The sequence below is a fragment of the Bacillus sp. ISL-75 genome, assembly GCF_018613095.1.
The window spans coordinates 1-57,671 of the sequence record NZ_JAGGQX010000023.1 but is presented as its reverse complement, the minus strand read 5'-3'; the positions used below and the strand labels follow the sequence as shown (position 1 = coordinate 57,671).

Sequence of the window (57,671 nt, the reverse complement as noted above, 5' to 3'; positions counted from 1 at the left end):
GCAGGTCAAACATGTGTTTGTGCAAATCGGATTTATGTTCATGAAAATATTAAAGATGAGTTTTCAAAGCTGTTTGTTGAAAAAGTTCAGGCGTTAAAAGTGGGTAATAGCTTGGATCAAACTGTACAAATTGGACCACTAGTAAGTAAAGATGGTCTAGATAAAGTGCAAGAGCATGTTGAAGATGCTAAATCAAAAGGTGCGGAAGTTTTGATTGGCGGTAAAGTTACAGGGGATCCAAACGGTTTTTATTACGAACCGACTATTCTTGCTAATGTTACAAAAGATATGATTATCATGACAGAGGAAACATTCGGTCCAGTTGCACCTATCACAGCTTTTAATAATGATGAAGAAGTGATATTCGAAGCGAACAATACAGAGTACGGATTAGCCGCTTATCTTTACACATCAAACATTCAACGTGCAGTTACTGTTTCTGAAGCATTAAACTTTGGTGTGATTGGACTTAATGATGCTGTTCCTGGTGTACCTCAAGCTCCATTTGGCGGGATGAATCACAGTGGATATGGGCGTGAGGGCGGTCACCAAGGAATTAGAGATTACTTAGAAGAGAAGTTTATTTCTTTAGGACTATAAGAGTTGAAAAAGGATCCTTCTGAAAAAGTAATAAAACCTTTCTTAGAAGGATCATATTAACCAATGTATACATTATCATATTTTACCTGAGAAGATAACACTTTTCAGCTTAAATATTACTAACTAATAAGCGAGTGGATCAGAATGAAAGCACTTATGAAAACGGAGCCTGGTTTCGGAAATTTAAATATACTGGATATTCCTGAACCAGTTTGTGATGCAACAGGAATTAAAATAAGAGTGCGTTATTCCGGAATCTGTGGAACAGATATGCATATTTATCATGACAGCTATAAGAGTTATCCACCTGTTGTGATTGGTCACGAATTTTCAGGAGAAGTTGTCGAATCTGGAAAAAATGTAAAAAATATCAACCCAGGGGATATTGTTATGGTGCTTCCTTCCATTGCCTGGACCTGTAAGAACTGCATGTACTGTAAACAAGGCTATTATATGTTTTGTTCAGAACGGAGAAGTCTCGGCAGCGGCGTGAATGGAAGCTTCACGAAATATGTAGTTGTAACCGAAGAAATGGTGTATAAGGTACCATCTACCATTTCTTTACAAGAAGCAGCACTTGCGGAACCATTAGCTTGTGCAGTACAAGCTATTGAAGAATTGACGGAGTTTAACGCAGGTGATTGGGTTCTGCTTTCAGGTCCGGGACCAATCGGACTAATTTCTTTAAGTTTACTACTGAGTAAAGGCTGTAATGTGATCGTTACAGGAACAAGTCAGGATATTACAAGACTGAACATTGCTAAAGAACTTGGAGCACATACAACGGTTGATGTTTTTACCGAAGATCTTCATGAAATTATAGAAGAGTTGACGGATGGTGTAGGTGTAGATATTGCTGTGGAATGCTCTGGCGCACCATCTGCCGTAAACCACTCCATTAAAGCGTTAAAAAAGCTGGGGAAATACATTCAGATTGGTATTGTAGGAAGTACGGTAGAAATGGATATTGATTCCATTTTATATAAACAAATTCAAATATTCGGCTCCTTTGCTCACTCCATGCAAACCTGGGAAAAGGTAAAGAAAATCTTATCGACGAAAACGATTGATTTAAAGCCGATTATTACTGATGTTATTCCACTAAGCGAATGGGAAAGAGCTTTTGAAATCATTGAATCAAGAGAATGTGGAAAAGTGTTGATGTATTACGATTATAAAGAATAAAGAATGAATTTCCATTTATCGGAAAAGGCAAACAGTTTAAATGTGAAGGGGGTTTCCCTTATGGAGACAAGAACAGTTGGTAGCATTGAAAAGCTAGGAAAAGAAAAATTGAAAGATTTGTTATATCAAATGATTCTAATTCGTGACTTTGAAGAAGCGGTTGAAAATCAGTTTATGCAAGGGAAAATTCACGGAACCATGCATCTTTGTATCGGACAAGAGCCTACCGCTGTTGGTGTATGTTCGGTGTTAACAGTTCAAGATAAAATTACAAGCACACATCGCGGACATGGACATTGTATTGCGAAGGGCTCAGAAGTTAAATACATGATGGCCGAGCTATTGGGGAAAGAAACAGGGTACTGTAAAGGAAAAGGCGGATCGATGCATATTGCAGATTTAGAAATAGGAAATATTGGGGCTAATGGTATTGTTGCAGGTGGGCTGCCAATTGGTTGTGGTGCAGCCCTAGCCTCTAAGAAGAAGAATTTAGGTTATGTGGTCGTTTGTTTTTTTGGAGATGGAGCGACTAACGAGGGGGCTTTCCATGAAGCAATTAATCTAGCATCTGTTTGGAATTTACCAGTCATTTTCTTCTGTGAAAATAATCAGTATGGAATGTCAAGTTCCATAAAAGAAATGACGAAGATAGAGAATCTATCTGAACGGGCCAGTTCATACGGTATACCAGGAATCACCTTAGACGGTACTGATGTCATTGCTGTAATGGAAGAGACACAAAAAGCGGTAGATCGTGCTAGAAATGGAGAAGGACCTACGTTAATAGAAGCTAAGACTTATAGATGGCGAGGACACTCCAAAAGCGATGCTCGGAAATACAGAACTCGGGATGAAGAAAAAGATTGGATGACAAATAGAGACGGAATCAAGCTGTTTAAGGAAAGACTACTGAATGAAGGTATTTTTTCAAAAGAAGAAATAGTTGAAGTAGAAGAAAAAGTAAAAAAAGTAATCGACGAAGCAATTGAATTTGCAGAAAACAGTCCGGAACCATCACTTAGCTCACTTGAAGAAGACGTGTTTGCATAACGAAAAGGGAGGAGGAAAATTTATGCGTAAAATTACCTATGCAGAAGCAATTAATGAAGTTATGTGCCAAGAAATTGAAGCAAATGAAGACGTTTTTATTTTAGGTGAGGATATTGGTATTTATGGCGGTGCCTTCGGATTAACAAGAGGAATGATTGAAAGGCTGGGGCCAGATAAAGTATTAAATACTCCAATTTCAGAACAAGCCATTACAGGAGTTGCGATCGGTGCAGCCTTAATGGGAATGCGTCCGATACTAGAACTTCAATTTTCCGATTTTGTGACGGTTGCGATGGACCAAATCGTAAACCAAGCAGCTAAATTACGTTATATGTATGGAGGAAAGGGAAAAGTTCCTATAGTTATCCGTACTCCGGGTGGCTCTGGAGCTGGTTTTGCAGCTCAGCATTCACAAAGTTTAGAAGCTTGGATGGCACATGTTCCAGGATTAAAAGTGGTCCAGCCATCTACAGCTTATGATGCGAAGGGTTTGTTTAAAGCAGCATTAGAAGATGATAATCCAGTTATTTTCTATGAACATAAGCTTTTATATGGAATGAAGGACGACGTACCTGAAGAATCCTATGTTATTCCCCTTGGAAAAGCTGATATTAAGCGAGAAGGTAATGATGTCACAGTAGTTGCAACTTCGATTATGGTTCATAGAGCAATGCAAGCAGCAGAAGAGCTTGAAAAAGATGGAATTAGTGTAGAAATTATAGACCCACGCACGTTAGTGCCACTTGATACAGAAACAATCGTAGAATCTGTGAAAAAAACCGGGCGCGCAGTTGTTGTATATGAAGCAGTTCAACGTGGCGGATACGGTGCTGAAATTGCTAGTGTAATTAATGAAAGTGAAGCATTTGATTTCCTCGATGCTCCAGTAGTAAGACTTGGAGGGAAATCTGTACCGATTCCGTATAATCCAACCCTTGAAAAAAAAGCAGTTCCCCAAGTTGAAGATATTAAGGATGTTATTAAATCAATGATACTAACGTATGCCTGACAGGAGGATAGAACATGGCTGAACAAGTATTAATGCCCAAACTCGGAGCAACGATGGAAAAAGGAACGATATTGGAATGGATGAAGAATGAAGGGGATCGAGTTGAAAAAGGTGAACCTATTCTTGAGATTATGACCGATAAAATCAATCTTGAAGTGGAAGCTACAACCTCAGGCATACTATTAAAAAGATTATATAATGTTGATGAAGAAGTAGCCGTTCTAGAACCAATCGCCTATATTGGACAGGCGGATGAAACTATTAAGGATATGCGAAATACTGTTTCAGAGGGGTTAAAGGTAGAGGTAGAACCATTAGCAGAAAACACTGCTCCGTCAATCGGTACGGAAAAACAACCAAATTTTAATGGAATAAATAAACCAAGAAGGACGCCTTCAGCGAATAAGCTTGCAAAAGACAATGGGATTGACTTACGCCAAATTAAAGGTACAGGTCCCAATCATCGAATCCAAGTAAGGGATGTTGAATTATATATCAGCAATCAACAAAAAGTAACTCCCCTTGCTAGTAAACTAGCAAATTACAATAATATCAATTTAGCGAACATCCAAGGCACGGGTGCAAACGAAAAAATTGTATCCTCTGATGTTCTGAACAACCAACCAATCTCGAAGAATCAAACTCTTCAATATATTGGCTTGCGTAAGGTTATTGGCGAAAGAATGGTCCAAAGTGTTACTACAGTACCGCATGTTACACTTACCTCTGAAGTTGAAATGACAGCAGGAATCGAATTAAGAACGAAACTATTAGATAAAATTTTGAAGGTATCGGGGCATCGTTTATCTTATACCGAAATTTTTATCAAAGCTGCAGCAACCGCTTTAAAAACACACAAATTGGTGAATTCTTCACTAAACGGGAATACGATTGAAATTCTATCGGAAGTCAATATCGGCGTAGCTGTTGCTGTTCCCAATGGGTTAGTAGTGCCAGTTATCAGAAATGCAGATAGGAAGGGACTTGCAGCTCTTACGGAAGAAAATAAGCGAATTGTCAAACAGGCTAGAGAAAATAAACTAGCTCCAGAAAATTTGGCTGGTGGAACATTCACGATTAGTAATTTGGGGATGTATGCCGTTGATGCATTTACGCCTATTATTAATCAGCCACAATCTGCGATCCTGGGAATCGGACGAATTCGGGAAAAAGTCGTTTCTGAAAACGGATCATTTGCGGCAAAGCAATTTGTTACCCTCAGCCTCTCATTTGACCATCGTGTGATTGATGGGGCTCCGGCAGCTGAGTTTCTCACTGAACTGAAAAATTTAATAGAAAATCCTTATGAATTAATGGTTTGAGGTGAGATATATGAAGATATACGATTTAATAGTAGTTGGAGGGGGCCCAGGCGGTTATGTTGCTGCAGAATTCGCCGGGAAGCAGGGCTTGTCAGTCGCTCTCATTGAAAATCAGTATCTTGGAGGAACTTGCCTGAATACTGGGTGTATCCCTTCAAAAACGCTTCTTAGGCATTCCGAATTCCTCGACATGATAGAAAAGGCAAAAAAGTGGGGAGTAGAAGTAGAAAACGTTAAGTTGTCTTTCGAAAAAATGATGAAACGAAAAACTACTGTTATAGAGAATTTGCGAAGAGGAGTAGAATTCCTCCTGAAAAGCGCAAATGTTGATCTCTATAATGGCTTAGCAACCATTTTACCCGATTATCGAGTGAAAATTGAGGCGAATAATATCCAATCTGAGGTGTATGGTAAAAAAATTATCATTGCTACTGGTTCAAAACCCTATGTACCATCAATTAAAGGTGTTGAACATATTAAGGCCCATACAAGTGATACGATTTTTGATTTAGCTTACATACCAAAATCAATCGTCATCATAGGCGGAGGAATTATCGGAGTGGAATTTGCCTGTATTTTTTCCAGTTTGAACGTTGATGTTACGATCATTGAAATGGGTGAAAGGTTAATTGCTGGAGAAGATGAAGATGCGTCGAGGTTAATGACGAAAGAACTTAAGAAAAAAGGAATCACCATTCATACATCTGCAAAAGTAGTTGAGGCTGGTGAAATCGATTCAGAAAAATCGATAACTGTGGAGCTGAAGAATCTAGATCAGGTGACAATTTCCGCGGAAGAAGTTCTGTTTGCCTCAGGGCGTAAACCAAATGTAAGTTGTGTCAATAAGTTGGGATTGAAGATGATTGGTCCATTTATCGCAGTAAATAAGCAAATGGAAACAAGCTTTCCGAATGTTTATGCTGTTGGGGATGTAATTGGCGGCTGGCAATTGGCACATGTTGCAAGTAGTGAAGGTATAGTAGCAGCGTCGAACGCTTCAGGTATATTCAAGGAAGTTGATTATAAAGTTGTACCACGTTGTATCTATACTTTTCCGGAAATTGCTAGTGTTGGATTATCCGAAAAGGAGGCAAAAGAAAGAGGCTATTCCTTTCGAAGCGAGACACTGCAGTTAACAGCAAATGGCAAAACATTAGCAATGGATGAGTCATCCGGGTTTATTAAGCTGATTGCGGATGATCGCTATGATGAAATTCTTGGAGCGGTAATGGTTGGTCCTCATGTAACCGAAATGATTTCTGAGGTATCCACAGCTATTTTTCTCGAAGGCACGATGGATGAATTAGCTTCAGTAATCCATCCACATCCTACCGTATCAGAAGGGATATGGGAAACCGCAAGAGCCTGGTTAGAGAAGAAGAAAAATTTAGTTATTCAATAATATAAAAAACGGCTGGTACAAAGTATTTTATGAGATTTGTACCAGTCTCCTCTTTTTTGTGAAAAATCACCAAATACCCTAGTAATATCCATTATTTCCCCCAGTTTAAGGTATAAAACTTTCCGAAATATACCAATGTCTGTTATTATATAAAAGTGACAATTCGGAATTTTACACCTTCTTTTGTTACAAAACCCATTATTACTATTGAACGGAGGAATTTTTTTGCCATCCGATTATTCTTACAAAGAACTATATAATAAATGGGACCAATTTATTAATGGCGGAAATGATACTTCCCATCTGAGAAAAGAGGTAGCAGATTCATGGAAACGCTGCCGAAAATTAAATGTTAATCCCTTCAAAAAACCTCCTTTATTGGAAAAGGATGGAATTCAAAAGTTAATAAGCAAAAATCAATTATTAATCAACGAAGTTGCTCCATTTATTAATCTCATTAGCGATATAACAAAAGAAACTAACTTTTTGTTTGTGTTAACGGATAAATACGGAAATGTATTAGATGTTAGAGGCGACAAACATGTGGTCGAGCAAGCGAAAAAGAGTAATTTCGTAATTGGGGCAAACCGCTCTGAAAGTGCCGGTACAAATGCAATCAGTGTCACCATTACAACAAGGAAGCCAATACATATTGGTGGGCCGGAGCATTACAACGTACTTTTTCATCAATGGGCGTGTGCAGCTGCTCCAATACATGATGGTAATGGGAAATTAATAGGAGTCCTGACACTTTCAGGACATTATTCACTTAAGCATACCCATACTCTTGGGATGGTTGTCTCTCTTGCTAAAGCTATAGAAAACGAACTTCTTGTGAAAGAAAGAAATGTAGAAATAAAAAAGAACAATCGGCCTTCACAGGGGAGTTATTTTACATTTGAAGACATTATTGGTAGTGGAGAGGGAATACAATCTGCCATTAATATGGCAAGAGTAGTGTCGAATTCAAACTCACGAATCATAGTCGAAGGGGAGAGTGGAACGGGTAAAGAATTGTTTGTACAAGCCATTCACAATGCAAGCGAGAGAAGAGGAAGCCCATTTATAGCAGTAAACTGTGGTGCCATTCCTGATCAACTTATTGAAAGCGAGTTATTTGGATACCAGGAAGGAGCATTCACTGGGGCAAAAAAGGGCGGTATGGCAGGCAAGTTTGAGTTGGCTCATGGAGGTACGCTATTTTTAGACGAAATCAACAGTATGCCTGAGGATATGCAAGTTAAATTATTGAGGGTATTACAGCAGAATGAAGTGACGCGTGTGGGTGGATCGACCCCCATTCCTATCAATGTTAGAGTAATAGCGGCATCTAATGAATCACTTGAAAATTTAGTTGACAAAAATAATTTTCGAAGAGATTTATTTTATCGATTAGGAATCATTGTATTTCAAATCCCGCCACTACGTGAAAGGTTGGAAGACATTCCAGAGTTATTTAATCACTTATTAAATAAAATTAGTAAGGGATTGAATCAAAAATGTCCGGAATTTGACCCAGCTATCTTAAAATATTTAAAATCATATCATTGGCCAGGTAATATAAGAGAGCTAGAAAACTATATAGAAAGAGCAGTCGTGCTCTCTCAAGGGAAGAAGATTACAATAGAACATTTTCCTTATAAAGTAATTGAACATATGTTTTTGCCTGAAAGAGTGGAATTAACCACATTGGAGAAGGTGGAAAAGGAATTCATAATCAAAGCTCTAGATGTCTATGATGGGAACATTTCAAAAACTTCTGAGCTCCTTGGCATTACTAGAAAAACATTATATAACAAAATGAAAACGTTTAATCTGAAAAAAACTAGGGAAAGAATTTCACTCTAAATTAAAAAAAGGAATATATGGATAAACGGACAAGCTGGGAGTTCAGCATTGTCCGTTTTTTATTTTATATATTTCATTTCTGGGGCCATTATCGATATATAAGATTGGATCCTAAATAAAATTGATTGGATACAGAATTATGGAAATATAGGCATTGATGTGCTGAAAATGGTGTGATAAACTTATTATTGTATCCAAAATAAAACGAGGTGGATATTCTGATGACTGAAATAACTCCAAATAAATCTACGATAGTAAAGACAGTAACGAAGTCTCTTAGACAAGTCATATTAGATGGGACATTGAAAAAGGGAGACCGGCTTATTCAAGAAGAATGGGCGGAGCGGCTCGGTGTCAGTCGCATGCCTATACGGGAAGCACTGACGCAACTGCAAATGGAAGGTCTGGTAGAGCTAGTCCCTCATAAAGGGGCAATAGTCACGCCGATTACACATGATAATATTGAAGAAATTTACCAAACCCGTTCGATACTTGAAGGCTTAGCTGTTGAAAAATCACTACCCTTCTTAACTGAAGATGATAAACAAGAATTAGAAAACATCTTACTTCAAATGGAAGCGCTTAAATTAACCGACGAAACGAATGATGAATATATTCGACTAAACGCCTTATTTCACGAAACTCTTAGGAAAGGTTGTCCATGGCCAAGGGTCCTTAAAATTGTTGAGACGCTTGGAATTTCACCAATAGCGCCTAATTTATTAATTGATGAGTTTCAGGAAACACAACGTGAGCATCGATGCATTTATGAAGCGGTGTTACGCGGGGATCCTTATGAACTACGGGCGGCGGTGGAGTATCATATTTTTCGCACCAAGAACAATTTAATTAATTATATGGAACGTTTAAAGAGCAAAAATCTAAATAAATAGGGGGCGTTGAATATGTATGATTTTGCAATTGTTGGTGGGGGGATAGTCGGTTTATCCACAGGAATGGCACTTTACGTGCGATACCCGAATGCGAAAATTGTTGTGATTGAAAAAGAAAAAGCAGTAGCTGAGCACCAAACAGGCCATAACAGCGGTGTCATTCACTCAGGTATTTACTATAAACCCGGAAGCTTTAAAGCAAGATTCGCTAGGCAAGGAAGTCAGTCGATGACAGAATTTTGTCAGATTCATGGGATTGAACATGATATTTGTGGGAAAGTTATTGTCGCCACGAAGCAGGAAGAATTGCCGCTTCTTGATAATTTATATAATCGCGGACTTCAAAACGAACTGAATATTGAAAAGATTGGTGCGGATGAATTAAAAGAAATAGAACCACATGTACGCGGACTTGGAGCGATTAGGGTTCCGCAAGCCGGCATTGTGAATTATCGACAGGTTAGCGAAAAGTTTGCAGAGATTATCCAAGCACATGGCGGTGAAATTCAGGTTAATACTAAGGTAGAAAAAATGCAAGAAGATGTTGATGCTGTCCAGATTGAAACGAACCGTGGCACATTGAAAGCTCGTATTGTGATTAATTGTGCAGGGCTTCATAGTGATCGTGTTGCGACAGCGTCAGGGTATAAAACAGATATGAAAATTGTCCCTTTTCGCGGAGAATACTATAAATTAAAGCCGGAAAAACGTTATCTAGTAAAAAATCTAATTTATCCAGTACCTAATCCAAACTTCCCGTTCCTTGGTGTTCATTTTACACGAATGATTGGAGGCGAAGTCGATGCGGGTCCTAATGCAGTGCTTGGGTTTAAACGGGAAGGGTATAAGAAAACCGATTTTAGTCCGCGTGATTTAGCTGAAACCCTTTCATATGGCGGATTCTGGAGGCTTGCAAGAAAATTTATGAAAGAAGGACTTGAGGAATATATTAGATCCTTTAGTAAATCCCAGTTTACCAAGAGTCTTCAGGAATTGATTCCAGAGGTTAAGGAAGAGGATTTAATTCCGGCTCCTTCCGGCGTACGGGCACAGGCACTAAAAAGTAATGGTACCATGGTTGATGATTTCCATATTATTATAGGCAAACGAACTTTGCATGTATGCAATGCCCCCTCACCGGCTGCAACCGCTTCAATTGAAATTGGTAAAGAAGTTGTCAGAAGAATACCTAATCAAACGCACTTAATAGAAAATGTTTCAAATATAATATAAAAAACAATTGAAAGAAATCAGGTTCAATAAGGATGATGTTTATAGCAAACCAAGCCCCTTGACGTTATAACAGGATTCAAAAATATATATTTACCCTTAGAATCGTAGCAGAATTGATTTTAATAGAATAATTATTTCATAACGAGGAAACGCAATTCTTTCTTACATTTAAAATGATAAGAATGGATAGCGTTTTTTTATAATTCATAGTGTTATAAATTTATACTTGGTCTTTAAGGGGATATCAGGGGAGATTATGGTGTATTTAATTTATCGTCTAATTGTTTGAAAACTCCATTCAACGTCAATAATGACAAATAGTTGAAATCCGGGGGTGCATTTAGTGAAAGAAGAATTAAAGATTTTTTATCAAATTTTTACGACAACCAAAGATGCGATTGAAAAATTTATGAATATGTTGGATCCGGTCATTCAGAACGCTACAGATGACCATGAACGACTTTACTACCATCATATTTTTGAAGAAGAGGAGCAGCGGCTTTCCCGATTAGTAGAGCTGATTCCGCTGATCAGTAAATTTGAAAAGGAAAAGGATGAGAAAGATTTTGCGCCGACGAATAATGAATTTAATCGGCTCTTGCAAGAGTTGAACCTCGAAAAATTCGGGTTACATAATTTTGTAGAACATCTCGATTTAGCCCTATTTCGCTTTACCGATGAGGAACGCAGCACGATGCTTAACCAATTACGGGAAGTATCCTACCGGGATTATCAGCAAGTAAAGGCGATGTTACTGGAGATTAATAAACGTTTCGATAATGACTACATAGACCCGCATGCCCATCATGATCACGATCATGACCACTTAGACCGGTCTGGTACAACATCGGCTGCTATCCCAGTCGTATCTTCAGCTAAATATAAAAAGGGGTTTACTGTTGGGAGCTTAATTTAGGCCGTACTTACATAAGTAAATAGACTCAAATTCATACGATTTATGATGTATGGCGGAATAAGTTGAGAACTTGGCGGAATTCCTTCCTGGTTAGGCGGAATCCCCGTTCTAATCAGCGGAATAAACTCCGAAATCAGCGGAATCCCGCTAGGTTCCAAGTGTCAAAGCTTCGAATGGCGGAATCCTTTTAAAGTTTGGCGGGATTCCTTCCTGGTTAGGCGGAATCCTCGCACAAATCGGCGGAATTAACTCCGAAATCGGCGGAATCCCGCTAGGTTCCAAGTGTCAAAGCTGCGAATGGCGGAATCCTTTTGAAGTTTGGCGGGATTCCTTCCTGGTTAGGCGGAATCCCCGCTCAAATCGGCGGAAAATCCCAGACTCAGCGGAATCCACACCTATAGAATCAACCTAAAAATAAATACGAAATGAAGAGAGGATCGAAACATGAACAAATCGCAATTATTTCCGGATTCACCGATAACAGACCAAGAATTCGCCCAATTAGACAAAACAGTCATCGAAACAGCACGCAGTCAGTTGATAGGCCGGCGTTTTATCGAACTATATGGCCCGCTCGGACGAGGTATGCAAAGCATCTCAAATGACATCTTTATTGAAAACCAAGAAGCGAAAATGGACTTCCAAGGTTCCTTTGATACCACATTCGAAACAAGTAAACGGGTAAACCATACCATCCCTTTACTCTACAAGGATTTCATCCTATATTGGCGCGATATAGAACAAACCAAGGTACTCGATATTCCAATTGATTTTTCACCAGCTGCAAATGCTGCCCGAGACGTCGCTAATCTGGAAGACCAGATGATTTTTCACGGAGCAAAAGAATTTGATATCCCTGGAATAATGAATGTCCAAGGACGGCTGACGCACTTGATTGGGGAATGGTATGAATCAGGAACCGCATTTCAGGATATTGTCGATGCAAGGAATAAACTGCTCGAAATGAACCATCATGGACCGTTTGCACTTGTCCTAGCACCAGAGCTTTATTCGCTAATACATCGTGTCCATAAAGATACCAATGTCTTAGAAATTGAACATATTCGTGAGCTTGTGACCGATGGGGTGTTCCAATCACCAGTTTTAAAAGGGAAAACAGGAGTGATCCTTAATACCGGGCGAAATAACTTGGATCTTGCCGTATCAGAGGATTTTGATACAGCCTACATGGGCCAGGAAGGGATGAATCACCCTTTCCGTGTATATGAAACCGTAGTGTTAAGAATCAAGCGTCCTGGGGCAATATGCACACTAGAGGCAATAGGAGATTAACGTGTGAACAAACGAGTTTTTACGGTTGGCTCACTCATTCCGGGTTCATTGGCTCCTGTTCTGCACCCACCCGCAAGTACTCTTTTTGAAAAGGAAGAACCTAAACAACAATCCGATGCGTTTAGGAAAGAACCTCACTCTGAAAAAATAATCGTACTCCAAGGTGAGAAGAAATTCGAAATAACACCTGCCAAAGGAAAATTGCTTGATGTCGCTCTAAACCAAGAGAAGCCCATCAAATACAAATGCCAAAAAGGAACCTGCGGACAATGTACCGTACAGGTCCTGCAAGGTCCAGGATTATCGAAGCCAAATAAACAAGAGCAAATCAAGCTAGGGAACGAATTAAACAATGGCTATCGATTGGCTTGCCAAGCGGACATCCTATAAATAGTAAAACGCGGTCCAGCACAAGGCGGACCGCGTTTTTATTAAGCAAATAATTGAACTAATTTATCTTCAACAGGGAATGGAAGCGAAACATTATGGTTTTTCAATTCTTTTACACTGATATCACGCACAAGTTTCAGCGCTTCTTTTTTAAAGGAGCTTGTTACAAAACCGGCATTCACTTCACATAACTTTTGTAAATATTTCAATGTATCGTGCAGCAGATATTGCTTAATATAAGTATTATTGAGCTGACAAATTAATTTGTGCTGTAAGCCTTTAATAACAGCAATCTGATCGACATGTACGATGACATTTGCACCATCTTGGTCGATGAAACCCACAGAAACATAATGACCTTTTGAGATATCAACATTAGTAAACACAGGGTTTAGATAGGTTTCACCTGATGATAACCGAATCGAATCAGCCTCAGCCGCACCGCCGATTTTACGTTGATTTGAAATAACCGTGTGAATATCCTTCAACCCATATAGCATGTTAAACATGTTGTATCCCCCTCCAATTAATCTCTATAAGGTTATATTAAAGATAATGAGAATCATTGTCAATGGGTGTCAGGCACCAAATTGTGGAGGTTGTTTGTACATAATTAATATTACAGAGTAAGAATGGTGCATTTTGTAAGTTTTTCAGGTGAGTATTGAGCAATTCTTTAATTTAAAGACTGAAAATTTCTCCTTGTTTTAAACCAAACTGGTTAACAGTTCCGGCTGGAAGTTCAACTACTGAGTAGGCATTCTGAACAGGCTTTACAAAGCGCCATGGCTTAAGCTCTTCAACCAATTTAACGATTTGGCCCTCTTTATTAAGAAAAACAGCATCGATTTCAAAGTGCATAAAGCACATATGAATCGAATTACACGGAATAATCCACAAACCCTCGTCAACCAATTGGTCCTTCCGAAACATAAGTCCTTTCAATCTCTTAATAAATGAATCAGCAAGGTTAATAGAATAAGGAATCGTTTTAATTGATTTTTCCATTATTGTTATCTCCTATCATGTTTTTGTTCGATATATTGAATATACTCCAAGATTGAATTGTTCTCAATAATGAAAAATGTTGAATGTTGTCGTTTATTATTTAGAACGAAATTTTCCAAAACTATTTACTTTTCAGGACAATAGCACTATTATTTACTCAAGGGTTGTTCATTATATAGAACAAAATATTTTAAGTTCGTTAAAAAGAAACGAGTCTCAAAAAGATGATTGTTCGATAAAGTGAACTAGCTGATAAAAAAACATTTCTAGGAGGAATAATGCATGTTGAAAAAAATCAAGAATCTAGTAGTACAAGAAGAAGGACAAGGGTTATCGGAATATGGATTAGTGTTAGCTGGAGTAGTAGTAGTAGTTGGAGTAGCAGTTGGTCTGCTAAAAACTGAAATTACATCATTATTCACTAACCTGTTACCGTAAAAATTCAAAAAGCTTTCTTTAGTAGTTTTATATCTAATAGCCCTACTTCATAGTAGGGCTCATATTTTAATAGGGCAGGTTGATTTGGAGTATGATTATTTACTTGATTCTTGGTATTGCTTTAGTCATTTCACTCATCACTGATCTCAAAGAAAGAAAAATATTAAACCTTGTAACTTTACCGACCATCTTTTTTGGCCTTATATACTTTTCAATAACACAAGGTTTGGATGGGTTCCTATTTAGTTTTGTCGGTCTCCTAGTTGGACTTGGAGTTCTAATCATCCCCTTTTTATTAGGAGGAATGGGAGCAGGTGACGTGAAATTGATGGGGGCAATCGGAGCATTGATGGGAGCAAGCTTTGTATTCTATTCCTTCATCTATACAGCGTTGTTTGGTGGCGCGATTGCCCTGCTGCTGATTATTAAGAAAAAGGGTTTTCAGAACTCTTTAAGATCACTCTTCTTCCATGCTATTTTTTTTAGAAGTAATCTGGGATCCATGAGTATTACAAAAGACAAAGAAGGTAGTATTTCGTTCCCTTATGGTGTGCCAATAGCACTGGGAACACTATGCTCACTTTTATGGGGTGGATTCAAATGAAATCGCAAAAAGGACAATCGCTTGTTGAGCTAGCACTGGTCCTACCAGTACTAATTTTGCTCTTGTTTGGAATTATTGATTTTTCGAGAATATTTCACGCCTATCTGACAATTGATCATGCGGGTAGAGAAGCTGCACGTTCAGCAAGTATTGGAAGTGATGATGCAACTGTAAAAAATACAGCTGCTAGTGATGCGACTAGTATTGGTTTAACAACGGAAAAAGTAAGTATTTCAGGAACTAGGACATCGGGGACAGATGTTACGATTACCATCACGTATCCAATTACTTTTCTTACTCCGATAATTGGACAAATCATAGGAACATTAACCTTAACAGACACCACAACCATGAGGGTGGAATGATGAAGAAACTATTAAGAATTTTAAATTTGCGAGATGAAAGCGGCGCGACAGTAGTAATAGTTGCCATTTCAATGGTAGTTCTTCTGGGCTTCGCAGCTTTAGCTATAGATGGTGGAAGGATTTATTTAGAAAAAAGCAAGCTGCAGAAAGCTTTGGATGCGGCCGTTCTTGCAGGAGCTCAAGGGTTAAATCAAGGTGAAACTGAGGCGATCGCAAATGCTAAAGATGTGGCAAGTGATAATGGATTCCCGCTAACTGAACGTGATTTAACGATAATAGGCAATTCGATAAGGGCAACAAAACAAACGAATGTTTCGCTCACATTCGCCAGAGTACTAGGTATCACTGATTCTCGCGTTAGCTCTACGGCTAAAGCGGTTGTAGGACATTTAAAAACGGCTAAAGGGATTACTCCTATTGCTGTGGAAGAAAGTCAAATTCCTAATGGAAAAGAGCTAACATGCTCTAGTCCAGGAAAAACACATGGGAACTGTGGTTTCTTAGCTTTAGATGGAACAGGGGCTTCAAATTTGGCTGACGCTCTTAGAAACGGAAATATTTATTCGGTTGGGAATCAGGTGAAAACCGAGCCTGGTGAAATGTGGGGACCAGTGAGCAGTGCTATTAATGATTTGATAAGCAGTGATTCTAATAAACCACATTGCCAGTCCGCAACAACTGCTGATAATCGATGTAAAAGGGTTATTAATATTGTCGTCATTGATACATGGGATGGAGTGAATGGAAGAGATAAAGTAAATGTTACTGGTTTTGCTACTTATTGGGTTCAGGGGTTTAATAATAAAACACTTATGGGAGAATTTATTGAAAGATTTCAGCCTGGAGAGATTAGTGATGGTGGTATAGGGACATTATATAGTGTCAAATTGGTAGAGTGAAATTTCTTCAGGCATGAGATTTAGGGGGACAATATGAATACTAAAAAGATTTGGATTATTTCATTTATATTGGGTTTGACAGTTGCTGGTTTTGCCTATCTAACACTTTTCACAAAAGAAAATGTTTCTTCGGCTTCCGAAGGGCAAGTCAATCAAGTTAGTGAAGATAAAAAGGATAACAAGTCTGAAAAGCAAGTGACTGATAAAGATAAAAAGATTGTGAGGGATTTTAAAAACCCGCTAGATGAAATAAGCAAAGGTAAACGTGCGATCTCATTAAAAGTGAACTTAGAAGAGGGTGTATCGGGGTATATTACCCAAAATTCACTAGTGGATGTAATTACCTATGAAACTACCAAAGATGCTGCAGGTAAAGAATCTAATTCAGCCGTGTTGATCCTTGAAAAAATGAAGGTTCTATCTTCAGGTAAATCTACTGACAATAAGGAAGAAGCTCAGCATTATGAGACCGTTACCTTTGAAGTCACGCCAGAAGAAGGGGTCATGCTAAGCTTAGCAGCAAAGGCTAAGGGTGGCTTCTATTTAATGCTTAGAAATCCTGAGGACACAGGAAGTAGCAAAGCAGGGTTAAAGCAAACAAGTAATGTGATTAAAGAGGAGGGTACTAATTCGAAATGAACATTAACTGGATTTATTTTTCTGACACAAATACTTCTCCAGGCGAAGTAAAAACATTTTTAGAAAAGCAGCAATTTCATTTGTCAGTTACCAATCAGATTGATAAATTACATACACTTTTACTTGAGAATAACCAGTCAGTATTATTTATTAAAGCTCATACACATTTTAATGTTTATGATCTTTGTCAGGAAATTTCCGTTCTTTATCCGCATGTTTATATTATCTTAATTGTCTCTGATGACTTGGAAAATCTGAAAAAAGCAATGTTAATGGGGGCATCCGATACTCTGCGTTCTTCCTTTAATCATGAAGAACTGGGTGAAGCCATCGACCATGCGAAGAAATATATGCAGCATCGGGCTAAAAAGGATAATACATTCGGGAATTTATTAAAAGAAAAAAGTAGAGTTATAGCTGTATCCAATCCAAAGGGTGGAGTCGGCAGGACCATCTTGACAGTTAATATCGCAATTGCATTCGCCAGAATGGGAAAAAAAGTGGCTGTTATAGACGGGAACCTGCAATTTGGTGAGGTGGCAATGTACTTTAATGTGAAACCAAAACGAACAGTTTATGAATGGGTTAAGGAAGGATATGGTCAATCGAACACTTCCATCAATCAATATATGACTTCGGTTGAAGGTGATGTTTCGATTCTTGCTGCACCGACGCGACCTGAGTTCTTTGAAGGAATTACCGAAGAACACATGAAGAGTGCTATTGAGTCAGCAAAAAGACTATTCGACGTGGTCCTAATTGACATGCCTGTTTATTTATCTGAAATCCACTTGCGCTGTCTTGATCTGTCAGATGAAATATTACTAGTAACAGTTAATGATATAACTGGTTTAAGGTTAAGTAAACTTTATCTTGAAACATTAGAGTCTATTAAGCAACAAGATAAAGTCAAACTTATATTGAATCGCTATATAAAAGGACAAGGTCTTGAACTAAAGAAAATTGAAGAAATCTTAGGGAAGAATATCTATTTCACCTTGCCAGAACAGACACTTGTGGCGTCCTCTTCCATAAAATCAGGACAGCCATTTATACTATCGAATTCCCGGAGCAAACTTGGGAAATCAGTATGGGAATTATCAGAAAAACTATTTGTACAGCTAAGTGGAGAAACACAGAAAATTAAGAAAGAGAAACGATGGTTTCTAGTAGGAAAGTGAGGGGAAGCTGCTAATGTCTCTTTTTGAACGGTTTAAAGAAGGAACGAGTACAAGTAAAAATACTAATCTATTAGCAAAAGACTTCCAAGAGTTACCTGTACAAAATAGATCAGAAGATTTTTGGAATCTCGAATCTGGACTTCACAATTACCTTTTAGAAGAATTAAAAAAATATCCTGGCCAGAATAAAAATGAGGAAAAACAGAAAATTGAAGAATTAGGACAAGCTTTTTTCGACAAAGAAGGCGGAAGACTAACTTTTGAAGAAAAGCAAGAAATCTTGAACTATGTTAAAGATGAGTTGTTGGCATATGGGCCGATTACACCATTATTAGTGAACCCATTAATTAGTGAGGTCATGGTTAATAGCTATAATCAAATTTATTACGAGAAAAACGGCAAGATTTTAAGGAGTGACATTAATTTCGTTGATAATCAGCACGTCATGCGTGTTATCGAACGAATTGTTTCACCAATTGGTCGTCGTGTAGATGAAAGCTCGCCGATGGTCGATGCCCGTTTACCAGATGGATCGCGTGTCAATGCAATCATTCCTCCGCTTGCATTAAAAGGGCCGAGTTTAACCATTCGGAAATTCTCCGATATCCCTTTTACCATCAAAGACTTAATTGCATTTGGGACCTTAACTGAAGATATAGCGGATTTCCTAGATATTTGTGTTAAATCCAAGCTCAATATTTTTATTAGCGGTGGTACAGGCTCAGGGAAAACTTCAACCTTGAACGTAATGTCTTCATTTATTCCAAACACAGAACGAATTGTAACCATTGAAGATGCTGCCGAACTTAAGCTTAATCAGGAACATGTTGTGGCTTTAGAATCCCGTCCACCAAACATTGAAGGAAAAGGTCAAATATCAATTCGAGAACTCGTGCGAAATACTCTCCGTATGCGCCCTGATCGAATTGTCGTTGGTGAGGTTCGCGGCGCTGAAGCCTTAGATATGCTTCAAGCCATGAATACTGGCCATGACGGCAGTTTAAGTACAGGGCATGCAAATTCCCCTCGGGATATTCTTTCACGCTTGGAAACAATGGTGTTAATGGCAGGCTATGAACTTCCGGTTAAAGCAATCCGTGAGCAGATTGCGGGTGCGATAGATATCATTGTTCAACAAACAAGGATGAAGGATGGAACGAGAAAAATAACACATGTGACGGAAGTGTTAGGGATGGAAGGGGATACTATCGTTCTTCAGGATATTTATTTATTTAATGAAACAGGCATTACAGATGATGGTCGAATTGAAGGAAGATTTATTTCTACAGGTATTCGGCCAAAATTCACTGAGAAGCTTGAATTAAATGGATACTCTTTGCCTGCTTCATGGTTTGCTGGGGAGTGGTAGAAATGAAAATGGCAATAGAATTAGTAATCATATATCTTACTTCTAGTATCTTAATATTTTTTTTCTTATGGAAATATTCCACTAAAAAAAGAATGACTAAAAGGATAAATGAGTTTTTACCATCTCCTCAATTGGTAGAAGCAATGAATAAAAAAGAAAAAAGACAAGCTTTTTTTAAGCGAGTTTTACTTTCATTCGCGTTGATTTTTAAAAATGTTCAATTTAGTGAGAAAACAGAGAAAATCTTAATCGAAAGCGGGAGTAAATTAAAACCTGAAGAGTTTTTTGTCCTAAGAATTTTAGCGGCCGCTGGTATTGGAGCGATTTCAGCCCTCCTAGGACTAGCAGTGTATCTTTGTGTATGTGCAGTAACCATTGGTTTCCTCATTCCAAAGTCTATATTGAAACGGAAAAGGAACAAACGGCTAAAGCTTTCATCACATCAGTTAGTTGATATTTTGAGTATGATGGCGAATTCAATGAGGGCAGGTTTTAGTTTTATGCAGGCAATGCAGCTTGTTGGAAAAGAAGTACCTGACCCATTAGGACCTGAATTTGACCGCGTTGTCCGTCAGGCGGGGTTAGGGATTCCTCTAGAAACGGTATTTGAAGAATTAGTGGAACGAGTGCCAAACAAAGAACTTGAAGTAGTTGTTAGGGCAATCCTTGCACAGCGGAAAAGTGGAGGAAATCTGGCAGGGCTGCTTGAAACTATGGAAGAAACAATCAGGGGCAGAGTTCGAATACTTGAAGAGTTAAACACTTTAACCGCACAGGGGAAAATGTCTTCCTGGATTATTACTCTGCTGCCGGTCGGATTGGGTTTATATTTATCATTAGTGAATAGGGAATATTTTGCGCCAATGCTTGAGCATCCGTTGGGATGGATGATGTTGTTTGTTTGTGTTGTTTCCATCTTTATTGGTTGGTTGTTTATCCAGAAGATTATCCGAATAGAGGTGTAAAAGATTGCTGGATGTCGTTTTCATTTTATTAATAGTCGCGTTCGTGACCTTATTGCTTGCAGGCATATTGTTAACCATATTTAAAAAAGAAATCGCCTTTAACGAACGATTAGGGAAGTATTTTGATGAACCTGTAAAAAGACAAAAAGTGAATTCCTACCGAAAACATAGGGAAAGCAAATCAAAAAAGGCATTTCAACTTTACTGGAATAAAGGGACCGAATTTTTAAATGGAAAAGTCTCAAATACAAAGCGAAAAAAATTAGAAATGGAACTTAAGGATGCGGGTTACCCTTTTAAATCGGCACTCGATTTTAGGTTGTTTCAAATGCTACTTACTGCTGGTATGAGCATTCCTATTATCCTGTTTATGATGCCCGCTATAGAAGATAAAAGGTCTATCTGGTTATTGGCGATTGCACTGGCTTTTTTAGGCCTCCGCCTGCCTGTATTTTATCTTGGAAAGAAAAAAACAACTAGAATTAAGGAAATTAATAAATCAATGCCTGATTTTTTTGATACCGTAAATCTTTTGTTAGAAGCGGGAATGGGACTGGATTTGGCGATTTCGGAGGTAGCAAAAAAACTAAAGGGACCACTTTCTGCAGAATTTCTTCAAACATTAGAGGATATGAAACTAGGAAAATCCAGAAGAGACGCGTTTTATGAACTTCGTAATCGCGTGCCATCTGATTCTTTTCAAAGTATCATTACATCGTTAATCCAAGCGGATCAGCTCGGGATTGGGATGGCAAAGGTATTAGGGAATTTGACAATACGGATTCGGGAACAGCAGCGTGAGACTGCCCGTGAGCAGGCGATGAAGGCGCCAGTGAAAATGCTGTTTCCAATGGTGTTTTTCATCTTCCCTTCGGTATTTATTGTGATACTTGGTCCATTAGTCATACAGTTGGTGACAAAGGGGTTTGGTGGTTGATCAGTGATCGTTTGCATCAAAAGGAGCATTCAAAAAAGCCACTCAGATGGCTTTTTTTATTGGGCAAAAATCTCTGTTTTTAACATATTTTATGCAGATTTATTCTTTAAATAATATTCTAATATTTTCATAGTTTGGTAACACTTTGGTCAAAATTTCGTCTATAATGGAGAAAGAAAAATAATAAACATCAAAGAGGGATTGATCGATGGGGAATCTTAAAAGCGGTTGGTCGAAGGGGACGTTAATTGCTGTCATTGCCGTTGTTTTTTTGTTTACAGGGATATTTGTTAGTAATTATTTTCAAGCAAAAGCTGCAGGTGATGAATCTAAAAATCATCAAAAAAATAAAGTTACTAAGCTACCTGTGAAGAAAAATGTGTCAGCGGAGATGATTGTACGGAACACAAACGATTTAAAATTGGAAAAAGAATTAATAAGAAAGCAACAAGACAAAGCCGTGATATGGAGTAATCAGCTAGAACGAGAGACTAGTAAGGTGCCAAACAGTCATACTACAAATAAAGCTGTGGCACACCCCACCACAAAAGATAAAACTACTTCTCAACCACCGACAAAGGAATCCATTGCAACTCCGTCTAAACCAAAAAATACACAACCAAGAAATAGTGGTAAGAAAATTGTCTATTTAACATTTGATGATGGTCCAGCAGCTTTTTCCGATAAGATAATTGCGCTTCTTGAAAAGTATCAATTTAAAGCAACATTCTTTATGATTGATGGGAATATAAAAAGATATCCTGAAGCGGTTAAATTAATGACCAAGACAGGTGAAACGGTTGGACTACATAGTGTATCTCACAGTCAAAAGAAATTTTATAAATCTAAAGAATCAGTGCTTAGTGAATTAACCCAAAACCGTAACACCTTAAAGAATGTGTCAGGTGTCAATTCTTTTATTATGCGAACCCCCTATGGCAGCGTACCAAACATGACAGACGAGTATAAAAAAGCCGTCAAGGAAAATGGGTATTTGATGTGGGACTGGAATATTGATAGTAAGGATTGGTACTATAAGGATAGACGCTATGTCAACAGCGTTATCAACCAAATAAACCAGAAGAAAGACCATAATGGACCGCTAGTTATCCTTTTACATGAGCAAAAGGAAACTCTTGCTCATTTGCCATTACTTCTAGACTATTTAAAGAAACAAGGCTTTGAATGTAAACCAATTGAAAATACTACTACTCCAATCCAATTTTGAGATAAGACAAATATCTGCAGATTTGGTAAACTAACCATATATTAAAAATTCTTTCATGTGATTTATAGTGAATATAATGGGGATCGATAATGGCCTATGATGAATAAACTATTGCAGAGTACCGGTTTCAAGAGAATATCAATTTTTGTCTTAATTGCCATTGCTATTTATGCAATGAAGTCAATGATTAATCTAATCTTACTAACGTTCATACTTACTTTTTTAATGGATCGGTTAGTCCAATTCATTGAAAGGAAAATTCCGCTTAACCGAAAGTTAATTGTTGTAATATCGTATGCGAGTATTGTCGGTTTGCTTTCTTATGGATTGGTCATGTATCTTCCAATGATTGCAGGTGAAATTACCGCATTAATCAAGCAATTAACCGCCTTTTATACAACTAAGCATGATAATATTGTGCTGAATTATATAATGAGTCGAATGGAAGAAATAAAAATCTCAAGCTATTTAGAGCAAGGCTTTACCTTTGTATTTAAATATTTTACTGATATTAGTAAAATTGGTTTGCAAATTTTATTGGCTCTGTTAATGAGTTTGTTCTTCCTGTTGGAAAAGCCGCGATTGATTGCCTTTACAAAGAAATTTAGAACCAGTAAAGTTTCACCCATTTACAGTGAAATTGAATTTTTTGGACGAAAGTTTGTTGGAACGTTTGGTAAAGTGATTGAAGCCCAACTAATCATTGCTGTTGTGAACTGTATTTTGACAACCATCTCCTTATGGATCCTGGATTTCCCACAGCTTGGCGGGTTATCTATCTTAATTTTTATTTTGGGTCTTATTCCTGTTGCAGGTGTGATTATTTCTTTAATTCCGCTTGCAATTATCGCTTATAGTATTGGCGGTTTGATCAAAGTCCTTTATGTCGGCATTGCCATTATGATTATTCATGGTATTGAGGCGTATATTCTCAATCCAAATTTAATGAGTTCAAAAACAAACCTTCCTGTTTTCTATACATTCCTTGTCTTGATATTCTCCGAGCACTTTTTTGGTGTTTGGGGATTGATTGTCGGAATTCCTGTCTTTGTTTTCCTTTTGGATGTACTAGAAGTGACAGAGAATAAGAAGGCATAAAAAAAGCCCATTTGTGGGGCTTTTTTGTTTATACTAAGGGTATAAACCATTAAGGAGGATGTAAGTTTGAGCGAATGCAAGCTAGACCATACCCATGAAGATGTAAAAAGTAAATACGTATCTCTTGCTGCTTTTTTACCTGAAGATATGAAGCCATTATTTAATCAATTCTTTGAAAAAGAGCATACACAGGACCTTTTAAACGAGGTGTTCCATTTGCTGAAAAAATACGATTTAGCTCCAGAAGATGAACAAGCTCACAGGAACAACCGCTTATATTTGGTGCTGAAGAACGTATAAGTAAGGAGGGCCCCTATGAAAAATTGGGGCCCGATTTTACATAAACAAAATTTATAATGAAATCGCTGGTTTTTGAAAATATTAAGAAAAGCAAAGTTTAACAAAGAAAAGAGGATATGATGGGCGAACTACTGCAATTATTAAAACGTGGCAATAAATCCGCCATGCTGGCGGCAATAATTAATACAATTATTTCAATTATAAAAGGTGTCGCTTTTATGTTTACAGGCAATGTGGCGATGTTCGCTGAAACGATGCACAGCCTCGGTGATGCTGCGAACCAGTTTTTTGTGTTTATCGGCTCCGCCTTAAGTAAGAAGGCACCGACTGAAAAATATCCAAATGGGTTCGGGCGCTTAGTAAATCTTGTTCTTTTGGGTGCTGTGTTAATTGTCGGAATTATGGCATTTGAAACCATAAAAGAAGGCTACCACCATGTAATTCATCCAACCGAGTCAGGTGGATTTGCTATTAATATTATTGTTTTAGCCGTTGCAACACTGCTAGAAATGTTTGTGTTATTTAAAGCAATGAAAGAAATTTTACATGAGATTGAGCTTGAAGCAAGTGGGCTTCAAATTTTCACTAAAAGTTTTGCCAATTTGGGAAGAGCTAAACCTGCGACAAAGCTCGTTTTCATGGAAGACCTCGTTGCAACCTTGGGTGGTTTGTTGGCGATTATTGCTGTTGTCATTTCTCACTTCACTGCATTCCATCAAATAGAGGGATTGGCCTCGATGCTTATTGGTGGGATGATGTTCTTTGTGGTTGGAAGGGTCTTTTTAGATAATGCTGCAGGAGTCCTTGGTCAAGCCGATGAAGAGATGGAAAATAAAATCGGTATCCTTGTTATGGAGGATCCTGATGTCAAGGATATTCAAGGGATAACTGTCATTAAAGAGGGCGAAGACCTGCATGTGGAGTTAGAAATCGAAGTCGATCCAAAATTAACGGTAGCCGCGGCCGATGATATTAAGGACCGTCTTCATGAAAAAATTATGGCAGAAAAAGGGGTTGTTGATGTCACGATTGAGTTTGATGAGGAAGACGGAGTAATGAGTTGGAAGGCACGCAGTGAATCAGCTACAGATTAGAGAATGCCCTTGTCAAATTGGAGACCTTCAGTCTTGAACAAACGAATAAAGCGCTTATCAAGTGGAATTCTATTCTTAAAGCGCTATTTAGGAGGTCAGATAAGGTGGAACACAATATACGGTTGACCAGTGCGGAAATCGGGGGATTATGGGCTACGTATATTCAGGAGAATATGTCTGTTTGTTTACTGACATATTTTCTTCATCACAATCAAGATGAAGAGATTAAAAAAATTCTACAACAGGCATATGAAATTTCTAATGGTCATGTTCAAAAAATCATGGCCATCCTTAATGATGAAGGCATCCCAATCCCTGATGGATTTTCAGAGAAGGATATTAATTTATCTGTCCCGCCATTATTTTATGATATGTTTGGCCTCAGTTTCGTTTATTCAATGAGCCGCATGGGTATGATTAACACGGGATTTATAACGGTAAATATTGCAAGAAAAGATGTGATGGATTTTTTTGTTTCGATGGTCCAGCAAACTTCGATGTTATATCAGCAATCCACTAACCTTATGCTTTCGAAGGGAATCTATGACCGTCCGCCGATGATACCCTATCCCACTGAAGTGGAATATATTGAAAAACTGTCTTATTTAAGTGGATTCGGGAAAAAAAGGCCGTTAAACGTGGCTGAAATTACTGAAATTTTTTTTAATACGGAGCGGAATTATTTTTCAATCCTTCTATGTATGGGGTTACTTCAAGTGGTAACAGACAAGGAGATTCATAATTATATTGAGGAAGGTAAGAAAATATCTGAAAAGCAAATCAGAACCTTCAATGATATCCTTATGAGAGAGGAACTATTTGGGAACGTGTCAACAAGTGTAGAAGTGACGGATTCAACGGTTTCTCCTTTTTCCGATAGGCTTGTGGTTACGCTTTTCCATTCATTGAACGCAATTGATATCACGCTTATCGGCCATGCGTTATCATTATCAATGAGAACAGACCTTGCTGCCTATTATCAAAAGTACATTTTGGATATTATGGTTTATTCCACAAAAGGGTTTGATCTAATGGTCGATCGTGGCTGGGCCCAACTGCCACCTCAGGCACCAAGTCGAAGGGATCTACAGAAATTATAAGGTTCGCGAATTTCGCGAACCTTTTCTGTGCTTTTTTTCTATTGTCTAGCTCCAGCGCTTCCGCTGTTCTTATTCCCAAGGCTTATGTATAGTCAGTACACTTGCCAGCTCTTTACTGCTTTTTCTGTGTTCTTTCCGCTTTTCGGCTCTTTCTTTTCCTGTTTCAAATAGTTTTTTCTCTTCTTCGGTTTCAGGGATGATTCCTGGAACCTTTGTCGGTTTTCCATTGTCATCCAATGCAACAAACGTTAAAAAGGCAGTCACGGCAATTTTTCTATCCCCGGACATCAGGTTCTCCGCAATTACTTTGACGAAAATCTCCATGGAAGAAGACCCTGTTGACGAGACAAACGTTTCGATACAAACTGAATCCTTCGGTGTAATTGGACTAAGGAAGTCGACCGAATCAATTGAAGCAGTGACACATTCCGCTCTGGAATGCCTAACTGCCGAAATAGAAGCAATCATATCAATATCACTGATTAACTTTCCGCCGAACAAGGTATTATGGTTATTTACATCATTAGGAAAAATCCGACTCGTTCTCACGACTCGAGATTCATTACACGTTTTTGCTTCCATCCAATCCCTCCAAGAACTGTTTATTATAATTTACCCAAATCACTAACTTTCTTGTAGTTTTTAGTGAAATAGAGATATTTGTGGTACATTATTTAATATATCAATTGTGAGTCAGGAGGAACACTAAATGAGTTTGCAAGCACAGATTATGAAGGAGTTAAACATAAGTCCGACCATTCAACCGCAAGGAGAAATTCGGAAACGGATTGATTTTTTGAAAAATTACATAATCAAAACAAAGGCAAAGGGCTATGTTTTAGGGATTAGCGGCGGTCAAGACTCTACTCTTGCAGGCCGCCTCGCTCAACTGGCAGTTGAGGAGCTGCGCAACGAAGGACTGGATGCCTTGTTTATCGCTGTTCGTCTTCCTTACGGTGTCCAGCAAGATGAGGAAGATGCTAAGCGTTCATTAGCCTTTATCCGTGCAGATCGTGAGACAGTCTTTAATATCAAAGCAGCTGTTGATGATGTACAAAAAGAATATGATACAAGTTATCAAGGGGCACCTTTAAGTGATTATCAAAAAGGAAATGTAAAAGCCAGGATGCGGATGATTGCTCAATATGCAATCGGCGGCATGGAGGGACTGCTTGTGATTGGAACGGACCATGCAGCAGAAGCAGTAACGGGTTTCTATACGAAGTATGGCGATGGAGGGGCTGACATCCTTCCGCTCAGCGGCTTAACCAAGCGGCAGGGGAAAGCCTTGTTAAAAGAGCTCGGTGCGGATGAACGTTTATATTTAAAAATACCTACCGCAGACTTGCTGGACCAAAAGCCTGGACAGGCCGACGAAACAGAGTTAGGGATTACATATGATGAACTCGATGATTATCTGGAAGGAAAACCAGTTTCAAAAGAGGCCGCAGAGAAAATTGAACAGCGTTATCTTATGACAGAACATAAACGCCAACTACCAGCCACCATGTTTGACGAGTGGTGGAAATAAGAATAGCTACCTATCATAAGAAACATATCTGATAGGTTTTTATTTTATAAAAAAGGGTAAAATAATTTTAATTTCGTTCACATCTTTTCCTTTGACAGAAGCAAATGTGTGTAATATGATTAAATCCGATAAAAACAATCAGAATTAGGGGGTTTCACCAGTGAAAAAACTTACTATTATTTTTGCACTCTTATTAAGCTTTATGTTTGTGCTAGCAGCATGCGGCAAGGATAATGCCGATAAAGATAATAAAAAAACTGATAACAAAACTGCTGAAAAAGCAGATAATGATTTATTGAAAAAGGTAAAAGATGAGGGAACACTTTTAATTGGAACAGAAGGTACATATCCTCCATTCACTTTCCATGATACTAGTGGCAATCTAACTGGATTTGATGTGGATCTTGCGACTGAGGTGGCTAAACGTATCGGGGTTAAACCTGAATTTAAAGAAACCCAGTGGGATGCGATGTTTGCAGGATTAGATGCGAAGCGTTTTGATATCATTGCTAACGAAGTTGGGATTCGTCCAGACCGTCAGGAAAAGTATGATTTCTCAGATCCATACATTACTTCAGCAGGTGTCCTGATTGCCCATAAAGATAATGATAAGGTTAAAGCATTTGAAGATATTAAAGGATTAAATGCAGCTCAATCGATGACAAGTAACTACGCAGATATGGCAAAGAAATACGGAGCTAAGATTGTTGGAGTGGATGGTTTCCAGCAAGCAGTTGAGCTCCTTGCTCAAAAGCGTGTGGATGTGACCATTAACGATAAGCTTTCATTTTTAGACTATAAAAAGCAAAAGCCAGATGCGCCAATCAAGGTTGTTGCAACCGCAAATGATGCTTCTTCAAGCGGCTTTATGTTTAGAAAGAAAAGTGACACACTTGTTGACGAAGTGAATAAAGCGCTAAAAGATATCGTCGACGATGGCACTTACAAAAAAATCTCTGAGAAATGGTTTGGTGAAGATGTACTTAAATAGTATTTTTGCTGACCCAGAAAGAACGGCAAGGTTAATCGATATTGCAAAAACTTCCCTCCAGCCACTGCTGGAGGGTGCTGTTATGAATACCATTCCATTAACAATCATTTCGTTTATCATTGGGATTATCCTGGCGGTGTTAACGGCTCTTGCTCGAATTTCTCAGGTTAAATTCTTTCAAGGGATTGCCAGATTTTATGTTTCGGCGATTCGCGGAACACCATTGCTTGTTCAGTTATTCATTATTTTTTATGGACTTCCTAATATCGGAGTTACCTTAGATCCATTTATATCCGCGGTGATTGGTTTTTCTCTAAGTGTTGGGGCCTATGCTTCAGAAATCATTCGAGCAGCGATTATCTCCATTCCTAAGGGCCAGTGGGAAGCCGGTTATTCGATTGGAATGACCTATACCCAGGCGTTAAAAAGAATCATTCTTCCGCAGGCAGCAAGAGTATCCATACCGCCATTATCGAATTCATTTATTAGTCTTGTAAAAGACACTTCTCTTGCGTCAGTTGTCCTTGTAACAGAGATGTTTCGCCGGGCCCAAGAAATTGCTTCAACCACCTATGAATTTTTATTGGTATACGTAGAGGCAGCGCTTCTTTATTGGGTCATTTGCTTTTTCCTTTCGATCTTACAAGGATACTTGGAAAAGAGAATGGACCGGTACACGTCTTAATGAGGGAGTTTTACAATGATTTCAATTAAAGGTTTATATAAGCAATTTGGTCAATTAGAGGTGTTAAAAGGGATTGACCTCGTCGTTGAAAAAGGAAAGGTGGTCGTTGTCATCGGTCCATCGGGATCCGGTAAGACAACGATGCTCCGCTGTTTGAATGTATTGGAAACTCCGACAAAAGGTGTTATTTCCATCGAAGGTCAAAGTTTGGATTTTTCTAAAGCTGTACCTAAAAAACAAATTGCCTCGTTTCGGCGCCTAACCGGAATGGTTTTTCAAAGTTATAATCTCTTTCCTCACAAAACAGCTCTTCAGAATGTCATGGAAGGGCCAATCATTGTAAAAGGAGAGGGGAAAGAGGCTGCACGGAAAAAAGCACAAGCATTACTTGAAAAAGTGGGCCTTGGTGATAAAATTGATTACTTTCCCGCCCAGCTCTCCGGTGGTCAGCAGCAGCGTGTCGGCATTGCCCGGGCACTAGCAATGGAACCAGAGGTAATGCTCTTTGATGAGCCGACGTCCGCACTTGATCCTGAACTGGTTGGTGAAGTATTGAAGGTCATGAAGGACCTTGCTAGGGAGGGAATGACGATGATCGTTGTTACCCATGAAATGCGCTTTGCCCGCGAAGCGGCCGATGAAGTCATTTTTATGGACCAAGGTGTGATTGTCGAGAGGAACAAGCCAGAAGAAATTTTCACCAATCCAAAAGAAGAACGAACGAGGAAGTTCTTGAATATGATTCAATAAGGTGTTGTAGCCATGTGCTATGGCACTTTTTTATTTTTAAGTGAAAATGTTCATAGATTCTTCTTAATAGCACGGCAGGATTTCGACAAGCATTATCGTATATTAGAATAAAACAGGTAAATTTTAAGAAAAAAGTGAAACTTTTCCATAATTTAACCGTATTTAAGGTAGATACATAGAAAGGATGATGCTTATGGATGAGGAGTGGTGGTTACGTAGCAAAAAATGAAAAAATGCTTTTTATATGAACGATAAGGATTGATGCGCATGGAACCATTTAGCATTCCTTTAGAAACGATTTATTTATATGGGTTAATCATTTCCGGGGTATTAACCTTAATTTATGTCTTATTTGCAGATGTCTTTCATTTTCATGGGTTTGGAGACGGACTCGATTTTCTTAATCCTGTCCTAATCTTTGCATTTGTGACAATCTTGTCTGCAAGTGGTTATTTATTTGAGCGACTTTCTTCATTTGCATTCCTCTCCGTCTCTTCCTGACGTAATTTCATCATTTGAAATACTGAATACTCATTAAACAAAATGAAATCCTCCTATTAATCAAATTATATTGATATATTAATCAAAAAAAATTGATGATACTTTAAAAAAATTTAGCAACAGGTTGGCTTAAATATGCAACAAAGTTCATGGGATAACAAATGATTGAGTTCTTCTTGGATTCAGTTCATAATAACTCGATGTTCCACGTGTTTCTTTTGTTATAATGTTGGCATCTAATAAGATTAAAAAATAGAGATAGACATAATCCTCATCCCACTTCTCTTGATAGATCCCCCATAAAAAATGCCCTTGGAGACCATGCTGATTAATGGTTGTATTAAAGTTATTTTTGAAATAGTAGTTTTCTGTTTCGATAAGTACACAGCTTGGGGCTTGGAGTGGATCCCAACATCCTTTGTATTGTTAAGCGATGAGTTTTCTTTGTGAACTCGTAATGGTTTCTTGCAAACCGTAAGCGAATTAATCAAGAGAAGCAAGTTTTATTGCAAAAAAGCCACTATTCGAAGTGGCTTTTTGAATACGTCATTATTTAACGCTGAGGGTAAAAATTAAGGTATATATTGTTCTGTAATTTTAGTTACAACACCATTTTTAATCACAAGATGAAAAGGAGTTTGGTGGTCCTTATTCCGTTGTTTCAAAAAGATAAAAAACTGTTTTCTTGTAACTTTTTCATTCCATTTGATTTCGTATTGATTTCTAGTTTGCAATACAAATTGGGTGTTGTTTGAAATGTTAAAGGTACGTATTTTGGGATTAACGTTCCGGATCCAGTATCCATCAGGGGCCGCATCCATTACGTTGCGGCATTTACAATCCTTTAAAAATTCTCTGTCAGCAGCCTTACCAGTATACCATTGTATATAATCAAATTTTCCCACCCATTTACCTTGAACCATTTTAAAGGAAGTGATATAGGTAGTAGCTTTTACGGTTTTAGGATGTTTTGTAACACCCGTTTTTGCATATACTTGCGAAAAAGTTGAGGGCAGTATTAACAAAGTAAAAATCATTAATACAGTAAAAAACATTTTAAGTAATCTTTGTATATTCATGCGTAATTCCCCTCTTCATTAATTATTTTTATAATTACTAATATAATTAGTAGATGCTGAAAACAATGTCGATATAAGGTTTAGAAAAAAATATTATTAGATGTATTGATTAATGGTATTACTAAACAGAGTTGGTGAAGTTATGTCATTACTAATTTGGTTCTGGTCTCAAATAATAAATAATCTTTCTCCTCTGTGAAACACTATATTAAATCTATTTCTTGACCGTGTTAGGAACACTATTATTACATTGACAGTTAAATATATTACAAATTATTACATTATGTTAACAAATTTCGACATATTCTAGCAATCTATCAAAATAATAAGTAAACTGAAAAATAAATAAAGAGGTATATTGTGTGGGGGAAAAATGAAAAAGAAACTATTAACAATGATTGCAGCTACAGTATTTGGAACTTCGTTATATAGCACTTCAGCTATGGCAATGAATATCAAGGTAAAAAGTGGGGATAGTTTATATAAACTATCAAAAAAATATAATATTTCGGTTTCTAAAATAAGGAAAGATAATAAATTAAAAAGTGATAGGATATTAGTAGGTCAGAACTTATATATCTATGAAAAAGGTAAAGTTGCTGCTAAAAAGAGTACCTCGCCGTCTACAGTAATTTTTACAGTAAAAAAAGGCGATGCCCTGTCATTAATTGCAAAGAAATATGGTATGACAGTGACACAATTGAAGTCTTTAAATGGCCTGAAATCAAGTCTTATTAGACAAGGACAAAAATTAAAAGTTAGAGGCAAGATAACTACGCCATCTACTATGGCCCCGAAAAATACTTCTACTCCTAAATCAGTTGTGTCTACCTTCAATAAGAGCAAGTTGACAAAAGATGCAAAAGCAGTCATAGGTACACCTTACAAATGGGGAGGAACCACTCCAAGCGGCTTTGATTGTAGTGGATTTATCTACTATGTTATAAAAAAACAAAAGTCTATTCCCCGTCAGACTGTTGCAGGATATTGGAACAGGATGAAGCCAGTAACTACTTTATCTGTCGGCGATTTCGTCTATTACCAAACATATAAACCCGGTCCTTCGCATATGGGCATATATTTAGGAAATGGTAAATTCATTCATTCCGGTTCTTCCAGAGGAGTCGAAATTTCTGATATGAATAATTCTTACTGGAAATCCCGATATCTAGGAGCAAGACAATTATAAATTAACTTTCATTCTTTTACGGTCGCATTTTTTTACTGACTCCCGAATTTTTTCCTAATTGAAAACAAATAAATATCTGTATATTACACACACTTTAAATACATTCTTAGAAATCCATTGGTTATCCAACCGAAGCGGCCTCCCAAATCAGCTTACGAAACGGGGTGGTTTTTTTTATATGTAAAAAACACAACTCTTTACAATCAGCCTTTCTTTTCAAGAGCAATCTATTTTGAATTTTTTACAAGACAGTTGCATCTTATGGTCAATTTACTAAAGTCAACGCAATGGTTTAAATAAAACGGGACTAAGATTCTCAACGTTGCTGTAGTTATTTTCCTTTTATAAAGGCTAAAAAATATATGATATCACAAAATAAGGAAGGATTGGTGTTATTGCTGTATTGTAATAAAAAATTCGTTTTTTAAACAAAATGCATATTTTCTGCACACTTTTATTGTAGGATAGGTTTTGTAACAAATTTTAGGAGGGTTAATATGAAATCTAAAAAATTGTTGATTGGAATTGTTTCCTTGTTATTAATGTTAATGTTAGCTGCTTGTTCTAACAAAGATGATGATAAGAGCTCGGATAATTCTAATATGGATCATGGAAACATGCAGATGGATGATAAAAATTCAAATACAGATGATTCAAGTACGGACATGGGTGATATGGATCATTCTGGTACAGGTGAAGTTCCTGATGGATTAAAAGAAGCAAATAATCCAACCTATAAAGTAGGAAGCAACGCCATTGTTCATTCAGAACACATGGAAGGTATGAATGGTGCTAAAGCAACCATTGTAGGTGCATATGATACAGTAGCTTACGCTGTTACCTATACACCGACTACCGGAGGGGAACCGGTAAAAAATCATAAATGGGTTATTCAAGAAGAAATTAAAGATGCCGGTCCTAAAACCTTAGAACCTGGAACAAAGGTTACCTTAAATGCAGACCATATGGAAGGTATGATGGGGGCAACTGGGACAATTGATTCTGCAGAAAAAACAACGGTATATATGATTGATTACACTCCAACTAATGGAGGAGAAAAAGTAACAAATCATCAATGGGTAACAGAAAGTGAACTTTCTGCAAAATAAAACAAATATTCGTTTGTATTATGTGATAATCGCTATAAGAGGGTTTAAATATGAAAAGGGGTTGCGTTGCAACCCCTTTTTTCAATTCCAAAAAATGGTCCCCAAACAATATTGTCATAATTCCTGTGACGGTAATATAAAATCGGTTCAAAATTATTTATCTCCACGATTTCTGCACTTTTTTATGTTAACCTATTTCTACTCTTAGGGATTTTTGATACGTTAACTTATTGGTCCTGATAGATGTTCTTAAAAGAGGGATTGAAAGAACATTGACCCAAATAAGAATAAAAGGAAAAAGAAGGATTCTTGTTAATAATCCTTCTTTTTTATATTTAATAAATTTTCTTAAGTACAATGCTATTCGATATATTAGGCGGATAATTTTATCAGGAAACAAAGTTGGTTATTTCACTCTAAGAAATTGTATTTTATATAATAAATGTAAGGTTTTATCCTTTTACTTTCTTAAATTAATTTTAAAGCTTGTTCCATGCCCTACTTGACTTTCAACAGAAATTTCTCCTCCATGGGCTTCAACTATTTGTTTTACAATAGCAAGCCCTAATCCAAAGCCCCCAGTAGCTCTTGAACGGGATTTTTCCACTCTGTATAAACGTTCAAAGATATAAGGAACATCTTCTTGTGGAATTCCTATTCCTTGATCCGTTATTGTAATTTGAATTGTTTCATTCTGCACACTTGCTTTTATAAAGGTAGTTGTATTCTCTTTTGAATATTTAAGACTGTTATCTAACAAATTTAGGATTACTTGTTCAAAACGGGAAGGGTCTATATTTATATAAATCGATTGGTTACAGTCTAACTTTAGTGTTACTCCTTTATTTTTATAGGCTGGTAAAACCTTGTCATAGATCGATTGTAAAAAAATGCATAAATCAACTTCTTCTTTAGAAATTGAGAAAGTATTTTGATCTAATTTTGCCAGTTCGAATAATTCTTTGAGTAAGATGCTTACACGTTGAGATTCTTCGCGAATAATATCCAGGTACTTGAATCGATCTGTTTCATCAAGTTCCTTCCTTTTAGCTATATCAGCATACCCATTAATATAGGTTAACGGAGTTCGAAGTTCATGAGAAATACTAGCCAAAAATTCATTTCTCTCTTTTTTTAAGTAATTTAAGTCATTAGCAAGAGTCTGAATGGAATGTGATAATTCACCTAGTTCATCCCTAGATGGAGTAGGAAGTGTGACCGAAAAATCCCCTGTACTTAATTTTTTCGTTGCTTCTTTCATTGATATTAGGGGTTTTGTTAATGCCTTTGATAAAAAGAAAACCGTTATAAGCATAAAGAACAGTATTAATATTGATGCCAAAAGAAAATGTTTATTCAATTGAGAGATTAATTTCTGAACCTCATCAGTTTTTTTAAACATATACACATATCCGGCTTTTTTTCCGTTTTTATTGAAGAAGGTTAAGGTTGCAATATATTCTTCTTTCTTCCAATCGGATTGGAGTATTTTTCCGTTTCTCGGTAGGGTATTAACTTGTTTATCTAAAATTGCCTGTATGTTGCTATTGATTTTGCCGGAGGAAAGTAGTACTGCACCTGTAGTGTTGGTTATTACGACTTCAGTATCTGTATGTGATTCCATTAATCCAATATGATGTAAGGTTGCAGCATCTGAATTGATTTCTAATACGGCACAGTGACTATTACCCCTTGCCTGTAGAGCACTTAGCTCTTGATGAACCTGTGAGTGTACTAAATTATTGTGTAAGAAAATCATAGAAAAAGATTCGATTAAAACGATACAAATTAAAAACCATAAACCTAATTTAATGGATATTTTCATGCCGTACACCTCTTATTTTAATACAATCATTTTAAATTACTTTTGTGAAGAAAGTTTGCAGAAGTTGTGAATGATTTAGGTTATTTTAACCGTTATAAACCAATGTACTTGCTAAACTCTCAGTGAAATTTAATATTATTTTTTATATTTAACATCTAAAAGCGGAATGATGTCCCTTATTCATTTTATTGTTAAGTCAATCCAAAAAGGTGTAACAGACAAAACGTATTTCAATCAATCTTAAATATTTGACGAAATTTTGTATTTTCCTGAATGGAGTAACAAGTTTAATTTCCCTGTTCTATAATTAGAAATAATTTATTTACTTTAAAAATGTCAGTAAGGAAAGGCGGAAAACATTCGCAAGGCAGTCCTAAATGACTAGTAGAATGGAGATGTCTATATTGGAAACTACAAGTAACTATTAAAAAGAATTAATTAATATTTTGATAGAAATTAATCGCCTAGTAACCGAACATTTAAAAGTTCAAACAAGCGTTTTTAATCCTCCAGGTAGAAAAAGATTCATTTTCAAAAAAAATGATTACGAAAGCCTCTTCGAAACGAACAAAAAAATACAAACTGAGTTATATCAAGTAATAAGTAGAATGCACAAATCAAAAAAAGAATTAAATATGGATCCATTCATCTACGGGGGAATAAAAGATTATGCTCTTTTATTTCATGCCTCTAGTGAAAAACTTACACGGATTATTATGGAATTAAGTCTTAAGGTTAATAAACAAAATAACTTAACAGAGGAAGACTAGTCGATGAACATAAAAAAATAGATAATTCTAGAATGCAAAAAGGCAATACAATTCAAAGAATTGCGGTTCTACTTGCCCAATAAATACGAAGGAGTAAAGTCGCTATTAATAAGAACCTTGTCTTGCTCGCTTTTGTTTATTAGCAGAAATACATCGTTCAATTGCTCTATTTCATCGGATTTAGAGCTAATGAAACAAACTTCCCAGGTACGATTCCAAACACTAATCTACAGTTCTGTAAATTGTAATAAAATCTTGTTACTTTCTGCACAAGGATTCAAAGAAAATTATTACTTTCTACACTCTTTTATTATGTTTACGTTAAACAACTTAATGGTAATAGCTAGTTGAGGAAAGAGGGAGCTGTATGAGTAAGATACTTTTAGTAGATAAATGAGGAACTAATGCTTCAGTTATTAAAGCTTTATCTTCAGCCACATGGTTTTCATTGTTATTCTGTTAACAGTGGAACAAAGGCTATACAATATCTATAGGAACACGCTGTTGAGCTCGTATTAATGGATGTGATGATGCCGGAGAAAAACGGTTGGGAAGCTGTAATGGAGATACGCACATTCTCTAATGTCCCCATTTTATGTTAACTGCTAGAGACCAGTTTCCTGATATAATAAGTAGTGTTGAAATCGGAGCTAATGGTCATTTAACAAAACCTATTAACGAAGAACAGTTATTATTTCATATCGAAAATTTAATTGAAGACGGTCCCAATATTCGTCAAATGAATTATTTATGAAATCATAGTTGACCAATTGATGATAATAATGAAAAATGCACAATTTCTCGATATTTTTTTGTTAGATTAATGACATAAGCAATATAAATTTGTTTAAAAAAAGACTGTTTGAGGTGAAGTAATGAAAAAGGCATTTGTATTATCAGTATTATCTTTGAGTTTAATTCTATCTGCTTGTAGTTCAAAAGAGGATTCAAAGATCATATCAGTAAAAAGCGGGAAAAAAATTGAAGATATACATGGAGTAGGTGTTTCTAACGATGGGACAACCTATATAGCAACTCATGAAGGACTTTTCTCGACTAAAAATGTAGGAGAATCTTGGAATAAGGTGGGTTCCTCAAATGATGATTTTATGGGATTCCATTTGCGTTCAGATGGAACGATGATGACAAGTGGACACCCTGGTACAGACTCTGAATATCCGAACCCAATGGGAGTTTTAATCAGTAAAGATAAAGGGCTGCATTGGAAAGAGGTAGAGTATGTTGGTAAAATCGATTTCCATACTTTAACAACATATCATCACGATCCAAACGTCATTTATGGACTAAATGATATGGGTACCGGACAATATGGTGCTGGGATTTATAAAAGTTTAGATGGTGGAAAAAAATGGACCAAGGTGGAACCAAAAGGATTACCAAGTGACCTTATGAAAGTTCACTCCCTACTGGTTCTCCCAGAAGATAAAAATACCTTGCTGGCGGGAACAGAAAATGGAGTTATGATATCAAAAGATGGTGGATCAAATTGGGGAATTTTTGATGATACCCGTCTTATAACAGCCATGACACTTATGCCTAATGGAAAAGACATTATTGCTTACTCAATGGACAATGTGGCCAGAGGAGTCATGATTTCTCAAGATGGAGGACAATCTTGGAAGAATATAGGTTTAGATCTTGACCAAGATGCAGCCTCTTCAATATCAGTAAATCAAAAGGACGAAAAACAAATTGCGATTTCCACATTTTCAACCTCTTTGTATGAAACAAAAGATGGCGGGGGAAATTGGGAGCAAATTATTACATCCGGAAAGTTAAAATAATGAAAAAAAGCAGTGATTATCAACTAGATATCACTGCTTTTTCAATGGATAAAAGTTCATTGAAAGGATAAACAGGTACTTTATTTCTTCCTTGATGCTTCGATTGATAAAGTCCGTAATCAGCACAAGGTATAAAATCTGCTATCGATAAGCTGGCTTTGGGTACAATACTAGTTACTCCTACACTTGCAGTAACTACTCTCTTAGTTTTAAGCGTTTCTATTGCAAAGCGTATTTCTTCAGCTACCTCATAAGCATTATTCAATGTGGTTTCAGGTATAATAACCGCAAACTCCTCACCACCATACCTTGCAACCATATTTCCGGGGATTTCGATCACCCTATCAACAGTCGTTGCTATTTCCTTAAGGCAATCATCCCCTGAAAGATGGCCATACGTATCATTGTATTCTTTAAAATAATCAATATCGAAAAGAATGAGTGAAATAGGTGCTGCTGATTGGCCTGCTTTTTCCCATTCGTGAAGAAGGTAATTATCAAAGGAACGACGATTTGAGATACCGGTTAAACCATCTCGATTTGTTAGGTACTCAAGCTCCATATGGCTTTTTAGAATTTCCCTTTTTTGAAGCTTTGAAATGTCATAGATTTTCCCTAACCACCAGCCAAGAACAATATAAAAAAGTGAAAAACCTATTTCAAATAGACCAATTTCAGGGCTTTGATGAAATATCCCTTGATGGTTTATCCAAATAAGTGAATTGGCTAAAACAAACAATACTCCGATTACTCTACCTATATATCTCATGGACACCATTCCAAGTTTACTTTAACATAATTCATTTTAAACTATCTTGGACTTCTTTATCACTAACTATTTGTAAAAAACATTAACATTATATGAAACTTTTTAACTATGTAGATATTGCTTTATAGAAAAATGGGAGACCAGAGACCTATCGAATTAAATTAAATTTAGAAAAAACAAAAACAGTGATTCCTTTAGTAAGAAGTCACTGCTTACTTTCTCTTTCCTTTAATTAATGAAAATTTTATCATTTATAGGTACTTTCGGGACCTTCCTTTACCCATTTATACCCAATTCCCCAAACCGTAAAAAGATGACTATCAATTAGAAATCCCGCATTCCGTAACTTTTCTCGTAAATTCCTAATATGGGAATCGATAGTGCGATCATCTATCTGGGATTTAAGCCCCCATATAGATGACAATAAATGATCACGGGAGTACACTTTTTGAGGATTTTTTATAAACAAGCCAATTAAAGCAAATTCTTTTGGTGTAACTGGAATTACTTGACCTTTATATTTCAATTCCATAGATTCTTCATTCCATTCTAGGCCATTGAAAACAAGAACATACTTGTTTTCTGTTGAAGTACTCGATCTTCGGAACAATGCTTCTATTCTGGCTAATAGCTCCTCTTCGTTAAAGGGTTTCGTGACGTAATCATCTGCCCCATATTTTAATCCCTTTATAACGTCAACTGTTTCACTCCTTGCAGTTAGCATTATAATGGGGACATTTGAAAACTCTCTTATTTTTTGGCAGGTCGTCCAACCATCCATTTCGGGCATCATCACATCAAGGATTACTAGATTAATCTTTTCTTTTTCAAAATAAGTTAGAGCAGCCTTGCCTGATTCAGCCTTAATGCATCTAAAACCATGAGGAGCTAAATATAGGCCTAAAAGGTCAAGCATACGAGTTTCATCATCCACTAGTAAAATTGTCTTCATATCTCCACCACCTAAACAAAGTTTATATCATTATCATAGAAGAAATATATGAAGAAACTTTGCAGATTTCATAGTTTTTTCATATATTTTAAAAAAAACTACCTATAAAATTTTTGGTACTTCAATCTTTATTTCAATTTTGTGTCAAATGGGGATATTTTTGCAAATGACATATTTTATACAACAAAAACTCAAAGTTTCTGCACACTTTTTTATTAAAGTTTAAGTTGTTAAGCATTTATCGTACTTTACACATATTTGGAATGAGGTGAAGACTTTGAAGGGAAAATGGTTGTTAATGATTATCCTTGTGGTTGTATTTTCAGGTGGAAGAATAGCTTTGGCAGATGGAGACCATAGTAAGGTTCCATCAACATCTAACCTAAATGGCCAATCGGAACATGATATGGAAGGCATGGACATGAGTGGAGGAAACAACTCTGGTAGTCATGATACAGAAAGCACGAGTGGTGATCATAGCACAAGTGATGATCATGATATGGAAGGGATGACTGAAGGAGAAGACATGGAAGGCAGTGGTGGCCACGGTCATGAGCCTGTCAAGGAAAAACCAGCAAACATTATGGTTTTAGGAACTTTTGGTGCGGTCAATCTTTCCTTTATTGTAATTGGCGTTTGGAATAAGTGGTTTAGAAGAAAGGATGGTTCCATTGGCAATTCCAAAAGATAAATTATCTAAAGAGAACAAACAAATAGAAGAAAAGAAGCCTTATAATCTATTATCCATCCCAATTGTAAAAAAATTCATTCAAAGCAAATGGTATCCAGGAATTTTTCAATGGATAGTACTCGCTGTTTTTTCAGTTATTGTTTATGAATTGGTAGCAGGAACAGTTGATCCAACTCGAAATGTTGGAACATCACTGACGTGGGTGTTATGGTGGCCATTAATTCCAATCTTTTTCTTAGTAATCGGTAGATTTTGGTGTGCGATTTGCCCATTTGGTAAAGTAAGTGACATTATTAGGAAAACGATAGGCAGTAATCGTCCTATGCCAAAGTTCTTAAGAAAGTATGGACTTTGGATGATTGACCTTTTCTTTATTGCCATTACCTACAGCGATCATATTTGGGGTATTGTTGAATCACCGAGGGGTTCTGGTTATTTACTTCTTTTACTTGTAACAATGGTAGTAGGAACATCAATTTTTTACGAGAGAAGAACATTTTGTAAAACTTTGTGTTTTTTAGGGGGACTTTCAGGTAACTATTCACGTTCTGGTTCATTAGAACTTCAAGGCACACCTGAAATATGTAAGACTTGTAAAACACAATCTTGCTTTAAAGGAAGCGAAAAAGCAGAGGGTTGCCCGATGTTTCAGTTTGTGAGAACAATGGATACTGCAGCTGATTGTAACTTATGTGGGGACTGTGTGAAAAACTGCCCAAATAACTCCATTCGAATTTCACCACGGGTACCTACATCTGAATTATGGGTAATTAAAAAGCCTATGATTGAGCATACATTCCTCGCTGCAGTCATTATGGGTATTGTTTTTGTTCAAAACATCACAATGGTAAATATATGGCAGGACATTTTAAAAGCAATCGGTTCAATAACCGGAACGGATAATTATAATGTAAACTTTACTGTTGCCTTTATTATTTCAATGGCTATCCCAGTTGGTCTATTATACGGAACTGCAAAAATTGCTACGATAACAGGTGGATCTGTAGAGAAAGTTAAGAAAAACTTTATTCGGTTCGGTTATGCTATTATTCCATTGGATTTAGCAGGACACCTTGCTCATAACTTTTTCCATATCATTACGGAAGGAAAAGCAATCTGGTACAACTCTGCTGCATTATTTGGTATAAATGTAACAAGGGGAGACCTTGCATTTGCTCCAGCTTCCTCTGTTCAAATGCTACAGTATATCATTATTGTAATCGGAATGATTGGTTCTATCTATACAGTTTACCGTATTGGAAATAAAGGCTCCTTTAAAGCATTGGCTCCATATTATGTATTAATGATATTACTTGCAGTTGCTAATATTTATCTTTTCTCACTACCAATGATGCATCGTGTCTAATAAATTAATAGATTGGAAGAAAGACTAGATTTTCATAATGGAAATCTAGTTTTTTTTCTTAACAAATTTGGAGGTGGAAGAATTGAATAGAGGTCCTCTTTGAAAATTTTTTATTTACAAAAAACAAGATCGATTATCGGAAAATTGAGTAAATTAAACAGGCCAAGATATTTTAAGAAAAATGCTTATACTTTATAATTAAATTAAAAAGAAATAACTAGTCATTTTACTTAATCTCTAATTATTTTAATATAATTGTAATATTTTAATAGATTAGCAAAATTATCCACTGAATTTCGTCTATAATGGAGGAAGAAAAATAAAATAATAAATCAACAAAGAGGGAATGAACAATGGGGAATCTAAAGAGCGGGTGGAAGAAAGGGACTTTAATTGTCATAATTGTTATTGGGTTCTTGTTTGCAGGGGTTTTTGTGAGTAATTATTTTAAGGCAAAAGCTGCAAGCGGACCTATTAATCACAAAAAAAATGTACTTACAAAAAATCCAACCTCTGAATCAATTGTACCGGACAGAAAAGATATAAAACTGGAAAAAGAACTGATGCTAAAGCAGCAGGATGAAGCTATGTTTTTGAGAAATAAGCAAGAACGAGAGCCTAATAAGGTGGCAGAAACTACTACTACTGATACTACCTCGGCACAACCTCCCACAAAGGGAAATGGGACTCCACAACCAAATAAGGAATCCAATGTAACGCAGCCTGGCCAAAATAATACACAACCCGGCTCCAAAAAAACCGTTTACTTAACATTTGATGATGGTCCGGCGGCTTTCTCTGGTGACATCATCACACTTCTAGAGAAATATCATTACAAAGCGACATTCTTTATGATTGACGGAAATATTCGCAGATACCCTGATGCAGCAAAACTGATGGTTCAGTCCGGTGAGACAGTTGGACTACATGGTATATCACATGATCAGAAACTTTTTTATGCATCGGCAAATTCTGTAATCGCTGAATTAACCCAGAACCGTCACACATTAAAAGAAATAACTGATGTCGATTCCTATATCATGAGAACGCCTTATGGCAGTGTACCGGATATGACGGCTGAATATAGAAAAGCTGTTAATGATAATGGGTATTCAATGTGGGATTGGAATATTGACAGTAGGGACTGGGATTATAAAGACGCACGGTATGTCAACAGTGTGATTAAGCAATTAAATAGAATGGCAAACCACGAAGGACCAATCGTTATTCTGTTACATGAAAGAAAGGAAACACTTGCCCATTTGCCGCAGCTGCTTGATTATTTAAGTAAACAAGGCTATGAATGTAAAGCAATCGATAGCAGAATGACCCCTTACCAATTTAGAATTAAAAGTTAGTCAAAAAGACAAAATACCTACAGTTTTGAAATACTAAACATGTAGTTAAATATTTTTTAATGTATTTTATATAAAAAACAATCCAATACGCTGGGATTGAATTACTTTTTTTCGTTTTTTCATATTTAATATATAAATTAATGAAAAACTTTATAGGTTTTTAATATAGAGATAACTAAAAAAGCCCATGATTACCGTGGGCTTAAGTCATTATTATAATCTGAGGAAAGATTCATTAAACAGTAATTGATTGTTTATGCTTCCATTCTTAATCTTTTGTTCAATTGAAAAAATATTAAGGCATGATACTAATTCCGTTAGGTGTTTTACCAACTTTTATAGTTTTTAGGACTTTATTTTGGGAATTATCAATGACAGTTACAGTATCTTCAAACATATTCGTTATATAAATAAATTTACTATCTGGGCTTGTAACGACTCCATGTGAACCTTTACCTGTCTCAATAGTTGCCACCACTTGTTTCGATTTTAAATCAATCTTTGTTAAAGAATGAGAAGGCACATCTTCCGTTCCTTGGTTAGCGACAAAGGCAAATTGATTATCAGGCTCAATATATACTTGAGCAGGACCGTTACCTACTTTTACTTTGTCAATGTTTCCTGTAGCTAAATCTACAATAGCAAGTGCACTTTCTTTATTCACAGTAACGACTAATGTCTTGTTATCATCTGTAATACCTGTTGTAACCGGTGTTGCTCCAACCTTAATCTTTTTGTCCCCTTTCATACTCTGGAGATTTAAAACGCTTACCGTGTCTTCCCCCATATTTGCCACATAAGCAAACTTACTATCCTTTGATATTCTAAATCCGTGAGGTCCTTTCCCAGTGGAAATAGTTTGAACGATCGAGTAATTATTTGAATCAATAACTGAAACAGTATTGTCTTCATTGTTTGTAACTAAGATATACTTTCCATCTTCCGTAAAGACGATGTGGGCAGGGTGATTTCCTACTTCCACTTCTTTAATAACCTTATCTGTTCTAGTATCTAAGAATATCGCTTTTCCCTTCATATCCATTGAATCATTATTACCGTGCATCATTTCCGGAACAACCGTGGCAGCCACCACTTTACTATTAGGTGAAACTTGAACGTTATGGACGGCTCCATCAACCTTAATGTTTGAAAGAACTTTTTGTTCATTCATACTGATTTTTGAAACACTGCCACCCTCATTTGCTGTATATATGAATTTGTCCTCACTAATAGAGGAAGAAACTTTACTTTCAGCTTTTCCCTCCGACTTCTCATTTCCATTATTCTTTATATTCCCACACCCTGTAAGAAATAAGGATAGTACTAAAATACCGATGAAGATTGCAGCTAAATATTTTTTCATATCGTTCTCCTCCTTTATATTTACAAAGTCATCATAGAGTTTAGGGGGGGGTACATGTAGTGATTTTCGTCACATCGGAAAAAACATTATGTATTTTCTTTAAATTTTTGTGAAATCCATATTTACTGCAAATTTATCCGTTAAAATAAATTTTTCCTTAAAGAATAAGAAGGCCGGTTTGAACAAAAAATACCATTTGACACAAGGGGAAATGAATTGACATCTTTTTGGAAAATTTGATAAATGCACAGTTTCTCCATATTTATCTGCTAAAGTTAATAGTGTAAAAAGCTAGTTTCTAGATAGGATAACTACTTTGAACAATCTATTCTGTAGTAAGAGAAAGAGACTTGTGGACATATTGTGAAGTCGCATAAAAAACTAAATAATTTTTAACAACGCCTATTTACATAGGATAGGGGGGTATGGTAAATTAGAATTAAAGGAGGGATGGTAATGAATAATCACGATCCTGTTAACCTGAATCATTCTAATGATCACTGTGATCCTTTAACATCGGAGCGAAAGAGTCATCATTCAGATAAAACAAAACAAAATCTTATTTCTAGATTAAATCGTATTGAGGGACAGATTCGTGGTATTAAAGGTCTGATTGATAAAGATACCTATTGTGATGATGTTATTACGCAAATTGCAGCAACTCAAGCAGCTTTAAATAGTGTTGCTAAAGTTCTTTTGGAGGGCCATATGAAAAGCTGTGTGGTTGAGAGAATTCAAGAGGGCGACCATGAAGTTGTGGATGAACTGCTAACTACCATTCAAAGACTTATAAAAAAATAATTCATATAAGAAGGGAAGTTTTAAAATGGAAAAGGTAACATTAAATGTTCAAGGAATGTCTTGTGGCCATTGTGTAAAAGCTGTAGAAGGAAGTGTTGGTGCTCTTAAGGGTATCAGTACCGTTAAAGTTGATTTAAAGGCCGCTAAAGTCGATGTTGAGTTTAATAATCAAGAGGTTTCATTAGAAACAATTAAAGAAACTATTGAAGATCAAGGATATGATGTGAAATAAATATGGTGAAAAGACGTGCTAGTTGCTAGCACGTTCTTTTCAAACAAAAATATACCTATATGGGGTATGAGGAGTTGGCTTTTATGAGTCAAAATTTAAAAGAAACAAATTTACAAATCTCAGGTATGACCTGTGCAGCCTGTGCGATAAGAATTGAAAAGGGTCTAAATAAGTTAGAAGGCGTGGAAACAGCCAATGTTAATCTGGCTTTAGAGCGTTCAAATGTTAAATATGATCCGGAAAAAGTAAATGTTGAAGACATTGAAAAAAAGATTAAAGATCTAGGTTACGATGTTGTTAATGAAAAAACGGAATTTGACATAACCGGTATGACCTGTGCAGCCTGTGCTACACGAATTGAAAAGGGGTTAAATAAATTAGATGGTGTCACGAAAGCAAATGTCAATCTGGCACTTGAAAAAGCTACTGTTGAGTACAACAGTGCGGTCCTCACGTCTGGTGAAATTATTAAAAAGGTAGAGAACCTTGGTTATGGTGCTCAAATAAAGGAAGATGTACAAGATACAAGTGATCATCGACAAAAGGAAATTGAAAAACAAACAGGGAAGTTTATTTTTTCAGCCATCCTTTCATTCCCTCTTTTATGGGCGATGGTGGGTCACTTTTCATTCACTTCATTTATTTGGGTCCCAAAAATGTTTATGAATCCATGGGTGCAATTAGCTTTAGCTACTCCGGTGCAGTTTTTTATTGGCAAACAGTTTTATGTTGGAGCTTATAAAGCATTAAAAAATAAAAGTGCCAATATGGATGTCCTAGTTGCTTTAGGTACGTCGGCTGCTTATTTTTACAGTTTATATTTATCATTGATGTCAATCGGAAGTATGGAGCATTCAGTAGAACTTTACTATGAGACTAGTTCCATTCTAATTACGCTAATTATTCTTGGAAAACTTTTTGAAGCAAAGGCTAAAGGAAGATCATCAGAAGCCATTAAAAAACTAATGGGGCTTCAAGCAAAGACGGCAATTGTTGAAAGAGATGGAGTAGAACAAGAAATCCCAATTGAAGAGGTAATTGTGGGAGATATCGTTCATATTAAACCTGGTGAAAAGATACCAGTAGACGGAAAGATAATGGAAGGTCGCTCCGCCATTGATGAATCAATGCTCACGGGTGAAAGTGTTCCGGTTGATAAGACCATTGGTGATGAGGTAATAGGAGCTACTATAAATAAAAATGGATTTTTATTAATTGAAGCAACAAAAGTGGGCAGAGATACGGCTTTAGCTCAGATCATAAAAGTAGTAGAAGAAGCACAGGGGTCTAAGGCACCAATTCAACGTCTTGCTGATAAGATATCCGGTGTTTTTGTTCCTATTGTTGTTGCTCTCGCCGTGCTAGCTTTTATCGTTTGGTATGTTTGGGTGGCTCCTGGCGATTTTGCAGAAGCACTAGAAAAATTGATTGCAGTTTTAGTTATCGCTTGTCCTTGTGCATTGGGTTTAGCAACGCCAACATCTATAATGGCAGGTTCAGGTCGTGCTGCAGAATATGGAATTCTGTTTAAGGGTGGGGAGCATTTGGAAATGACCCATAAAATTTCTACGGTCGTATTAGATAAAACGGGTACCGTTACAAACGGAACACCTGTTTTAACAGATGTATTCACAGCTCAAAGTCAAATAGAAGATGAATTTTTATCATTAGTTGGCTCTGCTGAAAAACAGTCGGAACATCCGCTAGCACAAGCCATTGTTCAAGGGATTAAGGATAAAGGGATTCCATTAAAGATTGTTACAGAGTTCGAAGCGATCCCTGGATTTGGTATTAAAGCAACCGTCGATGGAAAAGAACTATTAATTGGCACTAGAAAATTAATGAGTAAAAACGATGTTGCTGTAGAAAATGCATATACTCAAATGGACGAATTAGAAAAGGTTGGGAAAACGGCAATGATTGTTGCTATAGATTTCCAATATGCCGGGATGGTTGCTGTAGCAGATACAATTAAAGAAACCTCAAAATCAGCCATAAGTCGCCTTAAAAATATGGGAATAGAAGTAATAATGATTACCGGTGATAATCAGCAGACAGCAAAAGCTATAGCGGCACAAGTTGGTATTGATAATGTTATTGCTGAAGTTCTTCCTGAAGGTAAAGCGGATGAGGTAAAGAAATTACAGGCTAAAGGGAAGAAGGTTGCGATGGTTGGTGATGGAATCAACGATGCTCCAGCTCTTGCAGTTGCTGATATCGGAATGGCTATTGGAACAGGCACGGATGTTGCAATGGAAGCGGCCGATGTCACCCTTATTCGCGGGGATTTAAATAGTATTGCAGATGCAATCTTCATGAGTAAGAAGACTATTCGTAATATTAAGCAGAATTTGTTCTGGGCCCTTGCTTATAATACTCTTGGTATTCCTGTCGCTGCTCTCGGATTCCTTGCACCTTGGTTAGCCGGTGCAGCAATGGCATTCAGTTCAGTATCTGTTGTTCTCAATGCATTACGTTTACAAAAAGTAAAATTGTAGAGGTGAGCATGATGTGGAAAAAGTGGGCACTTTTAGCGATAGCTTATTTATTAATAGTAATGGTTGGTTATGGAATATATGTATCAGTAGTGGGATCGGATACGAATCCTACTCATCAAATGGATGTAAAAGGTGATTAATCACATAAGGAAATAAGTGAACTATTAATGACAATTGTATCCTTCGTTATCAATCTTCATAGAAAATGCAAGTATATTTTATATGATGGAAAAAAGGAAGGAGTGATTGTTATGGAATGGTTATTTTACTTGCTCGTTTTACTTTATCCATTTGTGATGATTATTTCTATGAAAGGCAATAACCATCATGAAGATGCAGTTTCTCCTGAGGAGATAGAGAAAAAATTAAAGTTTATTCAAGAGGAAAATAATATGCTTCGTGATGAAGTTGATTTTCTTTCAGAATTGGTAAAATTAAAGTAATCGTTAAAGCCGTTTTCCTTGTAGGTTACGGCTTTTTTTAATTTCGTTTATTATAAAAAATATGTAATAAATAGTTTTTTAACCGAATTTTCTTTGTAATTTCTTATCCTGCATACTTTCTTCATTAATTTACTCTATTATTAAAACATATTCTATTCATAAAGAAATTTAATGTTTTTTGTAACAAACTAAAATTCTTTGTCTTAATGATAAATGAAAAGAGGGGTAGAAATGTTAGGGATATTTTTAGCCGGTGCAGCTCCGGGGATGGCATTACTAAGTTACTTCTATTTAAAGGATAAGTATGAACCTGAACCTATTATAATGGTGTTCCGCACGTTTATATTCGGTTCGATCCTTATGTTTCCAATTGCATTTATAGAATACATTATTGAAACTGAAAACATTGTGGGATAAAGGAATTATTTTTGTTGATCTATTAAGTACCATTTTAGACATCATAATATTACATAGGCATACGGGGGAATTCTTGATCATAAAAAGGTATTATTAAAAGGAGCAATCTTGCAGGGCCTTAAACCAGGCAAAGATGATGCTCCTTTTTTGTTGTCCATACAACAAATCAAGTAACGGTTAATTAAGTAGAAGAAACAGTATGAAGTTGAATTATTGCACTTATGATTTCGACCCTGAACGTTGCTTGAGGTTCTTGCGGAATCCGTATGGGGTTAAGCCCCGCGGTTTGTACACAGAAAGCGTCGTGGCAACAAGCAAAGCCAATATTGCAGCACCTGAAGCAACCACGAGTTGAATCTGAATGCGAAGATCGGCACTTGAGAGTGTTATTTTTGCTGCTTCACCTGCAATATAGCTAATTGGCTGCATATGAATTAGTAATACGAAAGTGGACAGAATTGTAATAAGGAATTTTATGAGTATCCAATAGTGCCGGAACAACCCCCATTTGGAACCCAGTGACTGTATTATTCCTGTAATTAATGTTGCTAGACACAATGGAACGATGATAAAACGGGCAATCAACTCCATTGCTAGATAGACTGCATGCACTAATTGTGTATCTTTACTTGTTAGACCACTGATGGCAAGAACTAAAAAACTAGAAACCGCACCGAGCCAGCCTACTGACGCTGTTACGTGAGCAGTGAGTGCTAACTTGCGTAGTCGGGGAGTCAGAATCATGAGTGTTATTCTCCTTTATTTATAGTACTCGAGGGTGGTGTGTGGTGCATACCAGGACCACCAAGGCTATTACCGGTTAGATGTAGGATTATAACTAACAATAACAGGATAAGACCAATAACCCCAAATATCTTCACCCATCTTAGTGTGCTTGCAGTCAATCTGTTTTCCGTTAAGGGCGAATCTTCTTGAGTAGTTTGTTTTGACGATAATTTTTTCATTTGATATGTCCTCCTCATTGTTTTCATAATTTCTCAATCCAAAAACAGTATACCAACGTTATATGAACACGCGGTGAACACGTAAACTACTCAATTTAAGTTTTTTTAGAAGCATTAGGAAGCGTAAATGTAAAGGTTGTTCCTCTTCCTACTTCACTTGCCACTTGAATTTTAGTTTGATGAAGATCTAAAAGGTGCTTAACAATAGACAAGCCGAGTCCAGTACCCGTCTTTTTGGTTCGAGCTCTATCCGCTTTATAAAATCGTTCCCAAATAGATTTCATGTCCTCCTGACTAATTCCCATTCCATAATCTCTAATAGCAATTACTGCTTGTTCTTCTTTTTTCAAAAGCACTTCTACCGAACTATCAGGTGACGAAAACTGTATCGCGTTTTGAATCAAATTGACAATTACTTGATCAATCCTATCTGGATCAGCGAATACGTAGATGTCTTGTTCCTCTTCAGAAATCAATTCAACATTTATTTTCTTAATAACAAGTGCAGGTTCCATACGAGCCACAACTTGGCGAACCAACTCAGACAAATTAAAAATAATTCGGCGGATTTCAATCTGCCCTGCTTCTATACTAGCTATATCAAGAAGATCATTAACCAACCTAATCATTCGCTCAGTTTGCTCTTTCATAATCTTAAAATAATGGTGTTTTCGTTCATTAGGAATCGTATCGTCCAGAAAGGCACCGACAAATCCATTAATTGATGTAAGAGGGGATCGCAAATCGTGTGAAACATTGGAAACAAAGTCCATTCTCAACTGATCCAATCCGGCTAACTCCTGTGCCATAAAATTGAGAGTCTCCCCCCATTCTCCCAGTTCATCATGCGTATTGATTTTAACTGGTTGATTAAATTGTCCTCTAGCAATTTGGAGGGCAACCCGATTCATTTCCCGAAGTGGAGATGTGATTCTTTTAGACAGGTAGTAGGCGAATAAGCCTGTAAACGTAATAGAAATAATTGATGCTAAAAAAAATAAATACTTCATTTGATGTAATGGATTAAGATCTGAATGGGGATTGATGTTAGTCAGATTGTTTCGAAACAACAGATAGGAAGCAATAGCAAGAACAAAATGAGATACAAATAGTATGACAATATATGTGATAAACAGCTTCAAAAAAATACTTTTTATCCGAATCACTGATTGTTCACCTCAAACTTATACCCAACTCCTCTTATGGTTTTGACCTTCCAATAAGGGTTGGAATCTCCCAGTTTTTCTCGTATCCTTTTAATATGAACATCTACTGTCCTCGGATCGCCTTCGTAATCCAAACCCCATATTTGATTTAACAACTGCTGACGTGTAAACACTTGATTCGAATTCGAGACAAGAAAATGGAGCAGCTCCATTTCCTTGGGCGGTAATATTATCTCATGGTTATCATAGATTATGTTGTATTGTTGAAGATTAATCTTTAGCAACGGAAGGTCAAGGATCTCATTTGTATAAAACAGCGGATTAGACCGACGGAGTACTGCTTTTATCCTTGCTATCAGCTCATTTGGATCAAAAGGTTTCACCAAATAATCATCCGTTCCTAGTTGGAATCCTTTAAGTTTATATGAATTTTCACTTTTTGCAGTTAACATGATAATGGGAGTTTTATCAAATCTTCTAATTTCCTTGCAAACCTCCCAACCGTCTATTTCAGGTATCATAATATCCAGAATGACAATTTCAGGAGGGTTATCATAAAACATTTCTAATCCCTTCAATCCATTGTTTGCAATATTTACTTGGTATTCGTTTTTTTCAGCATATAAGGTAATCAACTCACAAATATAAGGATCGTCTTCAATTACTAAAATTTTAACTTGCTTTTTCACTGATTGGCCTCCTAATTACATTTACTTTTATTATAAGCATCTTTTTATGAACAGAAAGTTAACATTAGTCTTTCTTGACTAATAAAAGTAGCTTTAAGATTAAGGAAAAAAATAATATCTCTACAAGGGACATCGATAGGATATATAATCATTTAGCACTGGAATCTTTTGATAAAGAAGATCCGGTTACTTATATACTTGATTATTTAATAAAGAGAACCCCAAGTGATACCGAGTTCTACTTAAGTTTCCAAAGCAGGGAATTCACTAGGTCACCACAGACAAAATATATATTGGAAATGATTGGAAATGCTTTAACAAATAATACAATAGGAAACCTTCCTCTATTAGGAAGTCAACTAAATATAGGTCTTGCTGGATTGTTAAAGAAATATGGAGGTTCAAGAACTTATTTTAATTTTACTGGAAAAGTAAATTGATATTAATGAATACTCAAAAACGTACATTTCAGTTTTTGAGCTTCATTTCTTTTAATTATCTAATTGATTTACAATCTTTTGAAAATTGCCGAGTACCGCCGTGAACAAGATGTCGCCAAAGCACGTGCTGACCAAGCCTGCGACCTTGAAAGTGCACGTTCGAAACAAGAAGTAATGGAACAGGAAATGCAAATCAAGATTATTGAAAGACAGAAACAAATTGAATTGGAAGAAAAAGAAATTCAAGACCGCGAACGTCAATACGATTCGGAAGTGAAGAAAAAAGCGGACGCCGACCGTTATTCTGTGGAACAATCGGCTGCCGCAAATAAGGCAAAAGAAATGGCAGAAGCAGAAGCAAATAAATATCGAATCGAAGCAATGGCTAAAGCGGAAGCAGAGCGGATTCGATTGGATGGTCTTGCCAAAGCGGAAGCGCAAAAGGCACAGGGTTCGACGGAAGCAGAAATTATTCGCTTAAAAGGGTTAGCAGAAGCCGAAGCCAAGGAAAAAATTGCCGAAGCATTCGAGCAATTCGGACAAGCGGCAATCCTAGACATGATTATCAAAATGCTCCCAGAATATGCGAAGCAAGTCGCTGCCCCCTTATCCAATATTGAAAAAATTACGGTTGTCGATACGGGCGGCTCTGGAACGAATGGCGGTGCCAATAAAATCACCAGTTATGCCACCAATTTAATGGCTAGTCTTCAATAATCATTAAAAGCATCAAGCGGGATTGATGTAAAGGAATTAATTGAAAACTACTCTGGCAAGTCGAATGTAAGAAAGAGCATTAAGGAATTGACAGATGAAGTGAAGAAAAAAGCAGAATAAGAAAAAAATCCTTATCGATGACGATAAGGATTTTTTTACCCCAAGATGAGCTCAAAGGTTGTTCCTATATTGCGGCTGCTTGAAACTTCAATGGTTCCGCCATGAGCCTCCACTAATTGTTTGACGATTGAGAGTCCGAGTCCGGTACCGCCGAGAGCACGCGTTCGTGATTTATCGACCCGATAAAATCGCTCGAATATTCGCGGTAAATCTTCTTCGGGGATACCCTTCCCTTCATCCTGAACAATCATGTGAATCCCTCCGTCGATTCTTTTAACGACGACGTCTATTTTTGTTTGTGGCTCCGAATATTTCCGTGCATTATCAAGCAGATTGAGGATCACTTGTTCGAAGCGCATCGGGTCAATTTTTGCATAAAGATGATCCGGGCATTCGAGAATGATTTCCATCTGGTAATCCATGAGAGCCGGTGAAACTTTTTCAATGATTGTTTGAAAATAAGGTAATAGATGAACCTCTTCTTTTTCTATTGAAAAAGTATTTTCATCCATTTTTGCGAGATTAAATAATTCCTTCACTAGTTTCGATAGCTTGCCAGTCTCTTCAAAAATAATTCCTAAATATTTATCTCTGTCCTCATTGTTCGTTCCTTGTCGGCGGGCAATGTCTGCATAGCCCTTAATATAAGTCAGTGGAGTACGGAGTTCGTGCGAGATGCTTGCAAGGAACTCATTCCGTTCATTTTTTAGAATTTCTAAATCACTTGCTAACACTTTAATGGATTCCCCGAGCTCTCCGATTTCGTCTTTGCCAACGTTTGGCAAGGATACAGAAAAATCTCCCTTGCTGATCCGTTTTGTTGCTTCACTCATTTGAATAAGCGGGTGAGTGACAAACCTGGTCAAAAAGATAATGATAATAATCATAAACAAGAGGGAAAGCAGGCCAGCAATCAGGAAATGCTGGTTAAGTCCGGAAATTAAATCTTTGATTTTTTTTGTATTTTGAAACATATAAACATAACCGTTGATTTTATTATCAACAATTACTGGGCTAATGGAAGCGATATAAGCTTCGTTTTTCCAGTCGTCTTCTAAAATTAAACCCTCGTGTGGCACACTTTTTAGCTTAATATTCATGATTTTTTTCATTTCATCTGCAACCTTATTGGACGACATATAAATCGTTCCATCTGGTTTTGTCAGAATCACCTGTGTATCGGTCTGTGCCTCCATTATGGCAATGTGCCGAATGGTTTCATCATGAAATGAAGCCTCGAGGATCTCACGGTGATTATTCCCTCGTGTCTGGAGAGAAGTTAACTCTTCATGCACCCGGGAATGAATGATATTATTATGCAAAAAAACCATCGAAATGCCTTCTAGTATAAAGATTGCAATAAAAAATAGAACGCCAATTTTAACTGATATTTTATTCATATGTCCAAGCACCTCACTCCCTAAGCATACTATAGAGTTTGCTGTACGAGCGCCTTATTTTGTAGCAAATTTATTAAAAAAAATGGACGTCCCACCAATTGGGACGTCCGAACTATATAAAAAAGAGAGGTTAAATTTGGGATGAGTAAGATGGTGTTGAACCAACTACTGCATCAATGAGGTGATAACAAAAACTTGGGAGTCCTTTTAGTTATTCCCTCATTCCTAACTACACTCACATCTTACCGAGAAAGATTGAAGATGTTATGAAGAACTTGTGGTGAATTTGTGAAGTTACAAACATCACAGACTTGAAATGATATAGTTATTATGTGGGGAGTGGTAAAAATGAAGATATTATTAGTAGACGATGAACGTAGAATTATAGAAGTTCTTGAAGCCTATTTAATAAGAGAAGGCTATGAAATTCATAGTGCAGATAATGGAATTGATGCCTTGAAAAAAGTAAAAACACTAAACCCTGATTTAATCATATTAGACTTAATGCTGCCCGATATATCTGGTGAAGAAGTTTGCCGGCTGGTCCGAAAAGAATCGGACGTGCCAATCCTGATGCTGACAGCCAAATCGGCTGAAGATGACCGAATCAACGGAATCGTGATGGGGGCGGATGATTATTTAACCAAACCGTTTAGCCCTCGGGAAGTCGTTGTTCGCGTGCAAGCTATTTTAAGGCGTGTGAAAAAGTCGGAGAAAGTAGAACGACTTGAATTCAATGGAAAAAGGCTTGTCATTGACTTAATAAAAAAGGAAGTAACCGTTAACGGAGACTATATTACCCTAACACCGATTGAATATAAGCTGTTAACCAATATGGCGGTGAATCCGGGCCGGGTTTACAGCCGGATGGATTTGCTTGAAAAGATTCAGGATGAAGGCATGTATTATGAAGGCTATGAACGCAGTGTGGATACCCATATCAAAAATCTTCGAAAAAAAATTGAGCTGGATTCACGGCAGCCAGATTTTATCGTGACGGTATTCGGGATGGGTTACAAATTTGGAGGCGTATTAGATGCTGCAAACGCTCCGGTCTAAAATTCTCTTTTATTTAATACTCATCTCAATGATCGCCATCATCATTGTGAGCTTTTTTATCCAGTATGGATTTGAAGAGAGTTTCAGCAGCTATTTAGATCACAATCGGGAAAAAAAGATTGATCGGATTATTACGGAAATTGAAAAGGATTATAAAAAAAATGGCCATTTTACCAGTGACCCAGTGTTTGGGCTCTTGCACGAACATGCGATGACCGAGCAGCTTTACTTCCAATTGTATGATCGGCTGGGGCAATTGCAGATGGATTCCTCGAACATCCGTGGCATGTTGAATAGTTTCGGGTTAGCTGAACCTGCTCCAAATGGTGAAGAATGGCATTCCAAGACCTATACACTAAGGGTAGATGATAATATCATTGGGAAACTTGTCGCCATCTATCCGAAAGGTTTAATTGATGATGAGTATACATTTATCCAAACGATTCAATTGTACATTTATGCAGCCGTTTGTTTGACGATCGTGCTGGCAATTATCTTTAGTATGCTTTTTTCCAAAAAACTCACTTCAGGATTACAGAAGCTATCGTTTGCGGCAAATGAGCTGCAGAATCATAATCTTGACATTCGGATTCCATTATCGGGCTTGCCTACCGAGGTAAAGGACATTGCGATTTCGTTTAATAATCTTGCAGTGTCGTTGGCAAAGGAAGAAAACTTAAGAAAGCATTTTACGGGTGATTTGGCCCATGAGCTTCGCACACCGCTGGCCACATTGAGAAGTCAAATTGAAGCATTTCAGGATGGTATTTGGGAGCCGACTCCACAGCGTTTGCAGACAACCCATGAAGAGCTAATGCGGTTAGTAAGGCTAGTCAATGAACTAGAAAAGCTTCTTGCCGCTGAAAATCCGCAGATTCGATTGGAAAAAATGGAATTGGATGCAGGAAGTGTGCTGGCAGCGTTATTTGAGATGTTTCTGCCGTTGTTTACAGAGAAGGGTGTCCATCTCCATATAGAGGAACCTGTTCAGGACGAAATGTTTGAAGCAGACAGGGATCGCTTGATGCAAATCCTGTCAAACATCCTCAATAATGCCCTAAAGTATACGCCAGAAGGAAAAAACGTCACTATTTCTGTCCAAACGGATATGTCGGGCTATGTCGGCTTCAAGATTCAAGATGAGGGATCAGGGATGGCTGAGGAAGATATTCCGCATATATTCGAACGCTTCTACCGCGGGGACAAATCACGAGACCGCAAAACCGGAGGAGTTGGAATTGGCCTCTCGATTGTAAAAGCATTAATGGATGCGCATAGGGGCGTCATAAAAGTAAAAAGCAAGTTAAATAAGGGAACAAGCGTTACCTTGTGGTTTCCGCAGGAAGATTAATTCTAAATAATAAAACAGAAGGCCTCTGCAATACGCAGCGGCCTTCTGTGCAATTCACTCTTGAAAAAGAAAGGATGTGATTAAATGTCATTGTTGATTTTATAGTCAAGTTGATTGGAGCGGAAGGCGCGAAGACTCCTGCGGGAGGACGGGGCAGGGGAGACCCCGCAGGCGCATAGCGCCGAGTTATCATGAACGAAACTAGCTCCTTACTCGTAAATTCGTAGGTTAATTTGGTAAGAATGTTTAATGTTGAAAAACAAAAAATCAAAT

Annotated in this window: 58 protein-coding genes and 3 pseudogenes (1 of these 61 running past the window's edge); 47 read left to right on the top strand and 14 right to left on the bottom strand. The window is 37.0% G+C overall.

What is annotated here, in order from left to right:
• The 12 genes from J7E63_RS10845 to J7E63_RS30105 form a co-directional block, all read left to right on the top strand.
• Positions 1 to 600, top strand: the end of a protein-coding gene (locus tag J7E63_RS10845) for an NAD-dependent succinate-semialdehyde dehydrogenase (protein WP_215011885.1). It extends 867 nt beyond the left edge of the window; 600 of the gene's 1,467 nt are visible here — the last part of the coding sequence; the start codon falls outside the window, past its left edge; the stop codon is at positions 598 to 600.
• Positions 601 to 744: 144 nt separating this feature from the next.
• Positions 745 to 1,785, top strand: a complete 1,041-nt coding sequence (locus tag J7E63_RS10840) for a zinc-dependent alcohol dehydrogenase (protein WP_215011883.1) — start codon at positions 745 to 747, stop codon at positions 1,783 to 1,785.
• A 60-nt stretch (positions 1,786 to 1,845) separates the two neighbouring features.
• Positions 1,846 to 2,835 (top strand): thiamine pyrophosphate-dependent dehydrogenase E1 component subunit alpha, encoded by a 990-nt coding sequence (locus J7E63_RS10835; protein ID WP_215011875.1) that lies wholly within the window; start codon positions 1,846 to 1,848, stop codon positions 2,833 to 2,835.
• A gap of 22 nt (positions 2,836 to 2,857) precedes the next feature.
• Complete coding sequence (locus J7E63_RS10830; protein WP_215011873.1) at positions 2,858 to 3,844, top strand: alpha-ketoacid dehydrogenase subunit beta; 987 nt, start codon at positions 2,858 to 2,860, stop codon at positions 3,842 to 3,844.
• Positions 3,845 to 3,858: 14 nt separating this feature from the next.
• Entirely contained in the window at positions 3,859 to 5,166 is a 1,308-nt protein-coding gene (locus J7E63_RS10825) for a dihydrolipoamide acetyltransferase family protein (RefSeq protein WP_215011871.1), read from the top strand.
• A 10-nt stretch (positions 5,167 to 5,176) separates the two neighbouring features.
• Entirely contained in the window at positions 5,177 to 6,568 is a 1,392-nt protein-coding gene (gene lpdA, locus J7E63_RS10820; RefSeq protein ID WP_215011869.1) for a dihydrolipoyl dehydrogenase, read from the top strand.
• Between the two features lie 225 nt (positions 6,569 to 6,793).
• Positions 6,794 to 8,416 carry a sigma-54-dependent Fis family transcriptional regulator gene (locus tag J7E63_RS10815; RefSeq protein WP_215011867.1) on the top strand — a complete coding sequence of 541 codons (1,623 nt, stop codon included), beginning with the start codon at positions 6,794 to 6,796 and terminating at the stop codon, positions 8,414 to 8,416.
• A 221-nt stretch (positions 8,417 to 8,637) separates the two neighbouring features.
• A complete protein-coding gene (locus J7E63_RS10810; protein ID WP_215011865.1) occupies positions 8,638 to 9,309 on the top strand; it encodes a GntR family transcriptional regulator in 672 nt (223 codons plus the stop codon).
• Between the two features lie 12 nt (positions 9,310 to 9,321).
• On the top strand, positions 9,322 to 10,542 hold the full coding sequence (gene lhgO, locus J7E63_RS10805; protein WP_215011863.1) for an L-2-hydroxyglutarate oxidase: 1,221 nt from the start codon (positions 9,322 to 9,324) through the stop codon (positions 10,540 to 10,542).
• 343 nt (positions 10,543 to 10,885) lie between these two features.
• Entirely contained in the window at positions 10,886 to 11,458 is a 573-nt protein-coding gene (locus tag J7E63_RS10800; RefSeq protein WP_215011861.1) for an IMEF encapsulin system ferritin-like cargo protein, read from the top strand.
• A 444-nt stretch (positions 11,459 to 11,902) separates the two neighbouring features.
• Positions 11,903 to 12,751 (top strand): family 1 encapsulin nanocompartment shell protein, encoded by an 849-nt coding sequence (locus tag J7E63_RS10795; protein WP_215011859.1) that lies wholly within the window; start codon positions 11,903 to 11,905, stop codon positions 12,749 to 12,751.
• A 3-nt stretch (positions 12,752 to 12,754) separates the two neighbouring features.
• Positions 12,755 to 13,141, top strand: coding sequence for a 2Fe-2S iron-sulfur cluster-binding protein (locus tag J7E63_RS30105; RefSeq protein ID WP_215011857.1), 387 nt, complete (start codon positions 12,755 to 12,757; stop codon positions 13,139 to 13,141).
• Positions 13,142 to 13,182: 41 nt separating this feature from the next.
• Here the strand turns inward: J7E63_RS30105 and J7E63_RS10785 are convergent, their stop codons facing one another.
• Positions 13,183 to 13,650, bottom strand: coding sequence for a hypothetical protein (locus J7E63_RS10785; protein WP_098930912.1), 468 nt, complete (start codon positions 13,648 to 13,650; stop codon positions 13,183 to 13,185).
• A 172-nt stretch (positions 13,651 to 13,822) separates the two neighbouring features.
• Complete coding sequence (locus J7E63_RS10780) at positions 13,823 to 14,149, bottom strand: DUF192 domain-containing protein (RefSeq protein ID WP_215011854.1); 327 nt, start codon at positions 14,147 to 14,149, stop codon at positions 13,823 to 13,825.
• 282 nt (positions 14,150 to 14,431) lie between these two features.
• On the opposite strand from J7E63_RS10780, the gene J7E63_RS10775 reads away from it, so the two are divergent.
• The 14 genes from J7E63_RS10775 to J7E63_RS10710 all read left to right on the top strand — a co-directional run bounded on the left by J7E63_RS10775 (position 14,432) and on the right by J7E63_RS10710 (position 26,366).
• Entirely contained in the window at positions 14,432 to 14,587 is a 156-nt protein-coding gene (locus J7E63_RS10775) for a Flp family type IVb pilin (RefSeq protein ID WP_215011852.1), read from the top strand.
• Between the two features lie 91 nt (positions 14,588 to 14,678).
• Positions 14,679 to 15,191, top strand: coding sequence for an A24 family peptidase (locus tag J7E63_RS10770; protein WP_251033482.1), 513 nt, complete (start codon positions 14,679 to 14,681; stop codon positions 15,189 to 15,191).
• Positions 15,188 to 15,556, top strand: a complete 369-nt coding sequence (locus J7E63_RS10765) for a TadE/TadG family type IV pilus assembly protein (RefSeq protein WP_215011850.1) — start codon at positions 15,188 to 15,190, stop codon at positions 15,554 to 15,556. The genes J7E63_RS10770 and J7E63_RS10765 overlap by 4 nt, the downstream gene beginning before the upstream one ends.
• Positions 15,553 to 16,455, top strand: coding sequence for a pilus assembly protein TadG-related protein (locus J7E63_RS10760; protein ID WP_215011848.1), 903 nt, complete (start codon positions 15,553 to 15,555; stop codon positions 16,453 to 16,455). Before J7E63_RS10765 ends, J7E63_RS10760 begins: the two co-directional genes overlap by 4 nt.
• Before the next feature lie 33 nt (positions 16,456 to 16,488).
• Positions 16,489 to 17,094, top strand: a complete 606-nt coding sequence (cpaB, locus tag J7E63_RS10755) for a Flp pilus assembly protein CpaB (protein WP_215011846.1) — start codon at positions 16,489 to 16,491, stop codon at positions 17,092 to 17,094.
• The gene (locus J7E63_RS10750; protein ID WP_215011844.1) at positions 17,091 to 18,275 is read left to right on the top strand and encodes a CpaE/TadZ family protein; all 1,185 of its coding nucleotides are present in this window, start codon (positions 17,091 to 17,093) and stop codon (positions 18,273 to 18,275) included. The genes cpaB and J7E63_RS10750 overlap by 4 nt, the downstream gene beginning before the upstream one ends.
• A 13-nt stretch (positions 18,276 to 18,288) precedes the next feature.
• Positions 18,289 to 19,644 carry a TadA family conjugal transfer-associated ATPase gene (locus J7E63_RS10745; RefSeq protein ID WP_215011842.1) on the top strand — a complete coding sequence of 452 codons (1,356 nt, stop codon included), beginning with the start codon at positions 18,289 to 18,291 and terminating at the stop codon, positions 19,642 to 19,644.
• Between the two features lie 2 nt (positions 19,645 to 19,646).
• Entirely contained in the window at positions 19,647 to 20,609 is a 963-nt protein-coding gene (locus tag J7E63_RS10740; RefSeq protein ID WP_215011840.1) for a type II secretion system F family protein, read from the top strand.
• Between the two features lie 4 nt (positions 20,610 to 20,613).
• Positions 20,614 to 21,546 (top strand): type II secretion system F family protein, encoded by a 933-nt coding sequence (locus J7E63_RS10735; protein WP_215011830.1) that lies wholly within the window; start codon positions 20,614 to 20,616, stop codon positions 21,544 to 21,546.
• Positions 21,547 to 21,754: 208 nt separating this feature from the next.
• The gene (locus J7E63_RS10730) at positions 21,755 to 22,774 is read left to right on the top strand and encodes a polysaccharide deacetylase family protein (protein ID WP_215011828.1); all 1,020 of its coding nucleotides are present in this window, start codon (positions 21,755 to 21,757) and stop codon (positions 22,772 to 22,774) included.
• A gap of 96 nt (positions 22,775 to 22,870) precedes the next feature.
• Positions 22,871 to 23,872, top strand: a complete 1,002-nt coding sequence (locus J7E63_RS10725; RefSeq protein WP_168245635.1) for an AI-2E family transporter — start codon at positions 22,871 to 22,873, stop codon at positions 23,870 to 23,872.
• Positions 23,873 to 23,938: 66 nt separating this feature from the next.
• Positions 23,939 to 24,172 carry a group-specific protein gene (locus J7E63_RS10720; protein ID WP_168245634.1) on the top strand — a complete coding sequence of 78 codons (234 nt, stop codon included), beginning with the start codon at positions 23,939 to 23,941 and terminating at the stop codon, positions 24,170 to 24,172.
• A 119-nt stretch (positions 24,173 to 24,291) separates the two neighbouring features.
• Complete coding sequence (locus J7E63_RS10715) at positions 24,292 to 25,266, top strand: cation diffusion facilitator family transporter (protein ID WP_215012044.1); 975 nt, start codon at positions 24,292 to 24,294, stop codon at positions 25,264 to 25,266.
• 104 nt (positions 25,267 to 25,370) lie between these two features.
• Complete coding sequence (locus J7E63_RS10710; protein WP_215011826.1) at positions 25,371 to 26,366, top strand: DUF3231 family protein; 996 nt, start codon at positions 25,371 to 25,373, stop codon at positions 26,364 to 26,366.
• 69 nt (positions 26,367 to 26,435) lie between these two features.
• Here the strand turns inward: J7E63_RS10710 and J7E63_RS10705 are convergent, their stop codons facing one another.
• A complete protein-coding gene (locus J7E63_RS10705; RefSeq protein WP_088089535.1) occupies positions 26,436 to 26,948 on the bottom strand; it encodes an acyl-CoA thioesterase in 513 nt (170 codons plus the stop codon).
• Between the two features lie 127 nt (positions 26,949 to 27,075).
• Here J7E63_RS10705 and nadE point away from each other — a divergent pair, with 127 nt between their 5' ends.
• From nadE to J7E63_RS10680, 5 genes are all read left to right on the top strand, one after another.
• Positions 27,076 to 27,897 carry an ammonia-dependent NAD(+) synthetase gene (gene nadE, locus J7E63_RS10700; protein ID WP_215011824.1) on the top strand — a complete coding sequence of 274 codons (822 nt, stop codon included), beginning with the start codon at positions 27,076 to 27,078 and terminating at the stop codon, positions 27,895 to 27,897.
• A 160-nt stretch (positions 27,898 to 28,057) separates the two neighbouring features.
• The gene (locus tag J7E63_RS10695; protein WP_306298972.1) at positions 28,058 to 28,888 is read left to right on the top strand and encodes an amino acid ABC transporter substrate-binding protein; all 831 of its coding nucleotides are present in this window, start codon (positions 28,058 to 28,060) and stop codon (positions 28,886 to 28,888) included.
• Positions 28,875 to 29,573 (top strand): amino acid ABC transporter permease, encoded by a 699-nt coding sequence (locus J7E63_RS10690; RefSeq protein WP_168245631.1) that lies wholly within the window; start codon positions 28,875 to 28,877, stop codon positions 29,571 to 29,573. Before J7E63_RS10695 ends, J7E63_RS10690 begins: the two co-directional genes overlap by 14 nt.
• A gap of 15 nt (positions 29,574 to 29,588) precedes the next feature.
• Positions 29,589 to 30,323 (top strand): amino acid ABC transporter ATP-binding protein, encoded by a 735-nt coding sequence (locus tag J7E63_RS10685; protein WP_088089532.1) that lies wholly within the window; start codon positions 29,589 to 29,591, stop codon positions 30,321 to 30,323.
• A 267-nt stretch (positions 30,324 to 30,590) separates the two neighbouring features.
• Complete coding sequence (locus J7E63_RS10680) at positions 30,591 to 30,824, top strand: NfeD family membrane protein (protein WP_215011816.1); 234 nt, start codon at positions 30,591 to 30,593, stop codon at positions 30,822 to 30,824.
• A gap of 113 nt (positions 30,825 to 30,937) precedes the next feature.
• On the opposite strand, the pseudogene J7E63_RS10675 reads toward J7E63_RS10680, so the two are convergent.
• Together J7E63_RS10675 and J7E63_RS10670 are read right to left on the bottom strand one after the other, a co-directional pair.
• Positions 30,938 to 31,070, bottom strand: a pseudogene (locus tag J7E63_RS10675) (transcriptional regulator); the annotation flags it as partial.
• Between the two features lie 326 nt (positions 31,071 to 31,396).
• Complete coding sequence (locus J7E63_RS10670) at positions 31,397 to 31,903, bottom strand: hypothetical protein (protein WP_215011814.1); 507 nt, start codon at positions 31,901 to 31,903, stop codon at positions 31,397 to 31,399.
• A gap of 373 nt (positions 31,904 to 32,276) precedes the next feature.
• Between J7E63_RS10670 and J7E63_RS10665 the strand changes: the two genes are divergently transcribed.
• Entirely contained in the window at positions 32,277 to 33,092 is an 816-nt protein-coding gene (locus J7E63_RS10665) for a C40 family peptidase (protein ID WP_215011812.1), read from the top strand.
• Between the two features lie 497 nt (positions 33,093 to 33,589).
• On the top strand, positions 33,590 to 34,201 hold the full coding sequence (locus J7E63_RS10660) for a YdhK family protein (protein ID WP_215011810.1): 612 nt from the start codon (positions 33,590 to 33,592) through the stop codon (positions 34,199 to 34,201).
• Between the two features lie 460 nt (positions 34,202 to 34,661).
• Here J7E63_RS10660 and J7E63_RS10655 read toward each other — a convergent pair whose 3' ends face one another.
• Positions 34,662 to 36,026: a sensor histidine kinase gene (locus J7E63_RS10655; RefSeq protein ID WP_215011808.1), complete on the bottom strand. Its 1,365-nt coding sequence runs from the start codon at positions 36,024 to 36,026 to the stop codon at positions 34,662 to 34,664.
• Between the two features lie 608 nt (positions 36,027 to 36,634).
• Here J7E63_RS10655 and J7E63_RS10650 point away from each other — a divergent pair.
• Both J7E63_RS10650 and J7E63_RS10645 read left to right on the top strand, forming a co-directional pair.
• Positions 36,635 to 36,796: a hypothetical protein gene (locus tag J7E63_RS10650; RefSeq protein ID WP_215011806.1), complete on the top strand. Its 162-nt coding sequence runs from the start codon at positions 36,635 to 36,637 to the stop codon at positions 36,794 to 36,796.
• Positions 36,797 to 37,671: 875 nt separating this feature from the next.
• A complete protein-coding gene (locus J7E63_RS10645; RefSeq protein WP_215011804.1) occupies positions 37,672 to 38,601 on the top strand; it encodes a F510_1955 family glycosylhydrolase in 930 nt (309 codons plus the stop codon).
• A gap of 19 nt (positions 38,602 to 38,620) precedes the next feature.
• Here the strand turns inward: J7E63_RS10645 and J7E63_RS10640 are convergent, their stop codons facing one another.
• Positions 38,621 to 39,370 carry a GGDEF domain-containing protein gene (locus J7E63_RS10640; protein WP_215011802.1) on the bottom strand — a complete coding sequence of 250 codons (750 nt, stop codon included), beginning with the start codon at positions 39,368 to 39,370 and terminating at the stop codon, positions 38,621 to 38,623.
• 247 nt (positions 39,371 to 39,617) lie between these two features.
• Positions 39,618 to 40,322: a response regulator transcription factor gene (locus J7E63_RS10635; protein ID WP_215011800.1), complete on the bottom strand. Its 705-nt coding sequence runs from the start codon at positions 40,320 to 40,322 to the stop codon at positions 39,618 to 39,620.
• Between the two features lie 277 nt (positions 40,323 to 40,599).
• Between J7E63_RS10635 and J7E63_RS10630 the strand changes: the two genes are divergently transcribed.
• From J7E63_RS10630 to J7E63_RS10620, 3 genes are all read left to right on the top strand, one after another.
• Positions 40,600 to 41,013 (top strand): hypothetical protein, encoded by a 414-nt coding sequence (locus tag J7E63_RS10630; RefSeq protein WP_215011798.1) that lies wholly within the window; start codon positions 40,600 to 40,602, stop codon positions 41,011 to 41,013.
• Complete coding sequence (locus J7E63_RS10625; RefSeq protein ID WP_251033481.1) at positions 40,994 to 42,379, top strand: 4Fe-4S binding protein; 1,386 nt, start codon at positions 40,994 to 40,996, stop codon at positions 42,377 to 42,379. Before J7E63_RS10630 ends, J7E63_RS10625 begins: the two co-directional genes overlap by 20 nt.
• A gap of 353 nt (positions 42,380 to 42,732) precedes the next feature.
• Complete coding sequence (locus tag J7E63_RS10620; protein ID WP_215011794.1) at positions 42,733 to 43,737, top strand: polysaccharide deacetylase family protein; 1,005 nt, start codon at positions 42,733 to 42,735, stop codon at positions 43,735 to 43,737.
• Positions 43,738 to 44,032: 295 nt separating this feature from the next.
• Here the strand turns inward: J7E63_RS10620 and J7E63_RS10615 are convergent, their stop codons facing one another.
• On the bottom strand, positions 44,033 to 45,100 hold the full coding sequence (locus J7E63_RS10615; protein WP_215011782.1) for a YncE family protein: 1,068 nt from the start codon (positions 45,098 to 45,100) through the stop codon (positions 44,033 to 44,035).
• A gap of 456 nt (positions 45,101 to 45,556) precedes the next feature.
• On the opposite strand from J7E63_RS10615, the gene J7E63_RS10610 reads away from it, so the two are divergent.
• The 6 genes and pseudogenes from J7E63_RS10610 to J7E63_RS10590 form a co-directional block, all read left to right on the top strand.
• Positions 45,557 to 45,901, top strand: a complete 345-nt coding sequence (locus J7E63_RS10610) for a metal-sensitive transcriptional regulator (protein ID WP_215011780.1) — start codon at positions 45,557 to 45,559, stop codon at positions 45,899 to 45,901.
• Positions 45,902 to 45,926: 25 nt separating this feature from the next.
• Positions 45,927 to 46,133, top strand: a complete 207-nt coding sequence (gene copZ / locus J7E63_RS10605) for a copper chaperone CopZ (RefSeq protein WP_215011778.1) — start codon at positions 45,927 to 45,929, stop codon at positions 46,131 to 46,133.
• Between the two features lie 83 nt (positions 46,134 to 46,216).
• Entirely contained in the window at positions 46,217 to 48,631 is a 2,415-nt protein-coding gene (locus J7E63_RS10600; protein WP_215011777.1) for a heavy metal translocating P-type ATPase, read from the top strand.
• Positions 48,632 to 48,639: 8 nt separating this feature from the next.
• On the top strand, positions 48,640 to 48,771 hold the full coding sequence (locus J7E63_RS30100) for a hypothetical protein (RefSeq protein WP_285289927.1): 132 nt from the start codon (positions 48,640 to 48,642) through the stop codon (positions 48,769 to 48,771).
• Positions 48,772 to 48,882: 111 nt separating this feature from the next.
• On the top strand, positions 48,883 to 49,074 hold the full coding sequence (locus J7E63_RS10595; RefSeq protein WP_215011775.1) for a hypothetical protein: 192 nt from the start codon (positions 48,883 to 48,885) through the stop codon (positions 49,072 to 49,074).
• A gap of 231 nt (positions 49,075 to 49,305) precedes the next feature.
• A pseudogene (locus J7E63_RS10590) lies at positions 49,306 to 49,485 on the top strand (glutamic-type intramembrane protease PrsW); the annotation flags it as partial.
• Between the two features lie 225 nt (positions 49,486 to 49,710).
• On the opposite strand, the gene J7E63_RS10585 reads toward J7E63_RS10590, so the two are convergent.
• The 4 genes from J7E63_RS10585 to J7E63_RS10570 all read right to left on the bottom strand — a co-directional run bounded on the left by J7E63_RS10585 (position 49,711) and on the right by J7E63_RS10570 (position 52,311).
• Entirely contained in the window at positions 49,711 to 50,235 is a 525-nt protein-coding gene (locus J7E63_RS10585; protein ID WP_215011771.1) for a DUF2269 domain-containing protein, read from the bottom strand.
• A gap of 5 nt (positions 50,236 to 50,240) precedes the next feature.
• Positions 50,241 to 50,456 (bottom strand): hypothetical protein, encoded by a 216-nt coding sequence (locus J7E63_RS10580; RefSeq protein WP_215011769.1) that lies wholly within the window; start codon positions 50,454 to 50,456, stop codon positions 50,241 to 50,243.
• 95 nt (positions 50,457 to 50,551) lie between these two features.
• On the bottom strand, positions 50,552 to 51,622 hold the full coding sequence (locus J7E63_RS10575; protein WP_215011766.1) for a sensor histidine kinase: 1,071 nt from the start codon (positions 51,620 to 51,622) through the stop codon (positions 50,552 to 50,554).
• Positions 51,619 to 52,311: a response regulator transcription factor gene (locus J7E63_RS10570; protein ID WP_215011764.1), complete on the bottom strand. Its 693-nt coding sequence runs from the start codon at positions 52,309 to 52,311 to the stop codon at positions 51,619 to 51,621. Before J7E63_RS10570 ends, J7E63_RS10575 begins: the two co-directional genes overlap by 4 nt.
• Positions 52,312 to 52,823: 512 nt before the next feature.
• Here J7E63_RS10570 and J7E63_RS10565 point away from each other — a divergent pair.
• Positions 52,824 to 53,588: pseudogene (locus J7E63_RS10565) on the top strand (flotillin domain-containing protein); the annotation flags it as partial.
• A gap of 35 nt (positions 53,589 to 53,623) precedes the next feature.
• On the opposite strand, the gene J7E63_RS10560 reads toward J7E63_RS10565, so the two are convergent.
• Positions 53,624 to 54,988, bottom strand: a complete 1,365-nt coding sequence (locus tag J7E63_RS10560; RefSeq protein WP_215011762.1) for a HAMP domain-containing sensor histidine kinase — start codon at positions 54,986 to 54,988, stop codon at positions 53,624 to 53,626.
• Between the two features lie 348 nt (positions 54,989 to 55,336).
• Between J7E63_RS10560 and J7E63_RS10555 the strand changes: the two genes are divergently transcribed.
• A complete protein-coding gene (locus J7E63_RS10555; RefSeq protein WP_215011760.1) occupies positions 55,337 to 56,047 on the top strand; it encodes a response regulator transcription factor in 711 nt (236 codons plus the stop codon).
• The gene (locus J7E63_RS10550; protein ID WP_215011758.1) at positions 56,025 to 57,398 is read left to right on the top strand and encodes a HAMP domain-containing sensor histidine kinase; all 1,374 of its coding nucleotides are present in this window, start codon (positions 56,025 to 56,027) and stop codon (positions 57,396 to 57,398) included. Before J7E63_RS10555 ends, J7E63_RS10550 begins: the two co-directional genes overlap by 23 nt.
• Positions 57,399 to 57,671 lie beyond the last annotated feature (273 nt).

Coding starts and splice junctions, on each gene's coding strand:
- J7E63_RS10650 (WP_215011806.1), top strand. CDS start 36,635: ATGCACAAATCAAAAAAAGAATTAAATATGGATCCATTCATCTACGGG.
- J7E63_RS10795 (WP_215011859.1), top strand. CDS start 11,903: ATGAACAAATCGCAATTATTTCCGGATTCACCGATAACAGACCAAGAA.
- J7E63_RS10775 (WP_215011852.1), top strand. CDS start 14,432: ATGTTGAAAAAAATCAAGAATCTAGTAGTACAAGAAGAAGGACAAGGG.
- J7E63_RS10825 (WP_215011871.1), top strand. CDS start 3,859: ATGGCTGAACAAGTATTAATGCCCAAACTCGGAGCAACGATGGAAAAA.
- J7E63_RS10560 (WP_215011762.1), bottom strand. CDS start 54,988: ATGAATAAAATATCAGTTAAAATTGGCGTTCTATTTTTTATTGCAATC.
- J7E63_RS10725 (WP_168245635.1), top strand. CDS start 22,871: ATGATGAATAAACTATTGCAGAGTACCGGTTTCAAGAGAATATCAATT.
- J7E63_RS10580 (WP_215011769.1), bottom strand. CDS start 50,456: ATGAAAAAATTATCGTCAAAACAAACTACTCAAGAAGATTCGCCCTTA.
- J7E63_RS10835 (WP_215011875.1), top strand. CDS start 1,846: ATGGAGACAAGAACAGTTGGTAGCATTGAAAAGCTAGGAAAAGAAAAA.
- J7E63_RS10840 (WP_215011883.1), top strand. CDS start 745: ATGAAAGCACTTATGAAAACGGAGCCTGGTTTCGGAAATTTAAATATA.
- J7E63_RS10595 (WP_215011775.1), top strand. CDS start 48,883: ATGGAATGGTTATTTTACTTGCTCGTTTTACTTTATCCATTTGTGATG.
- J7E63_RS10550 (WP_215011758.1), top strand. CDS start 56,025: ATGCTGCAAACGCTCCGGTCTAAAATTCTCTTTTATTTAATACTCATC.
- J7E63_RS10685 (WP_088089532.1), top strand. CDS start 29,589: ATGATTTCAATTAAAGGTTTATATAAGCAATTTGGTCAATTAGAGGTG.
- J7E63_RS10670 (WP_215011814.1), bottom strand. CDS start 31,903: ATGAATATACAAAGATTACTTAAAATGTTTTTTACTGTATTAATGATT.
- J7E63_RS10785 (WP_098930912.1), bottom strand. CDS start 13,650: ATGTTTAACATGCTATATGGGTTGAAGGATATTCACACGGTTATTTCA.
- J7E63_RS10645 (WP_215011804.1), top strand. CDS start 37,672: ATGAAAAAGGCATTTGTATTATCAGTATTATCTTTGAGTTTAATTCTA.
- J7E63_RS10615 (WP_215011782.1), bottom strand. CDS start 45,100: ATGAAAAAATATTTAGCTGCAATCTTCATCGGTATTTTAGTACTATCC.
- J7E63_RS10655 (WP_215011808.1), bottom strand. CDS start 36,026: ATGAAAATATCCATTAAATTAGGTTTATGGTTTTTAATTTGTATCGTT.
- J7E63_RS10690 (WP_168245631.1), top strand. CDS start 28,875: ATGTACTTAAATAGTATTTTTGCTGACCCAGAAAGAACGGCAAGGTTA.
- J7E63_RS30100 (WP_285289927.1), top strand. CDS start 48,640: ATGATGTGGAAAAAGTGGGCACTTTTAGCGATAGCTTATTTATTAATA.
- J7E63_RS10635 (WP_215011800.1), bottom strand. CDS start 40,322: ATGAAGACAATTTTACTAGTGGATGATGAAACTCGTATGCTTGACCTT.
- lhgO (WP_215011863.1), top strand. CDS start 9,322: ATGTATGATTTTGCAATTGTTGGTGGGGGGATAGTCGGTTTATCCACA.
- J7E63_RS10620 (WP_215011794.1), top strand. CDS start 42,733: ATGGGGAATCTAAAGAGCGGGTGGAAGAAAGGGACTTTAATTGTCATA.
- J7E63_RS10715 (WP_215012044.1), top strand. CDS start 24,292: ATGGGCGAACTACTGCAATTATTAAAACGTGGCAATAAATCCGCCATG.
- J7E63_RS10745 (WP_215011842.1), top strand. CDS start 18,289: ATGTCTCTTTTTGAACGGTTTAAAGAAGGAACGAGTACAAGTAAAAAT.
- J7E63_RS10555 (WP_215011760.1), top strand. CDS start 55,337: ATGAAGATATTATTAGTAGACGATGAACGTAGAATTATAGAAGTTCTT.
- J7E63_RS10730 (WP_215011828.1), top strand. CDS start 21,755: ATGGGGAATCTTAAAAGCGGTTGGTCGAAGGGGACGTTAATTGCTGTC.
- J7E63_RS10740 (WP_215011840.1), top strand. CDS start 19,647: ATGAAAATGGCAATAGAATTAGTAATCATATATCTTACTTCTAGTATC.
- J7E63_RS10780 (WP_215011854.1), bottom strand. CDS start 14,149: ATGGAAAAATCAATTAAAACGATTCCTTATTCTATTAACCTTGCTGAT.
- J7E63_RS10830 (WP_215011873.1), top strand. CDS start 2,858: ATGCGTAAAATTACCTATGCAGAAGCAATTAATGAAGTTATGTGCCAA.
- J7E63_RS10680 (WP_215011816.1), top strand. CDS start 30,591: ATGGAACCATTTAGCATTCCTTTAGAAACGATTTATTTATATGGGTTA.
- J7E63_RS10660 (WP_215011810.1), top strand. CDS start 33,590: ATGAAATCTAAAAAATTGTTGATTGGAATTGTTTCCTTGTTATTAATG.
- cpaB (WP_215011846.1), top strand. CDS start 16,489: ATGAATACTAAAAAGATTTGGATTATTTCATTTATATTGGGTTTGACA.
- J7E63_RS10600 (WP_215011777.1), top strand. CDS start 46,217: ATGAGTCAAAATTTAAAAGAAACAAATTTACAAATCTCAGGTATGACC.
- J7E63_RS10765 (WP_215011850.1), top strand. CDS start 15,188: ATGAAATCGCAAAAAGGACAATCGCTTGTTGAGCTAGCACTGGTCCTA.
- J7E63_RS10640 (WP_215011802.1), bottom strand. CDS start 39,370: ATGAGATATATAGGTAGAGTAATCGGAGTATTGTTTGTTTTAGCCAAT.
- J7E63_RS10770 (WP_251033482.1), top strand. CDS start 14,679: ATGATTATTTACTTGATTCTTGGTATTGCTTTAGTCATTTCACTCATC.
- J7E63_RS10760 (WP_215011848.1), top strand. CDS start 15,553: ATGATGAAGAAACTATTAAGAATTTTAAATTTGCGAGATGAAAGCGGC.
- lpdA (WP_215011869.1), top strand. CDS start 5,177: ATGAAGATATACGATTTAATAGTAGTTGGAGGGGGCCCAGGCGGTTAT.
- nadE (WP_215011824.1), top strand. CDS start 27,076: ATGAGTTTGCAAGCACAGATTATGAAGGAGTTAAACATAAGTCCGACC.
- J7E63_RS10750 (WP_215011844.1), top strand. CDS start 17,091: ATGAACATTAACTGGATTTATTTTTCTGACACAAATACTTCTCCAGGC.
- J7E63_RS10705 (WP_088089535.1), bottom strand. CDS start 26,948: ATGGAAGCAAAAACGTGTAATGAATCTCGAGTCGTGAGAACGAGTCGG.
- J7E63_RS10585 (WP_215011771.1), bottom strand. CDS start 50,235: ATGATTCTGACTCCCCGACTACGCAAGTTAGCACTCACTGCTCACGTA.
- J7E63_RS10810 (WP_215011865.1), top strand. CDS start 8,638: ATGACTGAAATAACTCCAAATAAATCTACGATAGTAAAGACAGTAACG.
- copZ (WP_215011778.1), top strand. CDS start 45,927: ATGGAAAAGGTAACATTAAATGTTCAAGGAATGTCTTGTGGCCATTGT.
- J7E63_RS10610 (WP_215011780.1), top strand. CDS start 45,557: ATGAATAATCACGATCCTGTTAACCTGAATCATTCTAATGATCACTGT.
- J7E63_RS10665 (WP_215011812.1), top strand. CDS start 32,277: ATGAAAAAGAAACTATTAACAATGATTGCAGCTACAGTATTTGGAACT.